Origin of the sequence: Cohnella fermenti, from assembly GCF_004801405.1 — a bacterium.
GTDB lineage: Bacteria > Bacillota > Bacilli > Paenibacillales > Paenibacillaceae > Cohnella > Cohnella fermenti.
On the sequence record NZ_SSOB01000008.1, the window covers coordinates 115,344 to 173,014 of the forward strand.

A 57,671-nucleotide genomic window follows, 5' to 3' on the forward strand; every position below is an offset into this window, starting at 1 on the left:
ACTCGCTTGGGGTGTCCTCCATCGTTCGGGACCTTGCTTTGCACCCGCGCGGTTATGAGACGCTCCTCCATTTCTTCCGTTCCTCCGCCTGGACCTTGGACGCTCTACGCGTGACGTGGCTCCACGTCGTCCGCAAGACGACTCCCCTAATGACCGTCCATGATCGCGTGGTGTTGGCGGGAGACGGCATGAAGCAGGCCAAGGAAGGTCGCCGCATGCCCGGCGTGAAGAAGATGCATCAGGAATCCGAGAACGTGTCCAAAGGCGAATACATCTTCGGTCATCTCTTCGGCGCCGTCGGGGTGCTGGCCGGCACATCGGCCAAGTGGTTCTGCTTGCCGCTGTTCCTGAATCTGCAAGACGGCCGCGGAGAGCGAGGCGAAGTCGGATTCCCATGTCGTGCAAATGATCGAGCAAGGCTTCGCCGCGGCGAATGTGCTGGGGAACGCGTTGTTCCTGCTGGATCGCTATTTCCCGTCCGTCCCGGCGCTAACGCGATGGAAGCAGGCGCGGGCTACCAGCGGTATTCAGCTCGTTCTGATTACGAAGGCCAAAATCAATGCCACCGCTTATCAATTCCCGGAAGCCAAAAAGCAAGGTCGGGGACGCCCGCCGAAGAAAGGCGCAAAGATCAAGCTCAAAGAGCTTTTTTCAACGCAGGCCGATTCGTTCCAAACGGCGGAGGTGATGCTGTATGGCAAGCAGGAGACGCTCTCCTATTTGTGCCTCCGATCTGCTGTGGGGACAGAAGCTCTACCAGCCGTTACGCTTTGTCCTGGTGCGGCGAGGCGAGCAACTCTCTATTCTAGTGAGTATAGATCTGACGCTTGCGGCTACGGAGATTATCGAGCTGTACGGCTACCGGTTCAAGATCGAAAGGTGAAGAATGAACAGGATCAACGGCGAATTCGCCAAACACTCGAAGCGATCGAGGGATTCGTCATGTGCAGTTGCATCGCCACCGGCCTGCTTCAGTTGATCGCCTTAAAATTCTCTTCTCGAACGTCTGGCTTGTTCTGGCGCTATTTACGAACACCATCCAAGACCATCGTTTCAGAGGCTACGGTCGTCGTGTATTTGCGCAAATCGATTTTTTCGCCTGTTTGCCCAATACCCGTCATTATCGATAACCGAAATAATTCGATCAAAGCAGGAAAAAACCAGGAATGACGCCGATTCGCTGGCTTCTTAAGGGTTAGAACTTTTCACTGTCCAGTAATAATACCTTTGTCATTTACCTTAGAATGTTTGTTGCTCAGAGAAGATCAAGGGATACCTTCTGCGGAACCTAGAGAGAAGAAGGCATTACACGAAGAAGATCGCTCCAGGAGCCGACAGGCGGCCCGAGGGCGATCTTCTTCGTTGTTGCCGGATGGGGCGGAGCCTGCTAGTATGAGACGAAACGGAAGGGGGAACTTGCCATGATCGACATTCATTGTCACATTCTGCCCGGAGTCGACGACGGCTCCAGGGATCTGGAAGAATCGGCGGCCATGGCCAGGATCGCCTATGAAGACGGGATACGGGATATCATCGTCACTCCTCACTTCAACGAGACATACCTGACGACGGCGGACACGGTTCACCGGAAGCTGGAGGAGCTGCAGAAGGAGCTGGACCGGCAAGCGATCGGCATCCGCCTGCATCCGGGCAACGAGGTCCGCCTGGAGAGCAAGGGCTTCTTCGACGATCACCATCGCGGCGGAACCTTCGCCCGCCTGGGCCGCGGCGGAACCCACGTCCTCATCGAGCAGCGCTGGAAGGGCTACGACCCGGACACGCCGGAGATCGTAGAGCGGCTTCTGGATGCGGGAGTCGTCCCGATTCTTGCCCATCCGGAGCGCCACTTCTTCTTCCGCGAAGACCCCGAGGGGCTGCTCGGGCTGATCGAGCTTGGCCTCTGGACGCAGGTGTCGGCGGACAGCCTGGTCGGCAACTTCGGGCCGGAGGCGAAGGCGTTCGGACGCTGGCTGATCGAGACCGGCCGAGCTCACACGCTTGCGACCGATGCGCACAATGTGGAGCGCAAGCCGAACCTCGGCGCGGGGATGGCCGTGTTCGAAGAGATCGCCGGCAAGAGCGCACGGGCGGAGCTCGAAGCCCGAATGCGGAGCATCGTGGATCGCGCCTAATGAATGAAGCAAGGCGTTGCGGAAGCCCGACGAAGGGCAACCGCAACGCCTTTTGCTATGCACAATATGAGGTCCAATCGCCTCGCAGGGTGTCCCCTGATCACGACTGGCCGATTTTATGCGAGAAACCACATACAATCGCCTTCCAACGGCCCCGTATGACCGTTATGTGAAAAACCGCATAAAATCGTTTCCCATTCCCCTCGATAGGCCGATTGTATGCGCAAAACCGCATACAATCGCTATTTTGTCCCGCCCACGCCGATTTTTATGTGAAAAACCACATAAATTCCGGAAAAAGGGGGAACTGCCGCATCAAGCCGGGCCTTGGGCTTCGGGCCTCTCGGCTCGTCCCGTGCAACTTCTCCGGCGCCGGATCGACCAAGCGGCCAACCCTCGCATGATCGATCCGCCACCGATCGTTATTGAGCCGTCAGCTCGCCCGCCAGCTTCTCGACGGCGCCGATGATTTGGTCGCCGTAGCCCCAGTAAGCGTTGAAGTCGATGACGTACACCTGCTTGTTCTTGACCGCCTTGATGTCCTTAAGCTGCTCGTTCTTGTATAGGCTGTCCAGCGTCGTCTGAGAGTCCGGCGAACCGCTGTACCACGACAGCAGGAAGACGTCCGGGTCGGCGGCGATGAGCTGCTCGAGGCTGATGCTCGACTCCTCCACGTCCGCGAAAGCGTTCGTCAGGCCCAGCAGGCCCAGAACATCGCCCTGGAACGTATCGACGTAGCCGCTGTACGTGTTGATGCCGCCTTCGCCGTTGTCCGATACGTAAGCGAAGGTCTGCTTCGGCGAGCCGGCGAACTTCGACTTAAGCGTTTCGGCGCGAACCTTCAGGGTGTCGATGTAGGCAGTTGCCGTGTCTTGAATATCGAAGATCTGCCCGATGTTCGAGATGTCCTGGTAGAGGCTGTCCAAGGTGGCGCCTCTGACCCCCGTGCTGTTGACGAAGGTGTTGATGCCGAGCTCGTTCAAGCCGTCCACCGTGCCTACGCCCCAGTCGGCATCCGCGAACAGGTCGGCACGTCCGAGAACCAGGTCCGGATTCGCTCCGACGACCGGCTCCTTGCCGACATAATCCTTGGAGAGAACCGGGATTTTCTCGAATTCGTCCTTAATTGTCGGGTCCAGGTCGCCGTACAGCGCGGCAACGCCGACCATCTTGTCGGTCAGACCGAGCCGGATCAGCATCTCCGCGATCGGCTGCGTATTCGCCACGACGCGCTCCGGCGCCTTCTCGAACGTCTGGTTCTTCTTGACCCACGTTCCGGAATCGCCGGAGGTGGTGAAGTTCTCGATGGTGAGCGGATAGACGGTTCGGCCGGCAGCAGGAGCGGATTCGGAGGCGGCAGCGCTCGCCGATGGCGACGCCGCGGACGGAGAAGCCGACGGGGAAGAGGAAGCCGAGCTTCCATTGTTCGAGTTGCTGCCGCACGCCGCCAGAATCATGAAGCAGATGGACAGACAGACCGCTGCAGTACCTTGCCGGAATCGATGATTTCTCAAAACAGATGACCTCTTTTCATTTTTTGTCTAACGCTCTCTATCCATTGCTGATAAAGATTATCAATATCAATATTAATGAAAACGCCCGCTCTGTCAATCATTTGCCGAAAATTAATTGACGGAGATAATCATTCTCAATTATTCTGTACCTATTGATCTTGGAAAGGCAGGATGAAGATGTCCAATCTGCAAGCTCAAGCGATGCGGCCCGGCTTCGACAGGGCGCTTGTGACAACCCGTTACGGATTCTGGTTCGTCCAACTGATTCTGGCTGTGATCGCAATCGTCTCTATCGGCATCGCCGTGTCCATCGGCCAGGTCCACATTCCGCTCGGGGACTCGTTCCGAATTCTCATCTACAAGCTGAGCGGGATCGAGATCGGCGATATTCCGTCCCTGCTGCAAGGGCAGGGCGCGAACATCATCTGGAACATCCGCTTCCCTCGGGTGCTGCTGGCGCTGCTGATCGGAGCGGGACTCAGCCTGTGTGGCTCCATCATGCAAGCGGCCGTCCAGAATCCGCTGGCCGATCCTTATATTCTGGGCGTCTCTTCCGGTGCGACGCTCGGCGCGACCTTCGCCATTCTGATCGGATTCGGTTCGATCGGCTTCCTGAGCCAGATGGGTGTCGCCTTCGGCGCGTTCGTCGGTGCGTTCGGGGCTGCGATGATTGTCATGGTGCTGGCGGGACTCGGCGGGAAAATGTCTTCGGTAAAGCTGGTTCTGTCCGGGATGGTCGTCAATGCGCTCTGTACGGCGTTCGCCAACTTCATTATTTATGTAGCGAACAATACGGACGGAATTCGAACGGTCACCTTCTGGACGATGGGGAGCTTGGCTGCCGCCAAGTGGGATAAGCTCCCGCTTGTCGCCATCGTCATGGGGCTTGCCATGCTCTTCTTCCTCCTGCAGCCGCGTATTCTCAATGCGATGCTGATGGGCGACGAGGCGGCGGTGACGCTAGGCGTCAATCTGAGCGCATACCGCAGGCTGTACTTGCTGCTGACGGCGATCATCACCGGAGTGCTCGTGGCAAGCTGCGGCATGATCGGCTTCGTCGGACTGATCATCCCCCACCTCATTCGCGGACTCGTCGGCTCCGATCACCGGCGGTTTCTTCCGACGGCTGTTTGGATCGGCGGGATTTTCCTCGTGTGGACGGATCTTCTGGCAAGGGTGCTGATTCCGAAGGTCGAGCTGCCTATCGGCATCGTTACGGCGCTTATCGGCGGCCCTCTGTTCATGTACATGCTGATCAAAAAAGGCTACAACTTCGGAGGCAAATAAGATGGAACTGAACGTGAAGGATCTCTCCGTATCGCTGGGCGGGACGCCCATTGTCAACGGGATCTCCCTTCAGGTGAGGGAGAAGAAGTTCGTCGGCCTGCTCGGTCCGAACGGCTGCGGCAAGTCGACGCTTCTGAAGAGCATCTACAAGGTCATCAAGCCGGACGCGGGCCAGGCGCATCTGTCCGATACCGACCTGCTGAAGAGCAGCCCGAAGGCGGTCGCGCGGAAGATGGGCGTCGTCGGCCAGTTCAACGACCTGAGCTTCGACTTCACCGTGCGCGAGATGGTTGCGATGGGCCGCACCCCGCACAAGAAGCTGCTCGATTCGGACAACGCGGAAGACTCTCGCATCGTGGACGAAGCCGTCCGCAAGGTCGGCTTGGAGCCGTATGCTTCCCGAAGCTACTTGACGCTGTCCGGAGGCGAGAAGCAGCGCGTCATTCTGGCCCGGTCGCTGGCTCAGCAGCCGCAGTTCCTCGTGCTCGACGAGCCGACCAACCACCTTGACGTCAAGTATCAGCTTCAGATTCTGAACATCGTGCGGTCGCTCGATATCGGGGTGCTCGCTGCCCTCCACGACCTCTCCCTCGCAGCGAAGTATTGCGATTACCTCTATCTGATCAAGAAGGGGCGGGTCGTCGCGCACGGGGTGCCCAAGGCGGTGCTGACTCGCGAGCGAATCGCCGAGGTGTTCGAGGTCGATTGCGAGATCTACGAGATTCCCGTCACCGGAGGGCTCGGAATCGCCTATCTGTCGGCCCATGAACGGGACGCTGCCGGACAAACATGACGAAGGTCATATCCGAAGCGCGCCGGCAAGGCCCAAAAGTGCCCCTAACCTCACCTGAGCCCTTGTGCAAGGTGAGGTTCTTCATCTGGTTACAAGAACGGTACCTCATCTACAATGGATATATAGCGTTAAGCAACGATATCGGAAGGGAGGCTCCAAGTTGGAACAGACGGAGACGCTTGTTCAAGCCGGCAGCGCGGTCGAGAAGACGGTAGAGCTGATCGGAGGCAAGTGGAAGGGGCTCATCCTCTACCACCTGATCGCGGGAGAGGCGAGATTCAATCAGCTTAGGCGTCTCATTCCGGGGGTCACGCAACGGATGCTTGCTCTGCAACTGAGGGATCTGGAGAAGGACGGCCTGATCACGCGGGAAGAGTACAAGATGACGCCGCGCCGGGTCGGCTATCGGCTCACGGAATTGGGACGAAGCTTGACGCCGGTCATCCTGCTGATGAAGACTTGGGGCGAGCAGTATTCCGCGAGTATCGCGAAGTAGAAGAAGGCTGCACGCCGTTGCATCGGGCGTGCAGCCTTCTTCTTGTCAGGCGATCCAGAAGCCGTTCGCTTGTCCCGGAGCGGGGCAGGTCTTGTCCTTCAGCTTCGCGCGAACCTGCACGATGCAGCCGCAATGGGCGCAAGTCGTCCCGTATTGAAGGGAAGGGCACGCATAGCAACGGGAGAGGCGCTCTTCGTAGACCTCGTCCGCCACGCACAGCTCGCCGATTCGCGACACCTTCTCGACCATGCGACGAATGCTCTCGTCGTCGATCCGCACGCTGGCCGAGCATCCTTTGCAGTCTCCGTTCACGGCTCGCTCCCCCTTTTCTGCCCCGATTCGGTTGTTCCGCTTCATTCGCCTTCGTTCGCCTTACTTGTCTCATTCGTCTCATTCGCCGTATAGCTCAGCTTGAACTGCAGATCCTGATGATAATTGCCGAACCCCGTCCCGTAGAGGGTCAAGCCTCCGCGGTTGTTCGCATCCTCGCGGACGGACAGCTTCAGCTCCCACTGGGGCTTGCGGATGCCGACATCCTGAATCGTATAGCCCGACACCCGCGTTCCCTCGATGAAGGTGCCGTCCGAGTTGATCCGGATATGGACAAGAATGCCGTACTGGTTCAGGTTCAGATCCCACCATTCCGGCGTGTACTTGCCCCGGGTTCCCCCGAAGTCGCCGGGACTCGTCCACTTGCCGAGGTTGATTCCGTTGAAGGTGAAGTCGATGTCGGACGGCCAGTGCTCGTTGAACGAAGGAGCTTCGGACGCGATCTCCATCGTGATCTCGAGCTCCTCCGGCGTCTCCTCCGGCAGCAGGTAATTCGGGATTCTATACGTGATGTAGCCCTGGGAGAACCAGAGGATCTTCGCATCGACGCGCTCGGGCTCCAGGAAGAAGCGCGGGTCGTCGAAGCGGTCCCCGATGATCTTGCTCTTGGTCGCCAGGCCGCAGGTCGGCTTCACGTCGAAGTCGACGAAGTGCCCGACCGCGACGCTGGCGAGGTGGAAGCTGCGCGGGACGACGCCCGGCCGTGGGAATACCAGCTCCATCCGGTCGGCGGTTAACCGGCACAGCTTCTGGGCCGCGCCCTTGCCGGGAATCATCTCGACGCGGACGAGTCCCGCCCGCTCGAGCTTCTTGATATGCATCGTGATGATCGAGTTGCTCAGCCCGGTGGCGGAGGCGAGGTCCTTCATGACCATCGGCTCCTGCGCGAGCAGCTCAATGATCCGGATGCGCACGCTGCTGGCCAGCGCCTCGAACAGCGGCAGGTTATTCTCGGACACCAACGTTTCCATAACGTACCTCTTCGTTGCTCATGTTTTCTTCTCAGCATATCGTTTCGTTCCGGTTGTGGCAATATAATTATTATTTAAGTTTAATACTTCTTAAAAATATAAAATATTAAACAAAAACATGTTGACCAAGCGAGGAGAGCAGATTATAGTGAAGGAGAATTTATCCGGTTAAGGAGATGGACCATGTCGAACCGAATTGTCGTTCATGCCGATTGGACGCTGGGCACGATCAACAAAAACATTTACGGACACTTCGCAGAGCATCTTGGACGTTGTATCTATGAAGGACTATGGGTTGGAGAGGATTCCCCGATCCCGAATACGAAGGGAATCCGCAATGACGTGCTCGAGGCGCTGAAGAACCTGAGCATTCCGGTACTCCGTTGGCCGGGCGGCTGCTTCGCGGACGAATACCACTGGATGGACGGCATCGGCCCGCGCGAGAACCGCAAGCGAATGATCAACACACATTGGGGCGGCGTTGTGGAAAATAACCACTTCGGTACGCACGAGTTCTTCCAACTGTGCGAGCTCATCGGCAGCGAGCCTTATATCTGCGGCAACGTGGGCAGCGGCTCCGTTCAGGAGATGTCGGAATGGGTCGAGTACATGACGTTCGACGGCGAGTCTCCGATGGCCAATCTGCGCCAGAAGAACGGCCGCGAGAAGCCGTGGAAGCTGACGTACTTCGGCGTCGGCAACGAGAACTGGGGCTGCGGGGGCAACATGACGGCGGAATACTATGCCGACCAGTACCGCCGCTACCAGACATACGCGCGCAATTACGGCGACAACAAGCTGTACAAGATCGCCGGCGGGGCGAACTCCGACGACTATCATTGGACGGATGTGCTGATGAAGCAGGCCCATCACATGATGGACGGCCTCAGCCTGCACTACTATACGATTCCGGGAGACTGGAGCAACAAGGGTTCGGCGACGGACTTCGACAAGAACGACTGGTTCGTGACGCTGAAGAAGGCGCTCCACATGGACGAGCTTCTGACCCGCCACAGCACGGTCATGGATCGTTACGATCCGGAGAAGCGCGTCGCCATCGTCGTCGACGAATGGGGCACCTGGTACGATGTCGAGCCGGGCACGAATCCGGGCTTCCTGTACCAGCAGAACACGATGCGCGACGCCGTCGTAGCGGCGCTGCACCTGCACGTGTTCCAGAAGCACTGCGATCGCGTCCAGATGGCGAACCTTGCGCAGATGGTCAACGTGCTGCAGGCGGTTGTCCTCACGGAAGGCGACAAGCTGCTGCTCACGCCGACGTACCATGTGCTCGAGATGTTCAAGGTTCACCAGGACGCCGAGGCGCTCGCCTTCCACGGCACGTTCGGGGAATACGCCTCCGAGTCCGGCGAGAAGCTCCCGCAAGTGAGCGTGTCGGCGTCGAAGAAGGACGGCAAGGTGCATGTCAGCCTGGCGAACCTGAGCCCGGACGAGTCCGCCGAACTGGAGCTTGAGCTGCGCGGGGCGGAAGGCGCGCATTCGTGCGCAGGCGTCATTCTCGCCGGCGACGCGATCGACGCGCGCAACACGTTCGAGCAGCCGAGCCGCGTGGCTCCGGCCGCGTTCGACGGCGCTCAGGTGTCGGGCAACAAGCTCAAGGTGACGCTGCCGGCGGCATCGGTCGTTCTGCTGACTCTTCAAGCATAGGATACAAGGACGTTGTCGCCTGAATCGGGGCGGTCGGCGTCCTTTTCTTCTTCCAGTCGCCTTCTAGGGGCCGCCCCGCCGATTTTATGTGAAAAACCACATTGGTGCAGGCCGGAAACGGGTACTTTGCGCGATTTTATGTGAAAAACCACGTTCGTGGAGAAAATTCCGGTCCGAAATGCTGGATATATGCTAAAAATCACATAAAACGCCTCGATCGCCTCCAATTCAAGGCGAACGAATGTGAAAAACCACATAAAATGTGCCCGCCCGCGGAGTCGGCCTGGATCGGGCAACGAATGTGAAAACCTCTATGCCAACAGGGACCGTTGTCACTCCCTGCAATGAAAATAATGAAGTCCAACAATTCGAGCGCGGAGAAGCCAAGGAGGAGGAGTTAGTGGAGGATGCCGTACAACGACGCTTCGAAGAGGCGATTGGAGGGGGCGGACTTACGGAGCGGTAGAGGAGCGCAGCTCGACGCACAGCTTCTATCCAGCATGGCATTCCCTCTAACGCGCCTTATCTCCTCTCCTGCGCTGTCTCCGCTGATGGCATTATGCCTCCTCTCCCGCTCGTTCAGGATAGGGATGCGCAGGGATCACCCGGCCGCGGTTAGAGATCGGGTAATGGTCGAAGGTCGGTGATGGTTGGGCTGGCTTCTGCGCTGCGTGCAGAGTGGACCGTTTCGGCCCTCGCACAGCTCCCGGCGCGAGGGGCGACGGCGCGTGATGGCTGTCGACCTCACCGACCTGAGGCCGAAGGCCATGATCGGTAAGGGGAGGTTCCTGAGCGTCGGGGAGAAGAGGCATAAGCGTCCAGAAGGGGAATAGCACCCCTGCCGCCACTACAATATGAAAGATATCCCCATTGTCGCGAGCCCAAACGATCCCCTCTGTCTCGCCTTGCCTTGATCGCCTCCTCCTTGACCACATCCAGCCAGCGCCGATTGAATGGGGGCGGAGGGCCTTTCTTGGTTTTCCCTTATTATTCCGCTCGAAGGGCTGTAGAAGGGACGGGAGCATTCCGGTACAATATAAGGAAAGGGAACGGACGGAAGGGGGGAGTCGATCGTGGCGATTGTGCAAGAAGAGCTGGCGCAGCACTTCGCGCAAGTTCCGCTTGATGTCTTCGGCGTCTATCGGACCTTCTTGAACCCGGATTGGGTTTATGACGGTCACGTCATGCAGCCGACGGCCAAGTGTGCGGTCATCCTGAGCCTCAGCGGGAGCGCGGACTTCGTCTTCGACGGAGAGGACCGCTATCGGCTGGAGCCGGGGGTCGTCCTGCTCGGCGGGTTCAACAAGAGGCTCAGCATCGAAGTCGGGCCGGAGGGGTTCGAGTACGGGCTTGTGCATTTTTTGCCGTCCGGCGGCGAGGAGGCGGCGGTGCGCCGTCTGTGCGAAGTGTCCGAGCTGCACGTTCCGCCGGACCCGGAGATCGCCGAGTTGCATAAGCAGTTGCTTCACGCGTCCTCTTCCCCGGACAGCATGAGCCTGCTTGAGAAGAAGTCGCTGTTCTACCGACTGTTGAACCAGCTTCTGCTGGCGGATCGCGTCTCGCGGAACAAGACGAGCTACACGGTTGTCGATGAGTCGATTCAATATATTCAGAAGCACTATATGGAACCGATCACCCTGGAGAAGCTGGCAGGGCGCTGCCGGATGAAGCCGAAGTACTTCTCCTATCTCTTCCGCAAGTATGTCGGCCTCGCGCCGATCGACTATCTGATTCAGTATCGGATGAACCGGGCGAGCGAGCTGCTGCTTCAAGGCGGGTTCCCGGTTGCCAGCGTCGCGAGAAGCGTCGGCTACTCGGACCCGTACTACTTCAGTCGCCTGTTCAAGAAGCACAAAGGCATGTCGCCGGGCAAGGCGGGCCAGGAAGCGGCCGGCGATTGGGCGGCCGGGCCGTAGCAAATGTCCGAGGCGAAATAGTCCATGTTCTCTTCGGGAATCTCTCTATTTCCTTCTCCGGCGGAGGGTGGTAAGGTATTAACTGATGATGAGAATCGTTATCAGTTAATAATGGGGTAGAGAGAGGATGCATGACATGTTTAAAGGAATCAAGGGAATCGCCGTCCTAATGGCGCTGCTGAGCGTAATCGTGTTCGCAAGCGCCTGCTCGAACAATAATAACGCGAACGGGAGCGCCAGCCCGTCCGCGTCGGCCAGTCCGTCGGCGTCGGAAGCGGCGTCTCCGTCGCCGAGCGAGTCCGCAAGCGCGGAGGCCGCCAAGTTCCCGCGCACAATCGAAGCGGCGAACGGAGCGATCGAGATCAAGGAGCAGCCGAAGCGGGTTGCGGTCGTCCATTGGGGCTACTTGGATTCGATTCTGGTGTTCAATCTGGACTCGCTCGGCCTTGCGCTCCCATTCGGCAAGGAGAAGTCCGTGCTGACCTCGGATACGTACAAGCCGTACGTCGATAAGATCAAGGAGTTGACGGTCGTCGGCGAGAACACCGAGGTGAACCTTGAGTCGCTCGTCGCCTACGCGCCGGATCTGATCATCGGAGGCAACGGCGTCAACGGCGAGATCGCGGCCGAGCTTGAGAAGATCGCGCCGACGGTCATTCTCGACGAGAATGCGATCAATACGTGGGGCGACTGGCCGGCTGTCGTCACCAAGTTCGGCGAGATTCTCGGCCAAGAGGACGTCGCCGAAGCGTACATCTCGAACTATCGCGCCGGGCTGGAAGATGCGAAGGCGAAGCTCGCCGATCTGGGCGGCAACGTCGCTTTCCTGCAAGTCAGAGAGAAGCAGGCATGGCTGCAAGGCACGAATTACCTTGGGCCGTATTATGAGAACGGCTTGGGCCTGACGCCTCCGGATTCCGCCAACGCCCAGGAGGGAGCCGAGATATCGCTGGAGGGGCTGGCCACGCTGGACCCGGACTACCTGTTCCTTGGCTACTTCAACTCTTCCGACCCGTCGATTCCGTCCGTCAGCGACGAGTGGGAGAAGAGCGAAGTTTGGAAAAAGCTCAAAGCCGTGCAGAACGGCCATGTCTACGGGATCGACAGCCAACTGGCCCTGGGCTACGGGCCAATCGGCAACTCCTACGGGGTGCAAGCCGTCGTCGAGGCTCTGACGAAGTAATTCGCCGAATAAGAAGAACCCGCCCGCTCCATTCGGAGAGGCGGGTTTTTCTTTTTGAATCGCCGCCGCATGAACAAAATCAAATTCGGGATTTGATTTTGTCCATTGAATGGTCGGGCGGGCCTGCCTATAATGGGCAATGTCAATAATGAGAATCATTATCGAACGGATGAACGAATGCATTCGCCAACTAACAGCTCCAGGGGGAGAAGGAGAGTCAGGGAAGATGATGAACATTGCACAGAAGAACACCGGGCACAGAAGAAGCAACGGAAGCAAACTCGCGGCGCTGGCAATTGCGGCGGTATTGGCGCTGACGGCGTGCGGCGAATCGAACGGATCGAATCAGGGAGCGGCGAGCCCGTCCGCCAGCTCAACTGCAAGCTCGTCCGCGGCCGCGGAAGCGACGTCGTCGGCATCGGCGCAGGCGGACGAAGCGGCCACCCGCATGTTCAAGGACTGGACCGGCCATGAGGTCGAGATTCCGACCCATCCCCAGCGGGTCATCTTCCATTCGGACACGACGGGCGATATTTTCGCTCTTGGCGTGACGCCGGTCGGCATTCTGAAGGACAACACGCCGGGCACCGTCTTCGAAGAGCAGGCCGCATCGGTGGAGGACGCGGGCTTCCCGATCAGCGCGGAGAAGGCGCTGCAGCTGCAGCCGGATCTGATCGTGTTCGGGAACAGCGACGAAGCGGTCTACGAGCAGCTCTCCAAGGTGGCTCCGACCGTGACGTTCGATTCGTTCGCCAGTATGGAGGATCGGGTGGCGACGCTGGGAGAATTGCTGGGCAAGCAAGAGGAAGCGGCTGCCTGGGTGGCGCAGTACAAGGAGCAGGAGGCGGCGATGTGGAAGGCCATTCGCGAGAGCGGGGTCGGCGAGAACGAGACGGCATCGGTCGTGACGATGTATCCGGGCAATCGCTTGTTCGTCATGCTGGCCGCCGGTCTTCCGCAACTGCTCTACAGCGAAGGCGGCTTCAAGCAGAACGAGATGGTGGAGAGCTCGATGAAGGAAGAGCTTGGCTTCCTGGAGATCTCCGCGGAGAAGCTGCCCGATTACGCCGGCGACCGTCTCTTCGTGCTGACCCCGGTGGCGGAGGACGCGCAGAACGAGATGTCGGAGCTGATGAGCGGAGCCGTCTGGAAGGGACTGCCCGCCGTCAAGAACGGCTATGTCTACGAATTCCCGATCCTGACGGCGGGCAGCGACGCGTCCTCCCGGCTGTGGCTCATGGAGGAGCTGCCGAAGGTTCTCGCCAACCGTTAATCGAATACTCGAAGAAGCTTTTCACGCCCTGTTGAAAAGCTTCTTTTTTATTTACAATAACGGAAGAGAAGAGGAGGCATGTTCATGCGAGAGAACGGACAGCCCCCGGCCATCGGCAGCCTCCTGTTTCAGCTTCTGGAAGCCGTCGAGGTTCGGGGAGCCGGCTATGGGATGTTCGAGGAGAGCGTAACGGAAGCGCATCTGCTCCTGCTGTTCTCGGGAGGCGAGGGCGCTCTTCAGGTCGGCGATCGCTACTATTCCGTGGGAGGCGGCCAAATCTTCTGGCTTCCTCCCGGAACGGAGTATATGGTCGATCGCGGAGCGGAACGGCCGGCGGACTACTATCGGCTGGAGTTCCTTGTCGTGCGTTCCGAGAGGGACCGGCTGGAGCCCTATCGCGGGACGTTGGCGGAGGAGGCGGGGCCGCTGCGGACGTATCCTCATTCGCAGCTCGTGCAGCTTGCCGGGAGAATCGCGAAGAAGGGGGCGGGGAACGACGGTTTGGCGGATTTTCGTCGCAATATGCTTTTCCAAGAGTTGATTGGTTATCTGCTGGATGAATCGCTTCGGTTGACGCTTCGGGAGTCCCTCCGTTACATCGATTCGCATTATGCCGAGGCGCTCTCGGTCAAGGAATTGGCCGACCGTGCGGGCATCCCGTATTGGCAATACGCTTCGGCGTTCAAGGAGCTCACGGGCCAAAAACCGAACGACTACATCGCGGACCTGCGCATCGAGCGTGCCAAGGAGCTGCTGCTGCATACGGACGAGCCCCTTCGGGAGATCGCCCGGCAGACCGGGTTCGTGGACGAATATTACCTCAGCCGCAAGTTCCGGCAGGCGACGGGACAGGCGCCCCGCCGGTTCGCCGTCGCGATGAGCCGGGGAGCGTCCGTATCGGATTGGCGAGGGCATGAGGTGCGTGTGCCGGAGAAGCCGCGCCGAATCGTCTATTACGGAGAGACGCTGGGCGACCTGCTGATTCTGGGAGTCCGGCCGGTCGGGGCCGATGTGGGCGATCTGGGGGAAGCCTGGTACATCGATGAGCTTGGTCCGATCGCGGACATCGGTCGTCCGCCCGATCCGAAGGCGGTCGCGGAGCTGAAGCCGGATCTGATCATCTTCTCGAATGCGGACGAGCGCCGTTACGGGGACCTGGCGAGGATCGCTCCTACGGTGGCGTTCGACAGCTTCGGGTCGGTGCCGGAGCGGGTCGAGACGCTCGGACGGCTGCTTGGCCTGGAGAGCGAGGCGGCGGCATGGCTGGAGCGGCATCGCCGCCGGACCGACGAGATGTGGAACAAGCTGCAAGGGAAGCTGGAGGAGGGGGAGACGGCGACCGTCTTCGTCTATCATCGAGGGAAGAGGCTCTTCGTCATGGGGACGATCGGGCTGGCCGAAGCGCTCTATCATCCGCTGGGCTTCCGGCCGCCGGAGAGGGTGAGGCCGCTGCTGGAGCAGCGCCGCGCCTACAAGGAGATCGCGGAGGATGCCGCCCAGGACTACGCCGGCGACCGCGTCTTCCTGATTCTCCCGCACAACCCGGACTCGCGCGAGCAGACCGAAGCTCTGCTGCGAAGCGAGAGATGGGCCGCGCTGAAGGCGGTCCGGGAGGGGCGGGCCCATGCGGTCGAGGAAGCCAAGTGGAACTTCGGCGACGCCTTCACCCGGGAGAAGCTGCTGGACCTTCTGCCCGCTCTGCTGGGGCCGGGAACTAGATCGAATAGCTGAGCTTCCGGTCGCGGGGGGCTTCCGCGGGCTCGCGCTCGAGAATGCGGTCCAGAATCAGCTTCTCGAAGTGGATGAAGCCGCTGTCTCTCTCGCGCGGCCGATCCAAGGCGATGTCCACGTCCAGCGCGATCCGCCCGTTCTCAATCAGAATGACCCGGTCCGCCAGGGCGACCGCTTCGCTCACGTCGTGCGTGACGAGCACGGCGGTGAACCCCTGCTCCTCCCACAGCCGCTCGATCAACTGCTGCATCTCGATCCGCGTCAGCGCGTCGAGCGCGCCGAGCGGTTCGTCCAGCAGCAGCAGCCGGGGCTCGCCGACGAGGGCACGGGCCAGCGCGACGCGCTGGCGCTGGCCGCCGGAGAGGACGCCCGGCCAGGCGTCGGCCCGCTCGGCCAGCCCAACCTCGGCCAGCGCCTCTATCGCCCGCTCGCGGCTCCTTGTCCGCAGGCCGACCTGCACGTTGTCCGCTGCCGTTCGCCACGGCAGCAGCCTCGCGTCCTGGAACAGCATCCGCGTGTCGTTCCGCGTGCCGTTCGGATGGCCGCCGAGCGAATCGCCGTCCAGCGTCAGCTCGCCGCCGGTCGGCTGCTCCAGGCCCGCGAGCAAGCGCAGCAGCGTGCTCTTGCCGCAGCCGCTGCGCCCGACGATGGCAACGAACTGGCCGGCGGGAATCGTGAGGTCGATGCCGCGCAGCACCTCCTGTTCGCCGAAGCTTTTCCGCGCGGACTGAATGTGGAGCCGGGCTCCGATCCGATGGGTGCTCATGGGGCACTCTCCTTCCCTTTCCTGAGTTAGACCTTGCTGTAATTCGGGTTCCAGCGCAGCAGCCGGCGCTCGAGCAGCTTGGCGGCGGTGTCGGACAGCTTGCCCAGCACCGCGTAGAGCAGGATGGCGAACACGACGATGTCCAGCCGCATGAATTCGCGGGCGTTCATCGCCATGTAGCCGATGCCGGAATCGGCCGAGATCGTCTCGGCGACGATAAGCGTCAGCCACATGAACCCGAGGGCGTAGCGGACGCCGACGAGAATCGAGGAGAGCGCCCCGGGCAGCACGACCTCGCGATAGAAGGCGAAGCCGCGCAGCCCGTAGACGCGGGCCATCTCGACCAAGCCGGGGTCGATTGAACGAATGCCGTGAACCGTGTTCATGTAGATCGGGAAGAACACTCCTAGCGCCACTAGGAAAATTTTCGCCGTCTCGCCGATTCCGAACCAGAGAATGACGAGCGGGATGAGCGCGAGATGGGGGACGTTGCGGATCATCTGCAGCGAGCTGTCGAGGTAACGGTTCGCGATTCGGGACAGCCCGTTGACGACGCCGAGCAGGAAGCCGATCCCGCCTCCGACGGCGAGGCCGATGCCCGCCCGCAGTGTGCTGTCGTAGACGTAGCGGAAGATGTCGCCCGATCTCGTCAGCGCAATGCCGGCCTCCGCTACTCGGAGCGGGGTCGGCAAGGTTCGGGTCGAGATATAGCCGTACTGGCCGAGAAGCTGCCAGAGGACAAGGACAAGCACGGGAAGATAGAACGGAGCATACCGGTTATCGGCCAGCTTGCGGAACGGCTTCATTCGCGACTCCTCCAGATTGGGAACGGACGCGGGGGTCCGGCCTCTTGTTGTAGGCGACCAGCTCGCCCACGGCTTCGATGGAAGCGGCGGGCGGCCGAGCTTGGGCGTTCAAGGGCAGCAATGGGAACAGCAGCTCCGCCGTCGTATAAGCCTCTTCCAGGTGGGGGTAACCGGAGAGCACGAACGTCTCGATGCCGAGCTGCCGGTACTCTTCGATTCGGGCGGCGACCGATTCGGCGCTGCCTACGAGAGCGGTGCCCGCGCCGCCGCGAACGAGGCCGATGCCCGCCCACAGATTCGGCGCGATGACGAGCGACGAGCGGTCTCCCTTATGCAGGTCGGCCATCCGTTTCTGGCCGACGGAATCGTAGCGGGCGAGAATCCGCTGCGCTTCCGCAATCGTGCCCTCGTCGACATGGCGGATCAGGCGGTCCGCCGCCGCCCACGCTTCCTCTTCGGTCTCGCGCACGATGACGTGGAGGCGGATGCCGAACTTGAGCTTGCGGCCCCGCGCTTCGGCGAGGGCGCGCACCTCGTCGAGCTTCTTCGCGACGTCGGCGAGCGGCTCGCCCCAGGTCAGGTAGCAATCGACGTGGTCGGCGGCGATGTTCAGGGCGGCGGGAGAGGAGCCGCCGAAGTAGAGCGGCGGATGCGGGTCCTGCAGCGGCGGGAACAGCAGCTCGCTCTCCTCCGCCCGCAGGTGCTTGCCGGTGAAGGTGACTTTCTCTCCCGCCATCAGCTTGCGCCAGACGGCGAGGAACTCGTCGGTCTGCTCGTAGCGCTCCTCATGGTTCAGGAAGATGCCGTCGCCGGCCAGCTCGTGCGGGTCCCCGCCTGTCACGACGTTGACGAGCAGCCGTCCGCCGGACAGCCGGTCGAAGGTGGACGCCATCCTCGCCGCGACGGACGGGGCCATGAGGCCGGGGCGCACGGCGACGAGGAACTTCAGTCTCTCCGTCGCGGAGAGGAGCGAGGAGGCCGCGATCCAGGCGTCCTCGCACGCTTTGCCGGTCGGCACGAGGACGCCGTGGTAGCCGAGCCGGTCCGCCGCCTGCGCGATCTGCCGGATGTAGCCGTAATCGACGGAGCGGGCGCCTTCGGAGCTGCCGAGGTAACGTCCGTCGCCGTGAAGGGGAATAAACCAGAAGATGTCCATGTGCACTCTCTCCTATGGATGAAGTTGACGTTACTCGACGATGGCGTCCTGAATGTCGATCTTGTCGGGAATCAGCTTGAGGTCGTAGAAGACGTCGGCGATCTTCTGCTGCGCTTGCGCGATGTCGTCCGTGATCGGCTCCACGCCGAAGCCGCGGTGCGACAGCGCCTGCTCCAGCGACGGAACGTCGAGTCCGAGCGAGGGAGCGAGCAGGCCGGCGAGCTCCGACTGGTTATCCTTCGCCCAGGCGTCCGATTGCTGAAGCTGCTCGAGCAGGACGTCCAGCGCAGCCTTGTCGTTCTCGTAGAACTTGTGCGTGGACAGATAGAATTCGTAGTTGCTGACGAGCCCTTCGCCGTCCGCGAGGACACGCGCGCCCGTGGCGAGCTGTGCCGCCGAGTAGAACGGCTCCCAGATGACCCAGGCGTCGACGCTGCCGCTCTCGAAGGCGGCGCGGGCGTCCGCCGGAGGGAGGAAGACGGTCTCGATGTCGGAGTACTGGAGCCCTTGCTGCTCCAGATACTTCACGAGCAGGTAATGAACGTTCGAGCCCTTGTTCAGCGCGACCTTCTTGCCCTTCAGGTCGGCGCCGGTCTGAATCGGGGAATCCTTCGGAACAAGAATCGCTTCCGCCTTCGGGCTGGCCGGCGCATGCCCGAGATAGACGAGCGGCGTTCCTGCCGCTTGCGCGAAGATCGGAGGCGCCTCGCCGACATTGCCGAAGTCGATGCTTCCGACGTTGACCGCCTCGAGAAGCTGAGGACCTCCGGGGAACTCGGTCCACTCGACGGAATAGCCGATGTCGGCCAGCTTCTCGTCAAGGCCGCCCCTGACCTTGAGAATGTTGACCGAAGCGTACTTCTGGTACCCGATCCGGATCTTCTTGTCTCCGCCGGACTTGGCGGTTGAGCTTGACGATGCTCCGGCTGACGAGGACGCGCCCTGCTGCTTGTCGTTCGAGCCGCAAGCCGCCAGCAGCGACAAGCTTGCAATAAGAGTCAAGGCGAGTGCCGCCTTCCTTACCTTCCGTGTTCCGTTCCCCAGTTACATTCGTGCGCACAACCCTTCTTTTTTTATAAAACCAACTAAACAACTTTGAATAATATGTATGAAAAGTATCATCCGCGAACGGCTCTGTCAATACGATGAGGAGGAATGAGGAAGAAGGAGGAGCAACGAGGAGGGAGGAAGCGGATTCGGGCGGGTGCGGAGCTCTTCCAAGCATTGAAATCAAGCGCGGGATCGCTTATGATCAATTTAATTAATAATTCTCATAAAAATAGTATGAATTATAAGTGGAGAAGGAGCGTGAGATCGTGGCGAACGAGAGATGGGGACTGCTCACCCTCCAGGAAGCGATGGATATCTTGGGCGTCAGCCGCGCCACGATCGACCGTTGGCGCAAGGATAAGCAGCTTCCTCATATTAAAGTAGGCAAGGAGATCTGGGTGGACCCGGAGAAGCTGGAGGCATGGGTATACCTGCACGCCAGCCGACAGAGCGAGGCGGGCAAGCCGAAGGCGGCGGTTCGCGAGGTGACGGTCGGGTATCAGAGCGGCGCCGCGCTGCTGTGGAGCACGCTGGTGATCAAGAAGCTCGGGCTGCTGGAGGATGAGCTGAAGCGAACGAGCCCCTCGTTCTCCTACAAGGTGAATTGGGTGAACGCCCCGAACGGGATGGAGCTGGTGGAGAGCCTCATTGGGGGCAAGGTGCACATCGCCTCCATCGGGGACTACCCGATGATCGCGAGCCAACAGCTCAGCAGGATGCTGCCGCTGTTCCGGCCGCTGTTCCTGGCGTTCGACGGGAAGACGGCGGGAGGAGACGGCATCTCGCTGGTCGTGCCGAAGGGGAGCCCCGTCCGCAGCGCGGACGACCTGAGCGGCCGGGCGATCGCAACGGTCGGCCATTCCAGCGCCTCCTACCGGCTGAAGCAGTGGATCGGCGCGAACGGGCTCGAATCCGTCCCCGTTGTCCGGCGGACGATGGGCGAATGCTTAAGCGGCGTTCTCGAAGGGGACGTCGGGGCCAGCTTCATGTGGGAGCCCTATCTGAGCTGGGCGAAGTCGATCGGGGCGGGAGAGCCTTTCCCCTCCGAAGGGATCGGCGGCGACTACCTGACCGGCCTGATGGCGGACGGGAATTGGGCGAACGGCAACAAGGACGTCGTGATCGCCTACCTGAAGGCGCATCTTCGGGCGCATGCCATCATGCGCGGAGACCCGGCGAAGGCGGCTGCGATCATCGCCGAGGCGAGCGGCTACCCCGTTCGGGTCGTGGCGGGCGTCATCGCCGGCATTCGTTGGGACGCCTCGCTGTACGCCAAGGACGTTCGGACGCTGGATCGCCTGCTCGGCGAGCAGGCGCTTGCGGCTCCCGCGGCCGAGCCGGAAGGGCGGGCGGCCGCCGGCTTCGAGGCCGGCCAGCCTTATCTGCTGGATGCGGCGGAGAGCTTGAAGCTGCCGATCCTGTCCGCCGCGGAGCTCGCCGGGGAGTGGTCGGAGGAGGAGCACTATTGAGGGCGAGCGGACGGACTTGGGAGTGGGGCCGGTCAGCACATCAGAACACTTTTCCGCCAGTCCGCCGCTCGCCAGCCCATCACCAACCACAATTCCGCCAGCCTATCGCCCATCGCCCGCCGCAAACCACAATTCCGCCAACCCGCCGCCCGCCCATCGCACGCCAGCCCGCCGCCCATCACCAACCACAATTCCGCCAGCCTATCGCTCGCCGCCCACCGCCAACCAAAATGTTGCCAAATGTCACCATTTTCGTTGCGAAGCTCCATTTATCGGGGAAAATGCTGCCGAAAGTCAACATTTTTCGGTCTAATGGGCCATTTGAGAGCGATTCGGAAGAAAATGTTGACTTTAAGCAACATTTGTCGGGAATCGAAGCTGCATTGCCGGAGAATGTTGACTATTTGCAACATTTCAAGTTCCTATTCCATTTGCCGTTCTCCATGTATGCCCCTCGATCCGGCCGTCCCGCATCTCAACGACCCGATCGGCGTAAGGGAGCATCTCCCCGTCGTGCGTCACCATCAGCGTCGACATGCCGAAGGCTTGCGTCAGCTTCCGGAGCAGGCCGAGAATCTCGTGCGACCGCTCGGAATCGAGGCTGGCCGTCGGTTCGTCGGCGAACAGGATGCGGGGGCGGTGGATGATCGCGCGCGCAATGGCGATGCGCTGCTTCTCGCCCCCCGACAGGGAGGCGGGGTACGCCTTGCGGCGGTGCTCCATGCCGACCAGGCCAAGCGCTTCCGCCACTTGCTTGGCGCGCCCGGCTGCGTCCAGTCGGCTTCCGGAGACGTCGAGCATCAGGGCGAGCTGATCCTCCGCGGTCAGGAAGGGGACGAGATGCGACGATTGGAAGACGAAGCCGAACCGGGTTGCCCTTATGCTTCTTAGCTTCTCCGGAGGCATCTTCGTCATGTCCTCTCCATCCAGCAGAATCTCTCCGCCGGAGGCCTCCTGCAAGCCCGCCGCGATCGTCAGCAGCGTGCTCTTGCCCGATCCGGACGAGCCGACGAGGGCGGTCAGTTGCCCTTCGGCCAGCGTCAGATCGATGCCCTTCAGCACCCGGATCTCCGCTTCCCCGTCCGGGAACGACTTGGCGACTTGCCTCAGCTCGAAGGTTGCCATTCTACATCTCTCCTTGTTGGATCGCCGCCAGCGGCGACACCTTCTTGATCTGAATGCCGGATACGGACGAACCGGCGAAGCCGACGACGAGGAACAGGACCGCCAGCCAGGCCATGGAGGAGCCGGATAGCCGGAAGGGCATCTCTCCCGGAGCGACGGCTGCGAACAACGCGCTGAGTGCAGCGGCGCCGAGCATGGCGATGCCGGCAACGACGGCCATCTGCGTCCACATCATCCGGAACAAGGCGCCGGTTCGCACCCCGATGGCCTTCAGGATTCCGTATAGCCCCATTTTCTGAACATTCATCATGTAGAAAAAGATGCCGAACAGGAGGCCGCCGATTGCGATGAGGAAGACGATGATCATGTTCAGCGTAAGCTGTTCCGCCTTGTAGCTCGGAATCGAGCCCAGCAGCTCGCCCTTGGTGAACGCCTCAAGGCCGGCCGGGGTCTCGCCCGGCGATCCCGGGACGAAGAGCAGCTGCATCTCGGCGCGACCCGTCATCTCCGCGTAATCGTCCGGGTTCACGAAGGCGGCCGGGGCGTGGCTGAACTTCTGCCCGTCGACGAAGCCGGCCACCCGGAACGCCTTGTCCGAGGAGGCGTCTCCGGTCAGCATGTCTCCAATTGCGACCCCCTTCTCGGCCAAGGTGCCGTCGAGCCACACCTCGCCGGGATGAACGGTTGGCAGCATCTTCGCCTTCGCATTCTCTTCTTCCGATACGGAGGCGACGTAAGCGACGCCGAGCTGCTTGCCGTCCGCATCGTTCAGGAAGCCGAGCCGAATCGACAGCGCCATCGAGCCGTCCCGCGATTGCAGGACCTCCGACTGAAGGGACGGATCGATGGCCGAGAACGAGTACGTGCCGTCGGCCTCCCCGCTCATGTAGAATTGCCCCTCGGGCATATCGGCGATCAGGGCGGCGTTGTCCCGGGACAGGCCGTTCGCCAGCCCCGCCACGATAAACGCCAGCAGGCTGATCAGGAATACGATCGAGCCCAGAATGGCGAACCTCGCCCGGTTGCGCTTCATTTCTTGCCAAGCCAGCTTCATATGGCTCTCCTCCTTGCTGTTGTGTGTTGCCGTCTCTCTGTTGTTCCCTTGTCAACTTGCCGTCCTGCCATCTTGTCGTCTCACCGTCTCGTTGCTGTGTCTTGCCATTTTTGTCTTCCTGCCCTCCTGCCCTCTTGCTGCCTTGCCGCTATGTCGTCCTGCCTCCCCTCGAATGTAGGCCCGCAGAATGAACGCACCGTGAACGGCTCCTTACAAAATAGCGATACCGCCGGGCGGCCCGTTGAATTCAAGACGCGAATCGCTCATCATGAAGATACATTGCGCAAGGGAGGCGGAAGCGTTGAGGGTACATCTGCTGGTCGCGGACGACGATCCGCATATTCGGGAGCTGCTGCGGCTTACTCTTACCAAGGAAGGCTACGTTGTCCTTGAGGCGGCGGACGGGGAAGCGGCATCCCTGGCGCTCGAGACGGACAACGTCCATCTGGCCGTTGTGGACGTGATGATGCCGGGCAAGGATGGACTGGAGCTGTGCCGGGAGATTCGGGAGCACTACGATCTGCCGGTTATTCTGCTGACGGCGAAGGGAGAACTGCGGGATAAGGAGCACGGCTTCGATTCCGGGGCGGACGATTATGTGGTGAAGCCGTTCGAGCCCAGAGAGCTGCTGTTCCGGATCAAGGCTCTCCTTCGCCGGTACAAGCTGGTGTCCGAGGAGCAGATTCGGATCGGCAGCCTGCTGATCGACCGAGGCGGCTACGAGATTCGGGTTCGCGGCGAGCCGCGGCCGATCCCGCTGCGCGAATTCGAGCTGCTGGCCCAGCTTGCCAGCCAGCCCGGCCGCATCTATACGCGGGAGCAACTGATCAAGCTCATCTGGGGAGCGGACTTCGCCGGCGACAGCCGCACGGTGGACGTTCATGTGAAGCGGCTGCGGGAGAGGTTCGCGGATTGCGAGGACTCCTTCGCCATACAGACGTTGCGTGGACTCGGGTACAAGCTGGAGGCGAGGGAAGAATGAGGTCGCTCTATGTACGAATTACGGCTACGTTCGCTCTGATCGCCTTCTTCAGCTCGCTGCTGGGTCTTCTCGTCACGAGCCTCTATTACGAATTCTCGCTTAAGTCCCAGAACGAGCGCCGAATGGCGGACGTCGGAGAGACGATTAAGCAACTGTACGAGAGATACCCCGAGCTGGAGCTGGAGAGTGTCTACCTGCCGGCAATGGCGAAGCTCGGGTATCAGCTCTATCTGGTGACGGAGGATGGACGAACGGTTGCCTTCGGCTCCCCCTTCAAGCACGGCAGCCTGTCCGTCGGGCAGGTCGATACGGTGATGAACGGGCGGGTCTATAACGGCATGGGGGAGGAGAATCGGCGTCTGGAGCTGATTGCCTACTTCGAGAACAGCGTGCGCAACACGATCGGGATTCCTCTGGCGACCGACGTCGGCAGGGCCGCGCTGTTTATTCGCCCCGACCTGAAGCAGCAGATCGGGGAGGTCCGGCTGATCGTAGCGGCGCTGCTTCTGAGCACGTTCCTGCTGTCGCTGCTGCTGATCGCCGTCTTCGCCCGGTATATTGTCGCCCCGATCAAGAAGCTGACAAGCGCGACGAAGCGAATCGTGCAAGGGCAGTACGATACGAATCTGGAGACGTCCCGCAAGGACGAGATCGGCGATCTTGCCAATCACTTCTCCCGCATGACCGATTCGATCCGGCGTTCGGAGCTTATGCGCCAGGAGTTCGTGGCCAACGTCTCCCACGAGTTCCAGACTCCGCTTACTTCGATTCAAGGCTACGTTCGAACGATTCGGGAGGAGAGCCTCGTCACGGGAGACAGCGGCAGGTACCTTGACATTATCGAGACCGAGAGCGCCCGGCTCTCCTCGCTTAGCCGGCAGTTGCTGACGCTCGCTTCTCTTGACAAGGGCGACAAGCCGCCGCACCGGGCGGCGTTCCGGCTGGACGAACAGATCCGGCACGTTCTCATCGGCCTTGAATGGCTTTGGTCGGAGAAGCAACTGGAGCTTCATGTCGAGCTGGAGGAGGTTGTCGCGGAGGGCGATCCGGAGCTGCTGCATGAGGTGTGGCTGAATCTGCTGTCCAATGCGATCAAGTTCACCCCGGCAGGGGGCACGATCGGAGTCAGGCTGCGACGGCGGGCGGATTCGATCGAAGCGGAGGTTCGCGACGACGGGATCGGCATCGCGGAGGAGGACCTGCCCTATATCTTCGACCGCTTCTACAAGGCGGACAAGGCGAGGGGACGGCACCGGAACGGAAGCGGTCTGGGCCTGTCGATTGTGAGCCGAATCGTCGCTATTCACGGCGGCACCGTAGAGGCCAGCAGCAGGCTTGGCGAAGGAAGCGTATTCACTGTCTTGCTGCCCGCTGGCGGCTAATGCGACTCTGTTGTCTTTTCCCAGCAGAGGTACTTCGATAAATTGAACAAAAAAACCGGAAAATCGACAAATTGCCTTGAAACATTTGATTTACAACTTAGAGGATTTGAACTAATATGGTTGTTGTCGGTGGACTAGGACGGAAGGATCAGAATAAAGATAGAGAGATAAAGATAGGTATAGATAGAGAGACTATCTTCAAGGCATTCAAGCTCGCGGCAATGCCTTGTTTTTCATTGTTTTTTTATAGCAAGAAGGAAGGGATGAGCTCATGTCGACCTATCTGGTAACGGGCGGGGCCGGATTTATCGGTTCCCACCTCGGCGATAGTCTTCTGGCAAGCGGGCATCGCGTGATCTGCCTGGACAGCTTCTCCGATTCGTACGATTACCGGGTCAAGATGCGCAACATCCTGCCTGGCGGCCTTCCGGACAGTTTGGCGGCCTTGTCCGACAAGGAAGAGGCATTGGCCAAGCTTAAACGCAGTTTGCCGAGCGAACGGTACCGTCTGGAGACGGTCGATCTTCGGGACTCGGAGGCTTTGGAGCGGATTTTCGAATCGGAATGCATTGACGCGGTTATCCACCTGGCGGCTCTGCCGGGCGTACGGGCCTCCATCGAGCAGCCGCTGCTGTTCGACGACGTCAATGTGAGGGGGACGCTGCTGCTGCTGGAGACGATGCGCAAGGCCGGCGTTCGCAAGTGGCTGTGCGCCTCTTCGTCCTCGGTATACGGCCATAACGAGAAGGTGCCCTTCTCCGAGAGCGACCCGGTCGACACGCCGATCTCGCTCTATGCGGCGACGAAGAAGAGTTGCGAGCTCATGGGCTACACATACTACCATTTATACGGAATCGACGGCATGATGCTGCGCTTCTTCACGGTGTACGGCCCGCGGCAGCGGCCGGATCTGGCGATTCACAAGTTCGCGCGCCTCATCGATCAGGATCGGGAGATCCCGTTCTACGGAGACGGCACGACGAAGAGGGACTATACGTATGTCGAAGATGTCGTGGCCGGCATACGCGGCGCCCTCGACTATGTCGAGAAGCACGAATCGGTGTACGAGGTGCTGAATCTGGGCAACAGCCGGACGGTGTCGCTGACGGAGATGGTGGACGGCCTCGAGAGCGCGCTCGGCAAGAAGGCGATTCTGCAGCGATTGCCCGCCCAGCCCGGCGATATGGAGATGACCTGCGCCGATATCGGCAAGGCCCGCCGCTTGATCGGATACGAGCCTCGGACAAGCTTCGAGGAAGGGATACGCAATTTCGTACGTTGGTATGGAGGGAGATCATCATGAAGGAACTATCGGTTGTCGTCCCGATCTATAACGAGCGCGACGATCTGACTCGGCTGATCTTCGCGATCACGGGGGCGCTGGACCCGCATGTCGAGGAATACGAGATTGTTCTCGTCAACGACGGCAGCACGGACGGCAGCGGGGCGCAGCTCGACAAGCTGGCGGAGAGCGATGCGAAGCTTCGCGTGCTCCACTTCGAGCGCAATTGCGGGCAGACGGCGGCGATCGCAGCGGGGCTGAAGGTGGCCGAGGGCCGTTATGTCGCGCTTATGGACGGGGACCTGCAGACGTTCCCGGAAGATATCGTCAAGCTTCTTCCTTATATGGCGGAGTACGACTTCGCGAACGGAACGCGGGTGGACCGCAGAGACACCTTGGTGAAAAAAGTCTCGTCAAAGGTAGGCAACGGGGTGCGCAACAAGATTACTGGGGATCAGATCCAGGATACCGGTTGCCCGATGAAGCTGTTCAAGCGCGAGGTCGCGCAGAGCTTCAACCTGTATGAAGGCTTCCACCGCTTCCTGCCGACCCTGGCGAGAATGAACGGCTTCAGCGTTATTGAGGTTCCCGTCGGGCATCGCGAGAGAACGGCGGGCAAGTCGAAGTACGGCGTGCTGAACCGGGCTTTCGTCGGGCTTATGGACGCGATCGTGATCGGATGGCTGCGCAAGCGCACCATTCGCTATCAGATCCGGGGCGATTAAGAGATGAGCGGCCATGCGAAGGAATGGTTCTGGATCGGCTTCGGCCTGATTGGGCAAATTATGTTCACCGGACGCTTCGTCGTTCAGTGGATCGCAAGCGAGAAGGCGAAGATGAGCGTCGTCACGAAGTCGTTCTGGGTGTTCGGCATCATCGGCAGCACGATCCTGTCGATCTACGCGATCTACAGGAGAGACCCCGTCTATATTCTGGGACAAGTTCCGGGGGTATTCATCTACGCCCGCAACCTGATTCTGATGCGGAACACGGATCGCTCGAACTCGACCCAAGAGTCGGAATGAAGCGATTGAGCAGCGGCGCAAAGAGAATAGAGGCCGATGCGAAGGAATCAAGGATCGGTGCGCGAAAAGATCCAAGGTCGAAGTGAAGAGGTCGAAGGAAGGGGCTGCTTCGAGGGTCGTTGGACTGTCGTGGCGGCCCTTTCCGGCCCGTACGCGAGGGGCGGCAGCCGTCGATCAAGCCGGCGCACCCGCCGAAGCTAACAACCCCCGCTGAACCTGGCGAAGCCTCTGAACCCAACAACAGACACCGCTAACCCTAACAAACTCAGCAACCGCAGCAAACCGCAGCAAACCCGGCAAACCGCGACAAACCCAGCAAACCCGGCAAACCCGGCAAACCGCAACAAACCCGTCAAACCCGTCAAACCCAGCAAACCCGGCAAACCCGGCAAACCCGTCAAACCCGTCAAACCTGGCAAACCCGGCAAACCGCGACAAACCCAGCAAACCCGGCAAACCGCAACAACCCCAGCAACCCCAGCAAACAACTTACCAGCTCCGTCGAACCCGCTGGCCCCCACCGAGCCCCGCCGAACCCAACAAACCTGCTGTGGACCTATCGGACCCACCGAACTCGCTAGTCACTGATTTTTATGTGAAAAATCACATTGGCGCAGCCCGAAACGGACAATTTGGACGATTATATGTGAAAAACCACATTCATGGAGGAATTTCCGGCCCGAAGTGCTGGATGTATGCGAAAAATCACATAAAACACCTCAATTCCCTCCCTAACCAAGCCGACGAATGTGAAAAATCACATAAAATCGCAAGATTCCTCGAACCAGAGGGCAAAAGGCGTCGAACCAGTGGCGCGAATAGTCTCATGGGAGAGGGCACCTGCCGCAACCGAGTCCAGCCCCTGCCATGAGGACGCTCCGCCCGGACTGCCGCCCGGCCGAAGACGCTACTCCTCCCAATGGAAGGGCCGCGCCAGCCGTGCCGGAATGCGGGTGCTTCTGTCCCCCTTGGCCGAATTCAACTGGGACTGCGAGACGAAGAGGGCTCCCGTCAGATCGGCGCCGCGAAGGTCCGCGTCCCGCAGGTCGGCGCCGATGAGGTCGGCCTGCCGCAGATCGGCCTCGCGCAGGTCGGCGGCGATGAGCCATGCGCCCCGCAGGTTCGCGCAGCGCAGATCGGCCTGCCGCAGCTTCGCGCCAACGAGGTCGGCTCCCCGGCCGGCCTTCTTCGGTGTCCGCAGCGGCCCCTTGAACGCGGCCCGGGCACTCGCCCGCGCCAGCTCGCTCGCCTCGAGCAGTAGCGGATTCACCTCCGCGCGGCATGCGGAGACGGACACTCGAAGCAGGCTGTCCGGCTCCTGCAGGGTCAATTCCTCGATCTCCCGCAGCGCTTGCAAGAGCTTCTCCCGGATCGGTCGGTCGACAACGGCCTCCAGGGAGCTCGCTTCGCTCAAGTACCACAGCAGCTCCTGAAGCTGCCACGCGATCGGGAACGCTTCGAACATTCGGGGAGCGGCTTCCGGTTCCTCCCGCCAGCCCCGACCCCGGAAGGTCAGCCGCGACAGCTTCTGGCCCGCGCCGAAGCAGTCATATACCGTGCAGCCGCGATAGCCTTGATCGCGAAGCTCGCCGTGTATGCCGCAGCGATAGTCGTCCCGCAACTGCGGGCAGGGCTGGCCGGCGGCCTTGTCCGCGGCGAAGTCGCTCGAAGCCGCGAACGGCAGCGCTGCGCAGCACAAGCCGAAGCAATTGTCGCAGTCGGCCCGCAATTGGGCGAGGGGAATGGGGGAGAGATTGTCCGCATAGGAAGCCTGGGAATTTGAACTCGTCATGGTTGTTCTCCGTTCAGTCGAGGATAATCCGAGTATAGCATACCGGCCGACGTCCAGGGCTTCCGGCATCGACGGGCCGACGTTAACTCCTTCCCTGCCCAGTCAACATTCGGTCATTGTGATCGATAGTCATATCGTTTATGATGATCTGAGAAAATACGACAAAGAGAGCTGAATCGCGTGAACCCACTAGAGCTGAATTACAGGATGCCGCCCGAATGGGTGGAGCACGAGCGCACCTTCATGTCCTGGCCGGTCAAGGACTCGATGGTGTACCCGGACGACCATGAATCGGTATGCGCCGGTTACGCCGGAATCGTCAAGGCGATCGCCGAGTTCGAGCCGGTGTCAGTGCTTGTCAACGAGTCCGACGAGGAGCTGGCGAAGGAGCATCTGAACGCGCCGAATATCGATCTTGTGCGTATCCCTCATAGCGATGCCTGGCTGCGCGACAACGGGCCGACCTTCCTCATCGGCGAAGGCGGCGAACTGGCGGGCGTGAACTGGACGTTTAACGCTTGGGGCGGCAAGTACGCTCCGTGGGACCTGGACGATGCGGTCGCGCCGCAGATTCTGGAGCGGACGCAAGCCCGCCGCTTCGACGCGCCGCTCGTGATGGAAGGCGGCTCGCTGCATGTCGACGGAGAAGGAACGGTCGTCACGACCGAGGAGTGCCTGCTGAATCCGAACCGGAACCCGGAGCTGAGTCGGGAGCAGATTGAGGAAGAGTTGAGAAGGTTCCTGAACGTGTCGAAGGTCATCTGGCTGAAGCGCGGGCTCGACGGCGACGAGACGGACGGCCATGTCGACAACATCGCCTGCTTCGCTGCCCCGGGGAAGGTCGTCCTGCAGGTATGCGACGATCCGGCCGACGAGAACTACGCGATCACGCAGGAGAACCTGCGCATTCTAGAAGCGGAGACGGATGCGAAGGGGCGCAGGCTGGAGATCGTCAAGATCCCGCAGCCGCCGAAGGCGATTTTCGAAGACAGCCGTCTCACCTTGAGCTACCTGAACTTCTACTTCGTGAACGGGGGCATCGTGCTCCCGGTGTTCGGCGGGCCGGCCGCGGAGGCCGACCGCGAAGCGGAACGCATTCTGCAAGAGACATTCCCGCAGCGCCGGATTCGCACGGTGGACGGCATGGCGATCATCAAGGAAGGCGGCAACGTGCATTGCACGACGCAGCAGATGCCGAGAGGAGGAGCAAGATGAGGAAGGTAACCGTAGCCGCCACGCAGATGGCGTGCTCCGCGAATATCGAGGAGAACATCGCGAGAGCGGACAAGCTCGTTCGCGAGGCCGCCGCTCAGGGCGCGCAGATCATTCTGATCCAGGAGCTGTTCGAGACGCCTTACTTCTGCCAGAAGGAGAAGTCGGACTACTACGTGTACGCGACGGAGCTGGAGAGCAACAAGGCGGTGGCCCACTTCAAGCAGGTGGCCAAGGAGCTGCAGGTCGTACTGCCGATCAGCTTCTATGAGAAAAAAAACTACGCCCGCTACAACTCCCTCGCGGTCATCGATGCGGACGGGTCGGTGATGGGACTCTATCGCAAGAGCCACATTCCGGACGGACCGGGGTACGAAGAGAAGTTCTACTTCAATCCGGGAGACACCGGCTTCAAGGTGTGGAACACCCGCTATGCCAAGATCGGCGTCGGCGTCTGCTGGGACCAGTGGTACCCGGAAGCGGCTCGCTGCATGGCGCTGATGGGCGCAGAGCTGTTGTTCTACCCGACAGCGATCGGCTCGGAGCCGCAGGACGGCTCGATCGACTCGAAGGATCATTGGCAGATGTGCATGCGCGGCCATGCCGCGATGAACCTGATGCCGGTTATCGCCTCGAACCGCGTGGGCGTGGAATCGGACGAAGATTCCTCGATCACCTTCTACGGCTCCTCCTTTATTGCCGGTCCGCAGGGCAATATCGTGAAGGAAGCGGGAAGAGCGGAAGAGACGACGCTTGTGGCCGAGTTCGACCTCGATCAATTGGAGGTTCAGCGCATCGAATGGGGGATCTTCCGCGATCGGCGTCCCGACTTGTATCGGGTTATCGCCTCCTACGACGGAAGCACGATGATTTAAGGCATATTTGCCTTGCATAGCCCGCGTTGGCGCTTGTCGCCTCGCGGGCTTTTCCCGTCGCAGGGACTCCTTGCTCGAATCTAACTCTTTTCTAACAATTTTGCGAGTATGGGGTTAACAGGTTGTCGCTAAGATGAAGGCAATACATATGATTAAGGGGTGTGCCCATGTTCGGTTGGATTACTCGTCGCAAGAGTTTGGCCGTGGTGAGTTCGGTTATTCTGTCGTTGGTGTTGCTCATCTTGATGGGCACGATGTCCACCCTGATGTACAAGTCGGAGAAGAGTGCGGTGCTGCGGGAGTTCAAGCAAGTCGGGGACAAGCTGGGAGACCAGATGCAGACGCGCGGGGAGCGCATCGCGGAGGCTGCGAACGGCTTCCGCGAAGGCAAGATGACGTCGACCGCAGAGCTGGGCGACCTGAAGGAACAACTCGATGCGATGGTTGACGATACATTGATCGCCAACGCCTACTTGGTCCTCCCCGATATCTCGGAGCGGGACGGGAAGACGTATCTCCGCATGATCCAATCGAATGAGAGCCTTACCGCGGCGGATGCCGGAGCCGGGCAGGAGTTCGTGGCCCACAACGCCCTGGTCTCCGTCTTCAAGGGAGCGCTGATTGGCAAGACGGGGCTGTCTGCCGGATATAGAGACGACTTCGGCTCCTGGATGTCCTACCTGAAGCCGATCGTCGCCGAGGATGGGAGCGCGGTGGCGGTATTCGGCGTCGACTACAACTACGGGAATGTTCAGAGTCGTATGAACGGATTGCTCTGGAATGCCATTCTGGTCGGTCTTCTCGTCACCGCCATCGGCATCGCGATCATGGTCGTGCTGGTTCGAATTGCGGTGAAGCCGCTCGGCATTCTGGCCGTCATGGCCAAGCAGGCGTCGACCGGCGATCTGACGGTGAAGGTGCCGGTAACGAGCCGCAACGAGATCGGTCAGGCGGCGGGCTCGTTTAACGAGATGATCGCGAGTCTGAGGGAACTGGCCGCCCATATCGACCGAACGTCGAACGAGGTGACGGAGTCTTCCTTGCACCTGAAGGAGACGGCGGGGCAGACGGCCGCCGCGGCGAACGACATCGCGCATTCAATCCAGGACGTAGCCGCCGGCATGGAGACGCAGCTCGTCAGCTCGGCGGAGAGCCAGACCGCCATGACGGAGATGACGATCGGCATCCAGCGCATCTCCGAATCCTCGCAGGTTGTCGCGGAGCTGGCGGCCGACACCGCGGGGATGGCCTCCGACGGCGATGTTGTCATCTCCCGCACGGTGGAGCAGATGGGCACGATCGAGCAGCATGTTATTGCCGCATCGGATGCGATGAAGGAGCTAAACCAATCGAATGAGAGGATCGGCGACATCCTGGCGCATATCTCCGACGTAGCGAACCAGACGAATCTGCTCGCGCTTAACGCATCCATCGAAGCGGCGCGGGCGGGAGAGCACGGCAAGGGCTTCGCGGTCGTCGCGCAGGAGATTCGCAAGCTGGCCGAGCGCTCGCGGGAGTCGTCGGAGGAGATCTCCACGATTCTGCATGTGATCGGGACAAAGGCTGGCGAGGTGTACGCTTCGCTTGAGGTGTCGGCGGGCGAGGCTCGCGAGGGCACGAAGCTGGCGAACGCGAGCGGGGAGTCGTTCCGCTCCATTCTTCGCTCCATCCGGCAGGTATCGAGCCAGGTGCAGGAAGTGTCCGCCGCGTCCGAAGAGATGTCCGCAGGCAGCGAGCAGATCGCCGCTTCGCTCGAGGAGCTCGAGCGAATGGCGAAGCTGTCGGCGGCGCACTCCCAGGACGTAGCCGCCTCCTCCGAGGAGCAACTGGCCTCGGTCGAAGAGGTGGCCGGCGCCTCCGAGCAGCTCCGGCTGCTGGCCGGCCAGCTCCGCGCAGCGGTCGGGAGCTTCCGACTGTAACGGAAGCGGGCGTCACGAATGCGACAAACCGCATAAAAAGCAATAAAAAGCCCCCATGAGTCCGCTAATCGGATTCGTGGGGGCTTTCTCGGCTGCCATGCGCATATTCGATCGCTCAATGCTCGTCGTCGTCCTTCACGCCGAGTGCGCGGTTGCGTTCTTTGAACTTGGAGTTGTGCGAGGAGACGTAGGCGACCTTCTCGGCTTCGGGCTCGATGAACAGCTTGGCGCCGTTGAGGGCGAGCACGGCGTCGGTGAATGTGCCCGCGATGAGCCGCACCTTGCCTCCATGGTCAACGAAGTCGCCGGCCGCGAACACGCCGGGCAGGTTCGTCTGCAGATCGGAACCGACCTTGACGTTCCAATCCGTCATGTCGAGTCCCCATTCCTTCACCGGACCGAAGTTGTAGCGCAGCCCGTGGCTGACGACGACGGCATCGATGTCGAGGCGCTCGGACTCGCCGCTCTCGACGTGGCTGATCGTCACCTGGTCGATGTCGGCGCCGCTGCTGCTGTGCAGGGACTGGATCGCATAAGGGGTCAGGACCCGCGCCGAGGATTGCTTCATCTTGACGACGTTGCGCTCGTGGCCGCCGAACTTGTCGCGGCGATGCACGACCGTCAGGCTCTTCGCAATAGGCTCGAGCGCGTTCGCCCAGTCGACAGCCGCATCCCCGCCGCCGGAGATGAGCACACGCTTGTCGCGGAACACTTCCAGCTCCTGAACGGTATAGTGCAGATTCGTCACCTCGAACCGATCGGAGCCTTCGATCTCCAGCTTCGCGTGCTCCAGTACGCCGTACCCGATCGCGAGAACGACGGTCTTCGTCCAATGCCGTTCTCCGTTCGCGGAAGTGAGCAGAATCGTTCCGTCCGCTTGACGCTCCAGATTGACGACCTGCTGCCCAAGCACGACAGTCGGGTCGAATGTCATCGCCTGCTGCTTCAACTGCTCGATCAAGCGGCTGCCGAGCGTCGGGGTCAGGCCTCCGACATCCCAGATCATTTTCTCCGGGTAGATTAGGATACGTCCGCCAAGCTGCTCATTCGCGTCAATCAGCTTCGTCTTCAAGTCTCTCATGCCGCTGTAGAAGGCGGTATACATACCGGCGGGGCCTCCGCCAACGATCGTCACATCATAAAGCTCCAGTTGTTCGGTCACGTGTCGGTCCTTCTTCCTATAAGGGAACTCGCCCGTCTCCAGGCGGGTAGATATGCGTGAATATACTTCTATTGTAATTGATAATAATTCTCATCGTCAACGAGAAGAAGGCAATTATTTCAGGAATATCCCGCCTGCCTGTCCCACCTTCACAACAATGACAAAAAGCAACGCGAAAAAAACCGGAAGACAAAGAAGCTCTCCCGGTTCCAGTGCGGCGATCAGTTCTCCTCTTCATCCGGCTTCGGACATGGCTCCGCTTGCTGGAAGATGACGTTCCTCAAGACGCGGAGGGACAAATAAAGCATCTCCTGCTTGTCCGGGTCGAGGCTGGCGATATGCCGCGACAGCTCGTCGTCTTCTTCGATGCCAATGACGAGTTGCTCTCCTTCTTCGGTCAAGGCAATGAAGTGGCTGCGCCGATCCTCGGGATTCTCGATCCGATTGGCGAGGCCTCGCTTCACCAGGGAATCGACAATGTAGGTCATGGAGGCGGCTTTGAGGTGCAGCCGGTTCGCGAGCAGCATCGACGAGCAGTCGTGCTGGCGATAGATAAGATTCAGAACCGAGAATTGGTTCAGGGAGAGGTCGTGCTCCCGAAGATGCTCCGACAATCTGCGAATCCGTTGATGGGAGAAGTGTTTGAAGATCTGGTTGTAGATCTGGATAATCATGTCGGGATCGACGCGGAACTCGGAGTTCACTTCCGTCACCTGCTCTCAAGGGCTAATAATTTATTCTACTGGAATTGGGCGGAGTTGTTCAATCGGGTTGTCCCGGCTTCGGCTTCTTTTTTTGCAACGGCGTTTACCGCCATTTTACCGCATGATGATAGCCTGTGTGATAGTAATCGACATCATTCGGCAGGGAGAGAGATTCACGATGCACTGGGCAAAAATCATGTGGAGAATATACGTTGTGCTGGCTGTGGTCGCGGGGACGGTAAATCTGCTGCCGCCGGGGCAGGCTCATGCGCTGGCAAGCGACGGGATTTATGCAACCGCTATTGCGGCAGGCAACAATCACAATCTGGTGCTTAGAAGCGACGGTACGGTGTTGGCGTGGGGGGACAACAGCAAAGGGCAGTTGGGCGATGGGACAACGATAAGCCGGACTTCGCCTGTACAGGTATCAGGGCTTGATGGTGTTGCCGTGACGGCCATCGCCGCCGGAACGTCGCACAGCCTCGCGCTGGACAGCGAGGGCCGCGTATGGGCGTGGGGCGACAATACGTATGGGCAGATGGGGGACGGTTCGACAACAATCCGTACGACCCCGGCCGTCGTGCCGAATCTGGGCGACGTCACGGCGATCTCGTCGGGCTACAATCACGGCCTTGCCTTGAAGAGCGACGGCACGCTGTGGGCGTGGGGGTACAACAATCGCGGTCAGATCGGGGATAATTCGACGACCAATCGGCTCACTCCCGTGCAAGTGACCGGTCTGAGCGGTGTGACGATCGCTTCGATCTCTGCCGGCGGAACGTTTAACCTGATGTTGGACAGTGCCGGGAATGTATGGGGGTGGGGCTACAACGGCGTCAAGCAATTGGCCAGCAACACGCTGACGACCGCGCCGGTTCCGATCCAGTTGGGCGTGAGCGGAGCCAAGGCGATCGCAGCCGGAGCCAACCACAGCTTGGCGGTTATGAACGACGGCACGGTGAAGACATGGGGGTACAACGGCAGCGGACAGCTCGGCGACGGAGGGTATACGAATCAATACGTGCCGGTGTCGGTCGGAATTGCCGATGTTGCGGCGGTGTCGGGATGGACGTCGCACAGCCTTGCCTTGAAGAGCGACGGCACGGTGTGGGCGTGGGGAAGCAACCTGTACGGCCAGTTGGGAGACGGCACGGTGAGCAGCAGCTACACGCCGGTGCAAGTATCGGGTCTCGGCGAAGTGACGGCGATCGCGGCGGGAGAGACGCACAGTCTGGCGTTGCGCAAGGACGGCACAGTCGCGGTGTGGGGCGACGAGTCCAAGGGGCAATTGGGCCTTGGCACGCCTCTGATGCAGCTCGCTCCCGTGCAGGCTTCCATCGAGGATGCCGTCTCGGTGGCGGGCGGCGGATGGCACAGCCTTGCCATCTCAAGCGACGGCTCGCTCTGGGCATGGGGCGACAATTCATACGGCATTGTGAATGATGGAACAACGACCAGCAATCCGATCCCGCATCGGACATCCATAACGGATGCGATCGAAGCGTCTTCATCGGGCTACCACGTCTTGGCCGTCCGAAGCGATGGCACGCTCTGGTCATGGGGGGCGAATGTGTCCGGGCAATTGGGTGACGGCACAACGACGAACCGGGAGAGTCCCGCCCAGGTAGCCGGCTTAAGCGGCATTCGGGAGGCCGAGGCGGGGAGCAATTATAGCGTGGCTCTCAAGGATGACGGAACGGTGTGGGCATGGGGAATCAATGGATACAACCAGTTGGGCGACGGAACGCAGACGACGCGGTTGTCCCCTGTGCAGGTGTCGGGCCTTACGGATGTCGAGGCGATCTCGTCCGGTTATGCGCACAGCGTGGCGCTGAAGAGCGACGGGACGGTATGGGCTTGGGGATTCAATCAATACGGGCAACTCGGCAACGGCACGGCAGGGGGGAACGGCTCTGTCCCCGTGCAGGTGCCCGGCTTGGCTGATGTCGAAGCGATCTCGGCAGGCGAATACTTCAATCTTGCGCTGAGGAACGACGGAACAGTATGGGCGTGGGGCTGGAACAACAGCGGACAGATTGGCGTCGGATCGGCGGATGCGACGGTGAACTCGCCCACGCAAGTGACGGCATTGGCCGGCATTCGCATCGTCGCCATCGCCGGAGGAACGGCCCATAGCTTGGCGGTGGCGGAGGACGGCTCCGTATGGGCATGGGGATCGAACTCCAAAGGGCAATTGGGCGACGGGACGACGACGAACCGCTCAACTCCGGTGCAAGTGGAGGGGCTTAGCGGCGTAACAGAGGCGGCGGCCGGATCTATCCACAGCTTGGCGCTGCGAAGCGACGGTACGGTATGGACTTGGGGCAGCACCTTGTACGGTCAGCTTGGCGAAGGATCGATCTCGTTCCGCGCGACTCCCGTTCTGTTGTCGGATTTTCCATCGAATGATGCTGACTTGACGGACTTGCAGATCGATGGGACGAGTGTTGACGGATTCTCGTCGGACGACGCAGGGCCGTATGCCGTGAACGTACCGAACGCGACGACATCGGTGAGCGTGACGTACGAGACATCGAACGAAGAGGCGACCGTTGCGCTGACCGGCGGTTCGGACCTGGCCGTCGGCGACAATGCCGTAACCGCGACGGTGACGGCTCCTAACGGGTCGACCAAATCCTACGAGATCATCGTCCACCGAATTTCGATTAGCGCCGAACTGACGGATCTGCAGATCGACGGGACGACCGTCGCCGGGTTCGCGTCCGGCAACGTCGGGCCGTATGCGGCGAACGTGCCGAGCACGACGACGGCCGTGGGCGTGACCTATACGCTGTCGGACAGCGCGGCGAGCGCGATCGTAACGGGCGGTACGGACCTGATGCTGGGCGCGAACGATGTCACCGTCGAGGTAACGGCGGAAGACGGGACGATGAAGATGACGTACGAGATCACGGTATACAGACAGTCGGGCGATGGGTCTCTGACAGATCTTCAGGTGAACGGTACGACGGTGGAAGGGTTCGATTCGGATGATGTCGGCCCGTACGAAGTGACGATAGCGGGTGCGACGTCGGTTAACGTGACGTACACGAAGTTGGATGCGAGCGCGAGCGTTGTCGTTGTGGGAGATACGGGCCTGACGGTGGGAGCCAACACTGTCACAGTGACGGTCACGGCAGAGGACGGCACGGTTAAGGTATACGAAATTACCGTACACGTGCAGTCGGGCGATGCGACTCTGGCGGACTTGCGGGTGAACGGTACGACGTTGTCCGGCTTCGCTTCCGGCAACACCGGCCCGTACGGGGTAACAGTGCCGAACGCCACGACGGCGGTCGCCATTGCTTACACGGCGGCGGACAGCGAAGCGAGCGTAGAGGTGACAGGCGGCGACGACCTGCAAGTTGGTGCGAACACCGTCACAGTAACGGTGACGGCGGCGGATGGCATAACGACGAAGGTGTACACGATCATGGTGACGCGCGAGGACGAAGCAGAGACGCCGACACCATCGGCGGAATTGGCTGACCTTCAAGTGAACGGCGCGACGTTGTCCGGCTTCTCCTCCGGCAACACCGGCCCGTACACGATAACAGTGCCGAACGCCACGACGGCGGTCGCCATTGCCTATACGGCGGCGGACAGCGAAGCGAGCGTAGAGGTGGCGGGAGGCGACGACCTGCGAGTCGGTGCGAACACCGTCACAATCACGGTGACGGCGGCGGATGGCATAATGACGAAGGTGTACACGATCATCGTGACACGTGAGGACGAAGCAGAGACGCCGACACCATCGGCGGAACTGGCTGATCTTCAAGTGAACGGCACGACGGTGTCCGGCTTCGCCTCCGGCAACACCGGCCCGTACGGGGTAACAGTGCCGAACGCCACGACGGCCGTCGCCATTGCTTATACGGCGGCGGATAGCGAAGCGAGCGTAGAGGTGACAGGCGGCGACGACCTGCAAGTCGGTGCGAACACCGTCACAATCACGGTGACGGCGACGGATGGCATAACGACGAAGGTGTACACGATCATCGTGACGCGCGAGAATGCGACTACGCCTTCAGGGCCATCCAGCCCGTCCGGACCGTCGGTTCCGTCGACAGGGACGGATGAACCCGAAGAACAAACAGCGGTTCTTCTAAACGGAGAGTCCGCTCAAGCGGAAGTGACCGAGATTACGAACGACAAGGGGCAGAAAGTCATGAGGGTTGTCGTGGACGGCGCACAATTAAGCAAGGTGCTATCCTCGGCTTCCGACGACGGAGTTGTCTTGGACGTTCATAACGAGGCTCCCGTAGTTGAGGTGGTATTGCCGATGTCGGCTCTGCTCAGCGACGCTGTCGATGCGCAGCGGGCGGTCGTCCGCATTAAGGCAGCGGGGGCGTCCTACAGCCTGCCGATTCGGGTGCTGGCCGGTCTGCCTAAGGATGCCCTGCTCACGCTGACGATCTCAAAGCTCTCCGAGGCGGACTTGAAGCTATTCGGGCAATCGGCGACTCGTCAAGGCGCGCAGGTGCTGTCCGAGCCGATTGCTTTCTCCCTGAGCGTGAACGGGCAGGAACTGACCGACTTTAACGGAACTTACGTAGACCGGACAATCCTGCTGGATGGAGCTGTAGACGCAGATCGGGCGACAGCGGTGTGGATGGACGCGAACGGACAACTGCACTTTATTCCGGCAACCTTCGAACGGGACGGCAACGAGGTGACGGCAACGATCCATTCGCCTCACAACAGTATTTATGCCATTATTCAATCGAGCAAAATATTCGCGGATACGAATGGCCATTGGGCGCGCAAGGACATCGAGTCTCTGGCCTCCAAGCTTATCGTAAACGGCATATCGAACGAGTCGTTCGCGCCGAACGCAACCATTACCCGAGCCGAATTCGCCGCCTTGCTCGTTCGGGCGCTCGGATTGCAGGCGGAAGCGACGGATAACCCGTTCGACGATGTTCAGGCTAACGATTGGTTCGCGGCGGACGTGCAGGCGGCGCTTCAAGCCGGTCTAATCCGAGGCTTCGCGGACGGGACCTTCCGGCCGAACGAGCGGATTACCCGGGAGCAGATGGCCGTCATGATCGCGGGGGCGATAAAGGCTTCCGGCAATCGTCCGGAGACGATCCGGTCCGAAGCCTGGAACGACTTATTCGCGGATGCGGAAGAGATCTCCGCTTGGGCGAAGGAAGGGGTAGAAGCTGCGGCGCGTGCCGGCATTATCGGTGGAAGAGAGGACGGCACGTTCGCTCCGGCGTCCCAGGCCACTCGTGCGGAAGCGGTCGCTATGCTTCGCAGAATGCTGCAAGCCATTGGATTTATTAACTAACCAACAGCCGAAGAAAATGGCGGTACGAGGGATATTTGTCCCTGTACCGCCTTTTCGCGTTCTTCCGAGCGATTCCGTAACTCGTTTCACCGCAGCCTCGCTAACCCGCCGATTGTTCCTCATCCAAAACTAACCATATTGAACGATTTAACCCGGCAAGCTGAAGCCGCATAAAATTGCGAACCGGAAGCTTTTGACCCGCTGGCCAGAAAGAGCGAACTGTATTTCGTGACGAAAGAGGAGAGGGAGATGCGCGGGAAATCGGCACAACGGAGCTCCGAAGAGGCGGTTGGAGCAGGAGATGTGCGGGAAACCCGTACAACGGAGCTTCGAAGAGGCGGTTGGAGAGGGAGATGTGCGGGAAACCCGTACAACGACGTTCCGAAGAGGCGGTTGGAGTAGGAGATATGCGGGAAATCGGCACAACGACGCTCCGAAGAGGCGGTTGGAGAGGGAGATATGCGGGAAATCGGCACAACAGAGCTTCGAAGAGGCGGTTGGAGCAGGAGATGTGCGGGAAACCCGTACAACGACGCTCCGAAGAGGCGGTTGGAGCAGGAGATATGCGGGAAACCCGTACAACGGAGCCCCGAAGAGGCGGTTGGAGCAGGAGATGTGCGGGAAATCGGCACAACGGAGCTTTGAAGAGGCGGTTGGAGAGGGAGATGTGCGGGAAATCGGCACAACGGAGCTTCGAAGAGGCGGTTGGAGAGGGAGATGTGCGGGAAACCCGTACAACGAAGCTCCGGCTCCTCGTCCGGCCGCCATCTCCGAGCTCGCCCCGCATTCAGCCGCTGCGCCACCTCCGAGTCACCCCCCGCAGTTCGCTCCGCGCCGAACCGCCGCCTCCGGGCCCGGAGCTTACCCTTCGCCCCGGGACTTCCTGGCGTAGTCCTCCGGCGAGCGGCCGAGCAGCGCCTTGAAGTCCTTGATGAAGTGCGCCTGGTCGTAGTAGCCGAGCTGCTGCGCGAATTCGGCCCAGCCCGCCGGTCCCGCTCCCAGCTCGCCCTTCTCGAGCCGCTCCGCCGCCTCCTGCAGCCGGAAGCGCCGGAGCACCCACTTGGGGCTCACGCCGATGTACCGGCTGAACAGCCGCTGCAGCGTGCGAACGCCCAGCCCGAACGCTTCGGCGACATCCTGGGTCCGGACGATCTCTCGGTCGTCGATCATCGAGCGGACGATGCGCTCCGCAAGCTCGGCCTGCTCGTCCTTCTCCGGAAGCCGCCGCAGCAGGAAGCTCTCGATCCGGCGCGCCCTCGCCTCGTCGTCCGGCAGCTCCCAGAACCCCTCCTCGACCGCGGCGCCGTCCTCGCCGAACGCCGCGGCTCCGCCGATCCGGCTTCCGGTGAGCGGAGCGAGATCCTGCTTCCAGTACGGGTAGAACCCGCCCGGCCGGAACTTCGCGCCGAAGCTCTGCCCGAATCCCTTCAGATGCCTCGTATAAGAAGGAGTGGGCACGCCGTATACCCAGGAGCCGGTGCCGGTCCAGTCGTTCTCGAACACCCATTGGACGCTTGGGTATGAGAGAATATGCTGGTGGAAGTCCGGCTGCTCCCTCAGGTCCCAGCGCACGAGCCAGTAATGCTCCACGAACGGAGCCAGCGCGGCATCCGGTTCGTACCGTTCCAGCACGAATCGGCGGAAGCCTTCGTCGGCGCGCACGATCCCTCTTGTTGCCTGAAGCTTGGACTCTCTCATAGCCTCCCCCTGACCGCGGCGATGTCGCGATTTTACAATACAAGCCTAATGGGCCATCCTATAGTAAGAGTAACAGCGTATCGCTGGGCAAGCAACGAATCGTCGCCGAACCTTTAACGAATCCAACAACACAATGAATGGAGGAGCCCATCATGGAAAACCTTGAATACACCATCTACGTCAACGCCGAGCCGGAGGACGTCTGGAACGCTTTTATCAGCCCCGAGGGGGTGCGCGCGCTCTTCTTCGGATCGGTGCTGAAGTCCACCTTCGAGATCGGTGCGCCTTACGAATATGTCGGACCCGGCAACGACGGAGACGAGACGGTGCACGTGTACGGAACGGTGCTCGAGTTCGAGCCGAATCAACGAATGAGCTATACCGAGCATCCCGGCCCTTCCTATCGGGAGAATCACGCCGAACTGGAGACCCGAGTAACCATGTCGCTCGAGAAGGTCGGAGGATGCACGAAGCTGACGCTCGTGAACGACCGCTGGCCGGAGGGGCATCCTTCCTACGAGAACACGAAGGCGAGCTGGCCGATGATTCTCAGCAACGCCAAGTCGTGGGTCGAGACGGGGAAGACGATGGACTTCGGCTGGTAACCATTTATTTGTTGACAGATCCGTCTTGACCTTGACGCCGCGTAAAGGTGTATCGTTGCTTTGTCGGGAGGCGATCAAGATGGAGTATACGATACAGAAGCTGGCGCGGATGGCCGGGGTGAGCACAAGAACGCTGCGGTATTACGACGAGATCGGCCTGCTGAAGCCGGCAAGGCTGACCTCGTCGGGGTACCGGATCTACGGCGGGCACGAGTTGGAACGCCTGCAGCATATTCTTTTCTACCGCGAGCTGGAGGTCGATCTGGACACGATCGCGCGCATCGTGAACGCGGACGGCTTCGACGGCGCAAGCGCTCTGTACGAGCACCGCGAGAAGCTTCTCGACAGAAGGCGCAGGCTCGACGTTCTTCTCGACAATGTGGAGAAGACGATCGCGCTCGCGGAAGGGAGAGGGACGATGAGCGACGCGGAACGGTTCGAAGGCTTCAAGGAGCGGATGATCGAGGAGAACGAGGCGAAGTACGGCGAGGAGATTCGTCGGAAGTACGGCGAGAAGGCCGTGGAGGAGTCCAACAAGAAGCTGCGCGGCATGACGAAGGAGCAGCACGAGGAGGCGGCCCGCTTGGCGGAGGAGATTCATGCCGCGCTGGCCGAAGCCTATGCGACGGGAGACCCGGCGAGCGCCGAGGCGCAGCGAGTGGCCGAGCTCCACAAGCGGTGGCTGGCCTTCTACTGGGCCGAGTACAGCAAGGAGGCGCATGCCGGACTCGCCCGGATGTACGTGGAGGACGAACGCTTCCGTGCCTACTACGACAAGCAGACGCCGGGGAGCGCGGAGTTTCTTCGGGATTCGATTGTTATTTTCACAGGGCAGGGCTAAGCAAGCCGACAGCAGGAAGGCCGAGCTCCTCATCGCGAGGGACCCGGCCTTCTTCCTTATTCGTCCGCAAGCTCCAGACAGATCGGACAATGGTCGCTGCCCAGCACGTGAGCGTCGATGCGCGCCTCCGCAATGGAGGGAGCCAGCCGCGAGGAGACGAGGAAGTAGTCGATGCGCCAGCCGACGTTCCGCTCCCGGACCTTCGGCATGTTGGACCACCACGTGTACGCGTCCGCGCGGTCGGGATACAGATAGCGGAAGGAGTCGGCGAAGCCGGAGCCGAGCAGCGTCGTCATCTTCTCCCGTTCCTGATCCGTGAAGCCGGAATTGCCGCGGTTGCCGCGCCAGTTCTTCAGGTCGATCTCCTGATGGGCGACGTTGAGATCGCCGCAGACGATGACCGGCTTGAGCTCGTCCAGTTGCTTCAGGTAGGCGCGGAACCGGTCCTCCCACTCCAGGCGGTAATCGAGCCTCGAGAGGTCCCGCTTCGCATTCGGGGTGTAGACGGTAATGAAGTAGTAACGGTCGAACTCGAGCGTGATGATGCGTCCTTCGGGCTCTTCGTCGTCCTCGATGCCGTAACGGACGGAGAGCGGCTTGACCCTGGTGAAAACAGCCGTTCCCGAGTACCCCTTCTTCTGAGCGTAATTCCAATACTGCGAGTATTCCTCCCCGAGCGCCAGCTCGATCTGGCCCTCCTGAAGCTTGGTCTCCTGCAGGCAGAATACGTCCGCATCCGACTCCTTGAAGTAATCGAGGAAGCCCTTGCCTACGCAGGAGCGCAGGCCGTTGACGTTCCAAGAGATAAAGCGCATGGAAGATCCTCCCGTATCCGAGGCCGTCAGGCCTTCTTGTTAAGTTCCGCTTCGAAGTAGCCGCGCAGCTCGTCCAGCTTCTTGGCGTTGTCCATGTCCACCTTGCCGGTCAGGAACTTCTCCGCCAGAAGAGCCCAGGTCGGCTCCTGCTTCTGCGAGCGGATCGTGCGGATGGCGTTCTTCACGAGCCGCCGTTCCTTCGCGTTCGAATAAGTATCCTTGAACCGCTGCTTCAGGCTCAGGTCAAGCCCGGCGAACACGGCGCGGAACACCTCGGCCGTCATGCGGGCGTCGTCGAGCGCGCGGTGGGCGGAGCCGGAAGCGTCGATCGCCAGCTCGGCGAGAGCGGCTTCGACGCTGACGTCGTTGGTCAGCCCCTTGCAGCGAAGGTAGCCCTTGAGCAGATCGAAGTAGTCGGTGCCCATCCAGTAGGCATCGTCCAGCTTGTGCATCCTCGTGTCGAAGACGATGCGCTTCATGTCCTCGCCGCCCCAGGTGAGCAGCAGGAAGTTCTCGCTCGGGCCAAGCCAGGCGCGGAACCGCTCGCTGACCGCCACGAAGCCGTCCGCCGAATCGATCTCCTCTTGCTGAATCCCCGTCTTCTTCTTCAGGAAGCTGTTGAGCTTGGAGAAGTAGACGGGCTTGATCATCGAAGAGAATTCGCCGACCGGCGCAAGCGACGAGTCGAGGCGGACGGCGCCGATCTCGATGACCTCCATCGGGAGCTCGCTGGCGAACTTGCGCCCGTTGAATTCGATATCCAGAACGATATAGTCCAATTGCGTAACCTCCGAATCGCGTCCTGCCTCCATTGTAGCAAATTCGCGGGGCGCAAGGATAGCGGGGAGGATGCGGATGATGCGAACGGTTGCCGAGAGGGGGCTGCGGAGAGGTCCCGAGGAGAGGTGCCGAGGGGGGCGGAAGGGGATGCACAACTTATACTCCATATCCGATAGGCTCGTGCGGTCTATCCGTGCGGTCTTCCCGGATGTTCCCCTTCTCCACACACCGCACCCCCGTCCCTCCCTGATCCGGCGATTCCTGCGATTTTTATGTGGTTTTTCACATTCGGCGGCTCGGATTTTGGGTGGATCGAGGCGTTTTATATGATTTTTGACATACATCCGGCATTTCGGGACGGAATTGCGGCTATGTATGTGGTTTTTCGCATTCGTTGGACCTCGAAGCCCCTTTTAGCTCCGGACGTATGCGGTTTTTCGCATAAAATCGCCCCAGAGACCGGTCATGGAACGGCACCAACGCGAATTGTCGCCTAAATTCCGGTGCCCGAAGAGAAAGCCGGCGCTCTGTCAGAGCACCGGCTCCACGATGTCGAGGAACAGCACGAGGCGTCTGCCGACCGGGATGGACAAGGTGCGAATCCATCTTCGGGTGTTCAGATCGGCGTATTGCGGGGACAGCTTGGAGTCCGTTCTTCCTTCGATCTGCGACAGATGCGGGATGAAGTACGGCCGCCAGCTCCAGTCCGACCCCCGGTATTCGCTCTCGATGTGCCAGCTTCCGTCGGGATTGCGCACGTGATTCGAGGAGATCTGGGTTCCGTTGTCCAGGCACAGATACACCCGGAGGCAGAACGAGTCGAGATAGGGCACCCACCTCTGCAGAATGCAATCGGCTTCATCCGATGCCGCGGTGCCTTCCTCTTCCGCCTGGAAGCGGTGCTCCTCGGCCTCCAGCTCCTGATGGACGGCGTTCGAATGCATCGAGCGGAACAGCTCGGCCGCGCGCCTGACCCAATAGTGCTCGGTCCGGTGCAGAAGCTGCCGATGCTCCTCCAGCTCCTCTTCGATCAGGCGGGCGAACTCGTCCCCCTTCCGGAAGTCCGGCTCCGCCGGGGAGAACAGGTACCCTTGCACATAGCGGGCGCCGATCTGAATCGCCCTCCGCAGATCCTGCCGGGTCTCCACCCCCTCGACAAGCAAGGAGGCGCCGATCTGCTCGGCCAAGGTCGAGAAGGAACGCAGAACCCCCAGATAGCCGTCATGGCTCGCGCTTCGCTTCATCAGATGGATGTCCACCTTGAGCAGGTGGGGGCGAAGCTGCGCGATGCGGTCGTAGCTGCTGAAGTCGGAGCCGACGTCGTCGATCGCGATGCGGCAGCCTTGCTTCCGATAGATGTCGATGATCTCGCCCAGTTCCAGGAAGGAGCCGCGGAATTCCTCCTCGGTAATCTCGATGCATACCCGGCTCGGGTCGATGCCGTACCGGTCGAGAAGCTGAAGCGTGTGAAGCTCCCCCGTCAGCTTATAATGCCGATAGATCCACGAGGGCTTCAGGTTCAGGAAGATCGACGGAGGCTCCGGAAAGGTGCCGGCCTTGGCGATCGCCTTCTCCCGGAGCAGGCGGTCGATCCGGATCTGCTCGGAGACGTCGACGCGCGAATCGGTGAAGAAGGGGCCGAGGCTCTTGACGCCGCCGTTCTCGTCGACCTGCCGGCCGAGCACCTCGTAGCCGACGATTCGTCTCGTATCCAGGGCCAATATGGGCTGATAATATGCCGCGATCTGCTCTTCCGGTGGAGAGAGGGGCACCGTGCGTGCGGATGCTTGTTCAGTCATGAGGCTGTATCCCCCTAGGCTTCGGACAGCTAATCTTGTTGTTGATATTGTAAAGGAAGTTGACGTGAATGAATAGTAGATTTCGACGAATATTGCTAAAATACTCCAAACATTCGACAAGCAGCACCGAGAATTCCGAAAATACAGCCGAAGCGAATGGGATACGTGTTGTCTCCGTGCGGTTTTGTCCGGGGGCGGATGGTCTCTGTCATCATATCTCACAAGAGATTCGCGGAAGGGGCAGGCAAGGAAGCTACGGCAGCCGGGAACCGATGCCGAGGCGAATCGCCTGCCGGACATAGGAGGCCGCGACGGCGATATCGAACGCCGCCATGCCCATCGGGTTGAAGAAGATCGGCTCCTCGGGCGGGATCGCTGCGAGCGCATTGTCCCAGATCGCCTGCCGGAGCGTCAGCACATCCGCCTCTTCAAGCCCGCAGCTTCGATGCAGCATCTCGATGTCGGTGTTCTCCCGGCATACCTCAAGCCAATCGTCGACGACGACCGCGCTCAAGCGATCGACGGATTCCGGCCGGTAGTCTCTCAGGCTGACGTTCAGAAGCAGCATGCCGGGGCGGGGAGGGCGGTCGATGTATCGTTCGGGAGAGGTGGTGCAGGTCAGGAACACGTCCGAACGCTCATAGACCTCCTGCCAGGAGGAACAGACCCGGACCCGCCGCCGGAGCTCCTTCGGCAGCGACGCCGCCGCAATGCCGCGCACGTCGAAGGCGCGGAGCTCGGCGATTCTGTCGCCATAGGCGGAGTGGAGCATCGCCAAGTGCATCCGTCCGATCGGGCCCATGCCGACGATGCCGATGCGCAACCCCGCGGACGGCTCGGCGCTTCCCGGGCGGCTCTCCAGATATGCGCCCAGCATCGCCCCGCTGACGGCGGCCGTGCGGATGGCGCTCAGCTTGCCGCTGCGGAGGAAGGCGATCGGCTCCCCGGTGTGCGTATCGTTGAGGATCAGGGTGTTGTGCGCGCGGGGGAGGCCTCTCTCCAGATTGCCGGGGAAGCTGGCGATCCACTTGATTCCGCTCGCCTCCACCTCTCCGCCGACGAACGCGGGCATCGCGATGATCCGGTTGCGCGGATCGCGATACCGGAGATAAGGCTTCAAGGGCTGCACGAGCTCAGCGGTGCCCTGCAGCCGCAGGACGTTCCGGACGAGGTGCATGAGCTCCGGCCAAGGGGTTCCGATGCGGGTGATATGACGGTCGTTCAAGTAGATCACGGCGATCTGTCTCCCTCCGTCTTCGGGGAGAGCCCGGCGACCCATTCGTCGTTGTAGACCGTGTCCCAATAGCGGTCGCCGCGGTCCACGAGAATGGCCGCGCAGACGGAGCCCGCCGGGATATCCGCTTGCATCCGGCGGATCGCTGCGAGCACTCCGCCGGAGGAGGCGCCGGCGAGGATCGATTCCGTCCTCAGCAGGTCGCGGCAGCCGCGGACGCAATCGGGATCGTCCACGTAGACGACCCGATCGATGAGCTCGCTGCGCAATTGCTGCGGCACGATGGCCGCTCCGAGGCCGGGCAACCGTCTAACGGCCCGTCCCTCCCCGCCGAAGATTGCGCTGCCCGCGGCGTCGACGGCGACGACCCGCGTCGGCAGTCCGTCGTCGCGCACCCGCTCGGAGCAGCCGCGGATCGTGCCGCAGGTGCTTACTCCGCAGAACAAATAATCGATGCGGCCGAGCGCATCCCGCAGCTCGGGCATCGTCGTCTCGTAATGGGCAAGGTAATTGTCCGGGTTGCCGTATTGATTCGTCCAATAGCTGTCCGGGATCTCGGCGAGAAGCCGCTTCACCCGCCGGATGCGGGCCGGCAAGTATTCGCCGGTGTCCGGGTCCGGCTTGTCGATCCACTCGATTCTCGCCCCCAGGCTGCGGATCAGTCGGAGGTGGTAGGCCGTCGTGCGGGCATCCAGCACGCAGATGAACGGCAGGCCGAGGTATCCGCAGATCTGGGCCAGGCTTACCGCGAGATTGCCGGAGCTGGACTCGATGACGGTCGTCTGCGGCCCGATCTCGCCGCGTTTGATCGCCTGCCGCACCATGTGGAGAGCCGGCCGATCCTTGGCGCTGCCTCCCGGATTCATCAGCTCAAGCTTCGCGTATACCCGGAAGGGAGCATCCTCGAACATTCTCTTCAGGGGGACGAGCGGGGTTCGGCCTATCGTTGCGAGCACGCCTTCGTTCGGTTCCAACATTCACGCCCCTTCAACTGTAATAGATCTTCTTGTGCTTAATGGAGCTCTCCTCCGCAAGGCTGTCTTCGTCCAGCGCAAGCACCTGCAGCTCTTCCAGCAGGCCCCCCTCGACCATTCGTCCGATCTCGGGAATTCGCTCCCGCAGGTCCGCGCCGATGGCGGCAAGCTTCTCCGCCCCGATCCCGCCGCCCACATGCACCCGCAGCTTGCCGCCGGCAACCTCGATCCGGACGATGGCCTGGCCGGCATGTCGGTAAACGACGTCCTCGATGTCGTAGACGCTGATCTTCTCCCCGTGCTTCAGCTCCGGTCCGATTCTTCGGACCAGCGCCTGGAAGCTCTGGCGCAGAGCTCCGTCCACCCGGATGGGCCGCAGGTCCCTTACGACGTCGTAGGTCACGTAACGCACAGCCGGGAACGTCTCGCGAACCGACGAGGTAAGCGTCAGGATCGATTCGTCGTCTGCCAGCGAAGCCGGCTCGCCGCGCGCCGGCATCGGGATCGTGCGCAGCCCTTCGGCCCCGAGCCCCTCTGCGATCACATATCTTCCGTGTTCGTGCGAGTAGGATGCGATCGTTCCGATCTCGATGGAGCCGTAGGTGTCCATCACGTCCGTCTCCCGGATGCCGAGCCGCTCCGCCGCTCCGGCGATCCAGGCCGGGGCGGCGGCTTCTCCGACAAGGATGACCTTGCGTATGCGGAAGCGCAGCGGGTCGTCGGCCGCCCGCAGCAGGTTGTCGAGGATCGAAGGCATCGTATAGAGAACGTTCGGGCGCAGCTTCTCCAGCCTCTCTAGATGCTTCTCCACCGGAAGGCGGAACGAGATCGACTCGGCCTGCAGCCCGATTCTGGCGAAGATGCCGGCCGCCGTATCGGCCGCATGGCCGGTGCCCATGTCGGACAACGCGCTGCGCACGCCCGTTCCCGCGAGGAACCATGCGAACATCCGACTCTTGATCTCGGCATAGGCTCGCTCGTCATTTTCGGAATAATAGATGGCCTTGCGCAGACCGGAGCTCGTTCCGGATGTCCGGTAGCAGCGCAGGTCCGGCCTTCGGCCCAGTGGCTGGTTCGGGGTGTAATAATGCTTCTCCAGCCGCTCGGAGGTCATCAGAGGCAGCTCGGCCAGCGGAACGTCTTCGTCCCGCGCGCGCAAGCACCCCTGCTCCCGGAGCGCCGACTCGTACCAGGGGAACTCCCGAAGCGTCTGCCGGATGATACGTCTAAGCTCGCTTGCTTCCAACTTCGCCAACCCCTCCGCCGTCTCCGTATTCGTTCAAGCCTTCTACATTTTATGAGCCTAATCCGTAATGGTTCTGGGTCCGACTGGGTGCTTGCCCTTGCGAGTCGTGAGATTCGCCATATGGTATGGATACGCATGCGAAAAAAAAGGCTGCAGAGGAGAGGGAGCAGTGGGCGGACAACGGGATGTGCGGAGCAAGTGGGGGAAGACGAGGGTGATTCTGCGTTCGCGGCAGCTCGCCTCGCACGTGCCGGAGACGAGGCCGATGAATCGCGCGTCCCTTAAGGCGATGCTGGGCAAGTACGGCATGGTGTACGTGAAGCCGGATATCGGAGCCCGCGGCATCGGCGTCATGAAGGTGGCGAAGGGGAAGCGGGGGTATATGGTCCACTACGGCACCGTTCGGAAAAGACTGCCTTCGTTCAACGCCGCTTGCAAGTGGATCAAGGGACATCGGAGGAAGCGGAACTATCTGGTGCAGCGGGGGATCGTTATGGTCCGTCTCGGCGGCCGGCCGCTCGACTTCCGGGTGATGATCCAACGCAACGAGAGGAGAAGGTGGGAGGTGACCGGCACCTTGGCTCGGGTAGCTTCCCCGGGGAAGCCGGTGACGAACGGAAGCCAGGGCGGCACGATCTATCCGTCCAAGCGGATTCTGAACAAGGTGGCGGGCAGGGCCGCGGCGCCCGTTCTTCTGAATCGGTTCCGCACTCTCGCGAGGCGTTCGGCGGCTCGCTTGGCCATCCGCTATCCCGAGCTCAACGAGCTGGGACTGGACGTCGCCTTGGACACGAAGAGGAGATACTGGATTCTGGAGATCAACACGGCGCCCGACGCGAAGCCGTTCGTGCTGCTCGACGACCGATCGGCCATCCGGCGAATCGTCAAGCTGGGCAGGCGTTACGGGCGCATCTACGACCTGACGATCCGGAAGGCGAAGAAAGGGTAGCCGCGCTGACACCCGCGACGCCGAACGGAGCTGGAGCCGCTCCATAAGTCATCCCAATGGCGTGGGACGGCTCCTTTTTTTGGCATCGTTGTCCCGTCTGGACCGCTCGCGAACCCTCCGCCGATCACCGAACACCGAACGCCGAATACCGAACGCCGAATATCGAGCACATGCCTCCCGCCGACCACCGACCAACCACTAAAAGAACCGAACAACCAACGACTAACAACCAACAACCAACAACCAACCAATAACCAATCGATTAACAACCATCAGCCGACTATCCGCCGATTATCCGCCCCCTGCCGACCACTAACCAACCACATGCCAATCGCCGACCATTAACCTGCAGATCACCTGCCCGCCAGCCACACTGATCACGGAACACTAATCACCAACCACCAACCACCGACCACCAATCACCAACCACCGACCACCCGCCGATTATCCGCCCATTCCGCCGACTACCGACCATACACCAATCCCCCACCGAAGCCGCTGGCCCCCGATTTTATGTGAAAAATCACATTGGCACTGCCCGAAACCGGGTACTTTGGGCGATTATATGTGGAAAATAGCATAAAATGGGCGGATTTCTGGCCCGAGGTGCTGGATATATGCGAAAAATCGCATAAAATCGGCGGATGGAGGGGGTTCGGAGCGGGATGAGTGTGAAAAATCGCATAAAACCGCAACAGTTAATCGCAAAAGTCCGTGCACGGGAGGAAACAGGGGGAGCTGGAGAGGAGAGGGGGCGAGTGGAGGACGGAGGCTTTTTTCCCAAATGAATAAAAGTGTCTTGAACTTTCGCGGCCCCTATAGTATGTTGGTAATAACTGGACGGGAGGGGGTGAACGGGGTGGAGAAGATGACGATGCAGATGATGATGGCGATGTGTATGGAAGAAATGATGTGCAAGATGAAGTGCATGCAGATGATGATGGATCAAATGAGCGAGATGGGCATGGACGGCATGGACATGGACATGATGATGAATAAGATGCAGGAATGCGACGAGATGATGACCCGCATGATGGCGTCGATGCGAGACATGAAGGTATCCATGTAAGGCGGCTGGCGGGCCGGCGGACATGGCAGCGGCAGAGCCGACTTCGGCATGCCGGATTGAATACTTAACTTCCCCAATAAGTGCGCAGAGCGGATGACCGCATGCGGGCTTTTTTCGTTTGCTGCGAAGTTCCCCCGCGAGTTGCCGAACAAGCTACCGAATCAGCTCCCGGATCTGACGCGAGATGGAGACGCGCTGCTGCTTCAGCTCCAACACCGTTCGCTGCAACGTCTGCCGATGGATTGCGTTCCGGTCCGCCCGAATTCGGTCGTAGATCTCCAGCATGCGTCGGTTGACGGAATCGAATCGGCTCCAGAGCTCCTGCAAGGCAAGATGGTTAGACAGAAGGCGGATAGGCTCTTCCCGCTGGCTTAAGGCGCCGAGAAGCTCATCCTGCCAATCCGAATCCCCGATCCGAACCGCGTAATTATAGAGATCGAGATGATCGTTCACCCAAGTGTCGGCGGCTTGATCGCGCTTGCTGGCCATCGTCGGACTCTCCTGTCGGATTAATTTACCTAGTATTATACTCGGAAATATAAGAATAGCAAGGGGCAACCCGCGAATAGGAATTCAAATTTTCGGCCAGCGAATGATCGAATCGGCCAGCCAACAATCGAACTTCGGCGGAATTTTCGGCAATCGAAGGTTGACATATCCAATGAGAACAATTATCATTTTTACATATCGAGTTTACTGAGAAATATTTTCAATGTCCGGATGCTAAAGCACGTCACGCAACGCTATTTATAGATAAGAGCGGCCGCATTTCTATGCCGCTGCGCGAGGAGAGATCGCATGTCTCGTCTGAGTACGAACCAATTGTCGCTGGCCTACGGCGCCCGCAAGATCGTGGATGAATTGAATCTGTCGGTACCCGATGGCAAGATCACGGCGCTTGTCGGCTCCAACGGCTCGGGCAAGTCGACCATCCTGAAGTCCATGGCCCGAATTCTGAGCCCCCAGAGCGGGGCCGTCTATCTCGACGGCAAGGAGATTCATCGCCAGCCGACGAAGGAAGTGGCGAAGCAACTGGCCATTCTGCCGCAGAACCCGACCTCGCCGGACGGCTTGACCGTCAAGGAGCTGGTCTCCTTCGGCCGCTACCCGCACCAGAAGGGATTCGGCAGCTTGAAGTCGGAAGATATGCGCATGATCGAATGGGCGCTCGAAGCGACCGCGATGATGGCGTTCGCCGAACGTCCGGTCGATCAACTGTCGGGCGGCCAGCGTCAACGCGCATGGATCGCCATGGCTGTCGCGCAAGGCACCGAGGTGCTGCTGCTTGACGAGCCGACGACCTTCCTTGACATGGCTCACCAGATCGAGGTCATGATGCTTCTCGAGAAGCTGAACAAGGAACAGAAGCGCACGATCATCATGGTCGTGCACGATCTGAACCACGCCGCGCGGTACGCCCAGCATATGGTGGCGTTGAAGCAAGGCTCCGTACGGTACGAAGGCGACCCGGCGGAGGTAATGACGCCGGAGATGCTGCGCGTCGTCTTCGGAATCGATGCGGACGTTCTTCCGGACCCCCGCACCGGAACGCCGATGTGTCTGCCATACGGACTCTCGCACGACGCGCTTGCGCAATCGGCGGCGGAAGCTTCCCATGCTGCTGCAGGCGACAGCAGGAAGGCGCTGGAGGCCGAACCGGTCGGCGCCGTCGGCTGATTGCAAGAGTTGACCCCGGAACCCTGGATTCTTCTTCGGAGGAGTTCGGGGTTCTTTATGTTTAATTGTGTTTAATTGTGGAAAATAGCAGTTACTCTGAAGAAGGGCAAGTCGTTGTGAGAACAAGGAGATCGGCATTGGCGAAGAGGGGCTCGGACTTCGGCTTGCCGAGAAGCCGGGCGCTGCGGCAGGGGCCGGCAGGATTTAAGAACGAATACTCCTCCTCTTAAGGCAGGCGGAATCGCCGCCGGCTTAGGGGGAGGTTTTTTTAAAGTTAAATGTTGCATATGGGAAACATTATTGTATAATATAAAAAAATAGTCCTGTGGCTAAAATTATTAGCTTGGGCAAATTTATCGTGGGAGGCAGGGAGCTGCATGAACGGTAGGGGAGCGGGGTTCAAGCGATGGATGGGGCATCTGTTGTGCTTGTCATTGGCGGTTGTTGTTTTGTCCGGTTGCGCGGAATCCGGGTCGACGGCCGGAGAGGGGGCAAGCGGGCCGGAGCAACTGAGGGTTACGGCGACGATAGGCATGATCGCCGACGCGGCGAGAGAGATCGGAGGAGATGCGGCGAAGGTGACGGGCTTGATGGGACCGGGAGTCGACCCCCATCTCTACAAGGCTTCTCAAGGCGATATTCGCAAGCTTGAGGAAGCGGATATCATCCTCTACGGAGGACTTCATCTGGAAGGCAAAATGACGGATATTCTTGAGAAGATGGGCGAGGGGCGCACGGTCAAAGCCGTAACGGACGACATTCCGGAGGAGCGTCTTCGCAAGAGCGGGGATGGGGTCTACGATCCGCACGTCTGGTTCGACGTCGGACTCTGGATGATCGCGGCCGAGACGATTCGCGACACGCTGATCGAGTACGATCCGTCCCGCAAGGCGGAGTACGAGGAGCGGGCGGAGAGTTATCTGAAGCAGCTTGAGGAATTGGACCGTTATGCCGCGGAACAGATCGCTTCGATTCCGGAGGCGGGCCGCGTGCTGGTCACGGCGCACGACGCGTTCGGTTACTTCGGAGCCGCTTATGGAATCGAAGTAGTCGGCCTGCAGGGAATAAGCACCGCTTCGGAATACGGTGCCAAGGATGTGGCTGACCTGCGGGATATGCTCGTGCAGCGGCAGATCAAGGCGGTATTCGTGGAATCCAGCGTGCCCAAGAAGTCGATTGAGGCTGTGCTGGAAGGAGCGCGCCGCCAAGGGCACGAGGTTCGAATCGGAGGAGAGCTGTTCTCCGACGCGATGGGAAGCGAAGGAACGGAAGAAGGCACCTACATCGGAATGGTTCGGCACAATGTGGACACGATCGTTCAAGCGTTGAGATAAGAGGAATCCATGGAAGGAGGTTGTCAGCATGATTGGAGCAGCGGCGCCGCTGGCCGTCAGCGGAATGACGGTCGCTTACCGCAAGAAGCCGGTTGTCCAGGGAGTATCCTTCGAGGCGAAGAAGGGGGAGTTGATCGGAATCATCGGACCGAACGGGGCGGGGAAGTCCACGCTTATCAAAGCAATTCTCGGGTTGATTCCCGCGCTCGAAGGGGAAGTTCGCATTTACGGCAAGCCCTACAAGCAGCAGAGGAAGCTGGTCGGCTACGTCCCTCAGCGGGAATCGGTGGATTGGGACTTCCCGACCCATGCGCTGGATGTGGTGACCATGGGAAGATACGGGCATCTGGGGCTGTTCCGGCGCCCCGGGAGGAAGGAGAAGGAGCTGGCGTTCGAATGCCTGGAGAAGGTCGGCATGGCGGCCTTCGCTAACCGTCAGATCGGGCAACTGTCGGGAGGACAGCAGCAGCGCGTGTTCCTGGCCAGGGCGCTTGCGCAGGACGCGGCTCTGTATCTGATGGATGAGCCGTTCGCAGGCGTCGATGCGGCCACGGAGAAGGCGATCGTCTTGCTCCTTGACGAGCTTAAGCGGCAAGGCCGAACGGTGCTTGTCGTCCATCACGACTTGACGACCGTGACGGAATACTTCGACTCCGTGCTTCTGCTTAACGGAGAGAAGATCGCATTCGGCCCGACCGCGGCCGCATTCACACCGGAGCTGCTGCATCGGGCATACGGAGGGAAGCTCGGCTTCCGCATGCCCGTTCCGACGGCCGACTCCGGGGAGTAAGAGGTGAGCACATGCTGGAGATGCTGAACGACCCCAATCTTCGCTGGATTTTATTCGGGAGCATTCTTCTCGGACTGGGCAACGGAATCGTCGGAACGTTCTCTTATCTGAGGAAGATGAGCTTGATGGGGGATGTGCTCGCTCACGCGGCGCTCCCCGGGATCTGTATCGCATTCATGCTGACCGGAGTGAAGGAAGTCTGGCTCTTCCTGATCGGCGCCGCAGCGGCAGCGTTGGCCGCCTCGGCCTGCACGAATCTGATCTCGAGACACTCCCGGATTAAGCAGGATGCCGCGATGGGCATCGTGCTCTCCGTCTTCTTCGCAATCGGAATCGTCCTTATGACGAGAATCCAGCACAGCGAATACGGCAATCAGAGCGGATTGGATAAATTCCTGTTCGGGCAGGCTGCTTCCATGACCATGGGAGACGTGTACGCTCTTGGCGGGACCGCGCTTGCCGTCAGTCTCGTATGCGGCCTGCTCTTCAAGGAGTTCAAGCTGATCAGCTTCGATCCCGCGTTCGGAAGGGGACTGGGCTATCGGACCGCGGCGCTCGAATATACGCTGCTCGCCTTGGTGACCGTCGTCGTGGTCGCGGGCATTCAAGCTGTCGGCGTTGTGCTGGTCGCGGCTCTGCTCATCACGCCGGCGGTAGCGGCCCGTTACTGGACCGACCGTCTCGCAACGATGACGGTGCTGGCAGGAGCGTTCGGGGCCGCCAGCGGAGCGGCGGGAACCTGGATCAGCTCGGGCGTGAGCCAGCTTCCGACAGGGCCGATCAGCGTTCTGGCGGCCACCGCGCTGTTCGGGCTGTCCGCACTGCTCGGCGTAAGGCGCGGGCTGCTGTCCAAGCTGCTGCTTAGGCGCCGGGCGAAGCGGCTCTGGATGCTGGAGCGGCAGTCGAACGGGGATGCCGGCATTGCGGCGGCGAAGGGCGGCGGCTCCGCCCGTTCGATCGCGGAGAGGGGGAGAATCGGATGAGCGGCTTCTGGATCATTCTGATCGGTTCGCTGGTCGCTTCCTGCTGCGCCATTCTCGGCTGCTTCCTCATTCTGCGCCGAATGGCGCTGATCGGGGATGCGATCAGCCACGCCGTGCTGCCGGGAATTGCCATTGCCTTCCTGCTGAGCGGCTCGCGCGATTCCCTCTTCATGCTGCTGGGAGCGGCCGTGTTCGGCTTCGCGGCGGTATTCCTGATCCAACTGCTGAAGCGCGGGGGCGTTCAGGGAGATGCATCGCTCGGCGTTGTCTTCACCGCGCTGTTCGCGATCGGGGTTGTCCTGATCAGCCTGAACGCGCGCAATATCGACCTGGATCTCGATTGTGTGCTGTTCGGAGAGATCGCTTATGCGCAGTGGAACACGCTGGCACTCGGCGGAGTCGAGCTCGGGCCGAAGGCGGTATGGCTGCTGGGCTTTACGCTCGCCGTCATTCTGCTTGTCGTCTTCCTGTTCTATAAGCAATTCAAGCTGATCTCCTTCGATCCGGCGCTTGCGGCAGCGCTCGGAAT

The 57,671-nt window shown here is 60.6% G+C and carries 50 protein-coding genes and 1 pseudogene (2 of these 51 cut by a window edge); 30 read left to right on the forward strand and 21 right to left on the reverse strand.

Annotated elements, in window-relative coordinates; genetic code table 11:
* A pseudogene (locus E6C55_RS35355) lies at positions 1-182 on the forward strand (transposase) (its annotated part extends 85 nt beyond the left edge of the window); the annotation flags it as partial.
* Here the strand turns inward: E6C55_RS35355 and E6C55_RS34610 are convergent.
* Entirely contained in the window at positions 147-284 is a 138-nt protein-coding gene (locus E6C55_RS34610) for a hypothetical protein (RefSeq protein WP_230986602.1), read from the reverse strand. The pseudogene E6C55_RS35355 and the gene E6C55_RS34610 overlap by 36 nt on opposite strands.
* 115 nt (positions 285-399) lie before the next feature.
* Here E6C55_RS34610 and E6C55_RS34615 point away from each other — a divergent pair, with 115 nt between their 5' ends.
* Both E6C55_RS34615 and E6C55_RS08180 read left to right on the forward strand, forming a co-directional pair.
* On the forward strand, positions 400-1,170 hold the full coding sequence (locus tag E6C55_RS34615; RefSeq protein ID WP_230986603.1) for a hypothetical protein: 771 nt from the start codon (positions 400-402) through the stop codon (positions 1,168-1,170).
* Positions 1,171-1,421: 251 nt separating this feature from the next.
* The gene (locus E6C55_RS08180) at positions 1,422-2,132 is read left to right on the forward strand and encodes a tyrosine-protein phosphatase (protein WP_136369291.1); all 711 of its coding nucleotides are present in this window, start codon (positions 1,422-1,424) and stop codon (positions 2,130-2,132) included.
* A 422-nt stretch (positions 2,133-2,554) separates the two neighbouring features.
* Here the strand turns inward: E6C55_RS08180 and E6C55_RS08185 are convergent, their stop codons facing one another.
* Positions 2,555-3,646 carry an ABC transporter substrate-binding protein gene (locus E6C55_RS08185; RefSeq protein ID WP_230986604.1) on the reverse strand — a complete coding sequence of 364 codons (1,092 nt, stop codon included), beginning with the start codon at positions 3,644-3,646 and terminating at the stop codon, positions 2,555-2,557.
* 201 nt (positions 3,647-3,847) lie between these two features.
* Between E6C55_RS08185 and E6C55_RS08190 the strand changes: the two genes are divergently transcribed.
* From E6C55_RS08190 to E6C55_RS08200, 3 genes are all read left to right on the forward strand, one after another.
* Positions 3,848-4,933, forward strand: coding sequence for a FecCD family ABC transporter permease (locus tag E6C55_RS08190; RefSeq protein WP_211093546.1), 1,086 nt, complete (start codon positions 3,848-3,850; stop codon positions 4,931-4,933).
* A 1-nt stretch (position 4,934) separates the two neighbouring features.
* Positions 4,935-5,726, forward strand: a complete 792-nt coding sequence (locus tag E6C55_RS08195; RefSeq protein ID WP_136369293.1) for an ABC transporter ATP-binding protein — start codon at positions 4,935-4,937, stop codon at positions 5,724-5,726.
* 160 nt (positions 5,727-5,886) lie between these two features.
* Positions 5,887-6,222, forward strand: coding sequence for a winged helix-turn-helix transcriptional regulator (locus E6C55_RS08200; RefSeq protein WP_136369294.1), 336 nt, complete (start codon positions 5,887-5,889; stop codon positions 6,220-6,222).
* Between the two features lie 45 nt (positions 6,223-6,267).
* Here E6C55_RS08200 and E6C55_RS08205 read toward each other — a convergent pair whose 3' ends face one another.
* Positions 6,268-6,579, reverse strand: a complete 312-nt coding sequence (locus E6C55_RS08205; RefSeq protein ID WP_136369295.1) for a DUF6171 family protein — start codon at positions 6,577-6,579, stop codon at positions 6,268-6,270.
* Positions 6,576-7,523 carry an ArsR/SmtB family transcription factor gene (locus E6C55_RS08210; protein ID WP_136369296.1) on the reverse strand — a complete coding sequence of 316 codons (948 nt, stop codon included), beginning with the start codon at positions 7,521-7,523 and terminating at the stop codon, positions 6,576-6,578. Before E6C55_RS08210 ends, E6C55_RS08205 begins: the two co-directional genes overlap by 4 nt.
* Positions 7,524-7,706: 183 nt before the next feature.
* Here E6C55_RS08210 and E6C55_RS08215 point away from each other — a divergent pair, with 183 nt between their 5' ends.
* From E6C55_RS08215 to E6C55_RS08235, 5 genes are all read left to right on the forward strand, one after another.
* The gene (locus E6C55_RS08215; protein WP_136369297.1) at positions 7,707-9,191 is read left to right on the forward strand and encodes an alpha-N-arabinofuranosidase; all 1,485 of its coding nucleotides are present in this window, start codon (positions 7,707-7,709) and stop codon (positions 9,189-9,191) included.
* A gap of 1,073 nt (positions 9,192-10,264) precedes the next feature.
* On the forward strand, positions 10,265-11,107 hold the full coding sequence (locus E6C55_RS08220; RefSeq protein WP_136369298.1) for a helix-turn-helix transcriptional regulator: 843 nt from the start codon (positions 10,265-10,267) through the stop codon (positions 11,105-11,107).
* Between the two features lie 136 nt (positions 11,108-11,243).
* Positions 11,244-12,290, forward strand: a complete 1,047-nt coding sequence (locus tag E6C55_RS08225; RefSeq protein WP_136369299.1) for an ABC transporter substrate-binding protein — start codon at positions 11,244-11,246, stop codon at positions 12,288-12,290.
* Positions 12,291-12,516: 226 nt separating this feature from the next.
* The gene (locus E6C55_RS08230) at positions 12,517-13,563 is read left to right on the forward strand and encodes an ABC transporter substrate-binding protein (RefSeq protein WP_230986605.1); all 1,047 of its coding nucleotides are present in this window, start codon (positions 12,517-12,519) and stop codon (positions 13,561-13,563) included.
* 84 nt (positions 13,564-13,647) lie between these two features.
* The gene (locus E6C55_RS08235; RefSeq protein ID WP_168735537.1) at positions 13,648-15,294 is read left to right on the forward strand and encodes a helix-turn-helix domain-containing protein; all 1,647 of its coding nucleotides are present in this window, start codon (positions 13,648-13,650) and stop codon (positions 15,292-15,294) included.
* On the opposite strand, the gene E6C55_RS08240 is transcribed toward E6C55_RS08235, so the two are convergent.
* The 4 genes from E6C55_RS08240 to E6C55_RS08255 are packed head-to-tail and all read right to left on the reverse strand — an operon-like array spanning position 15,278 to position 19,024.
* Positions 15,278-16,060: an ATP-binding cassette domain-containing protein gene (locus tag E6C55_RS08240; RefSeq protein WP_136369301.1), complete on the reverse strand. Its 783-nt coding sequence runs from the start codon at positions 16,058-16,060 to the stop codon at positions 15,278-15,280. The genes E6C55_RS08235 and E6C55_RS08240 overlap by 17 nt on opposite strands.
* Before the next feature lie 26 nt (positions 16,061-16,086).
* Positions 16,087-16,866: an aliphatic sulfonate ABC transporter permease SsuC gene (gene ssuC, locus E6C55_RS08245; protein WP_136369302.1), complete on the reverse strand. Its 780-nt coding sequence runs from the start codon at positions 16,864-16,866 to the stop codon at positions 16,087-16,089.
* Positions 16,838-18,022, reverse strand: a complete 1,185-nt coding sequence (gene ssuD, locus E6C55_RS08250; protein ID WP_136369303.1) for an FMNH2-dependent alkanesulfonate monooxygenase — start codon at positions 18,020-18,022, stop codon at positions 16,838-16,840. The genes ssuC and ssuD overlap by 29 nt, the downstream gene beginning before the upstream one ends.
* Before the next feature lie 30 nt (positions 18,023-18,052).
* Positions 18,053-19,024, reverse strand: coding sequence for a sulfonate ABC transporter substrate-binding protein (locus tag E6C55_RS08255; protein WP_230986606.1), 972 nt, complete (start codon positions 19,022-19,024; stop codon positions 18,053-18,055).
* Between the two features lie 314 nt (positions 19,025-19,338).
* Between E6C55_RS08255 and E6C55_RS08260 the strand changes: the two genes are divergently transcribed.
* The gene (locus E6C55_RS08260) at positions 19,339-20,541 is read left to right on the forward strand and encodes a helix-turn-helix domain-containing protein (RefSeq protein ID WP_136369305.1); all 1,203 of its coding nucleotides are present in this window, start codon (positions 19,339-19,341) and stop codon (positions 20,539-20,541) included.
* Positions 20,542-20,955: 414 nt separating this feature from the next.
* Here the strand turns inward: E6C55_RS08260 and E6C55_RS08265 are convergent, their stop codons facing one another.
* Together E6C55_RS08265 and E6C55_RS08270 are read right to left on the reverse strand one after the other, a co-directional pair.
* On the reverse strand, positions 20,956-21,666 hold the full coding sequence (locus tag E6C55_RS08265; protein ID WP_136369306.1) for an ABC transporter ATP-binding protein: 711 nt from the start codon (positions 21,664-21,666) through the stop codon (positions 20,956-20,958).
* A gap of 1 nt (position 21,667) precedes the next feature.
* Positions 21,668-22,720, reverse strand: a complete 1,053-nt coding sequence (locus tag E6C55_RS08270) for an ABC transporter permease (protein ID WP_136369307.1) — start codon at positions 22,718-22,720, stop codon at positions 21,668-21,670.
* Between the two features lie 301 nt (positions 22,721-23,021).
* Here E6C55_RS08270 and E6C55_RS08275 point away from each other — a divergent pair, with 301 nt between their 5' ends.
* The 5 genes from E6C55_RS08275 to E6C55_RS08295 all read left to right on the forward strand — a co-directional run bounded on the left by E6C55_RS08275 (position 23,022) and on the right by E6C55_RS08295 (position 27,391).
* Complete coding sequence (locus E6C55_RS08275; RefSeq protein ID WP_136369308.1) at positions 23,022-23,702, forward strand: response regulator transcription factor; 681 nt, start codon at positions 23,022-23,024, stop codon at positions 23,700-23,702.
* Positions 23,699-25,084 (forward strand): sensor histidine kinase, encoded by a 1,386-nt coding sequence (locus tag E6C55_RS08280; protein WP_136369309.1) that lies wholly within the window; start codon positions 23,699-23,701, stop codon positions 25,082-25,084. The genes E6C55_RS08275 and E6C55_RS08280 overlap by 4 nt, the downstream gene beginning before the upstream one ends.
* 271 nt (positions 25,085-25,355) lie before the next feature.
* On the forward strand, positions 25,356-26,387 hold the full coding sequence (locus tag E6C55_RS08285) for a GDP-mannose 4,6-dehydratase (RefSeq protein WP_136369310.1): 1,032 nt from the start codon (positions 25,356-25,358) through the stop codon (positions 26,385-26,387).
* Positions 26,384-27,091: a glycosyltransferase family 2 protein gene (locus E6C55_RS08290; protein ID WP_136369311.1), complete on the forward strand. Its 708-nt coding sequence runs from the start codon at positions 26,384-26,386 to the stop codon at positions 27,089-27,091. Before E6C55_RS08285 ends, E6C55_RS08290 begins: the two co-directional genes overlap by 4 nt.
* Before the next feature lie 3 nt (positions 27,092-27,094).
* Positions 27,095-27,391: a lipid-A-disaccharide synthase N-terminal domain-containing protein gene (locus E6C55_RS08295; RefSeq protein WP_136369312.1), complete on the forward strand. Its 297-nt coding sequence runs from the start codon at positions 27,095-27,097 to the stop codon at positions 27,389-27,391.
* 907 nt (positions 27,392-28,298) lie between these two features.
* Here the strand turns inward: E6C55_RS08295 and E6C55_RS08305 are convergent.
* Complete coding sequence (locus E6C55_RS08305) at positions 28,299-29,183, reverse strand: pentapeptide repeat-containing protein (RefSeq protein WP_136369314.1); 885 nt, start codon at positions 29,181-29,183, stop codon at positions 28,299-28,301.
* A gap of 207 nt (positions 29,184-29,390) precedes the next feature.
* On the opposite strand from E6C55_RS08305, the gene E6C55_RS08310 reads away from it, so the two are divergent.
* The 3 genes from E6C55_RS08310 to E6C55_RS08320 all read left to right on the forward strand — a co-directional run bounded on the left by E6C55_RS08310 (position 29,391) and on the right by E6C55_RS08320 (position 33,189).
* Positions 29,391-30,398 carry an agmatine deiminase family protein gene (locus E6C55_RS08310; protein ID WP_407923703.1) on the forward strand — a complete coding sequence of 336 codons (1,008 nt, stop codon included), beginning with the start codon at positions 29,391-29,393 and terminating at the stop codon, positions 30,396-30,398.
* Positions 30,395-31,270, forward strand: coding sequence for an N-carbamoylputrescine amidase (gene aguB / locus E6C55_RS08315; protein ID WP_136369316.1), 876 nt, complete (start codon positions 30,395-30,397; stop codon positions 31,268-31,270). Before E6C55_RS08310 ends, aguB begins: the two co-directional genes overlap by 4 nt.
* Before the next feature lie 167 nt (positions 31,271-31,437).
* A complete protein-coding gene (locus E6C55_RS08320; protein WP_136369317.1) occupies positions 31,438-33,189 on the forward strand; it encodes a methyl-accepting chemotaxis protein in 1,752 nt (583 codons plus the stop codon).
* A gap of 115 nt (positions 33,190-33,304) precedes the next feature.
* Here the strand turns inward: E6C55_RS08320 and E6C55_RS08325 are convergent, their stop codons facing one another.
* Both E6C55_RS08325 and E6C55_RS08330 read right to left on the reverse strand, forming a co-directional pair.
* A complete protein-coding gene (locus E6C55_RS08325) occupies positions 33,305-34,351 on the reverse strand; it encodes an NAD(P)/FAD-dependent oxidoreductase (RefSeq protein WP_136369318.1) in 1,047 nt (348 codons plus the stop codon).
* 221 nt (positions 34,352-34,572) lie between these two features.
* Positions 34,573-35,055, reverse strand: a complete 483-nt coding sequence (locus tag E6C55_RS08330; protein WP_136369319.1) for a MarR family winged helix-turn-helix transcriptional regulator — start codon at positions 35,053-35,055, stop codon at positions 34,573-34,575.
* Between the two features lie 178 nt (positions 35,056-35,233).
* Between E6C55_RS08330 and E6C55_RS08335 the strand changes: the two genes are divergently transcribed.
* Entirely contained in the window at positions 35,234-40,348 is a 5,115-nt protein-coding gene (locus E6C55_RS08335; RefSeq protein ID WP_136369320.1) for an RCC1 domain-containing protein, read from the forward strand.
* 861 nt (positions 40,349-41,209) lie between these two features.
* Here E6C55_RS08335 and E6C55_RS08340 read toward each other — a convergent pair.
* The gene (locus E6C55_RS08340; RefSeq protein WP_136369321.1) at positions 41,210-42,046 is read right to left on the reverse strand and encodes a helix-turn-helix domain-containing protein; all 837 of its coding nucleotides are present in this window, start codon (positions 42,044-42,046) and stop codon (positions 41,210-41,212) included.
* 152 nt (positions 42,047-42,198) lie between these two features.
* On the opposite strand from E6C55_RS08340, the gene E6C55_RS08345 reads away from it, so the two are divergent.
* On the forward strand, positions 42,199-42,651 hold the full coding sequence (locus E6C55_RS08345; protein WP_136369322.1) for an SRPBCC family protein: 453 nt from the start codon (positions 42,199-42,201) through the stop codon (positions 42,649-42,651).
* 79 nt (positions 42,652-42,730) lie between these two features.
* On the forward strand, positions 42,731-43,492 hold the full coding sequence (locus E6C55_RS08350) for a MerR family transcriptional regulator (protein WP_136369323.1): 762 nt from the start codon (positions 42,731-42,733) through the stop codon (positions 43,490-43,492).
* A gap of 56 nt (positions 43,493-43,548) precedes the next feature.
* On the opposite strand, the gene E6C55_RS08355 is transcribed toward E6C55_RS08350, so the two are convergent.
* From E6C55_RS08355 to E6C55_RS08380, 6 genes are all read right to left on the reverse strand, one after another.
* Positions 43,549-44,307, reverse strand: coding sequence for an exodeoxyribonuclease III (locus tag E6C55_RS08355; protein ID WP_136369324.1), 759 nt, complete (start codon positions 44,305-44,307; stop codon positions 43,549-43,551).
* Between the two features lie 26 nt (positions 44,308-44,333).
* Positions 44,334-45,086: a 3'-5' exonuclease gene (locus tag E6C55_RS08360; protein WP_136369325.1), complete on the reverse strand. Its 753-nt coding sequence runs from the start codon at positions 45,084-45,086 to the stop codon at positions 44,334-44,336.
* Between the two features lie 531 nt (positions 45,087-45,617).
* Positions 45,618-46,886, reverse strand: coding sequence for an EAL domain-containing protein (locus tag E6C55_RS08365; RefSeq protein ID WP_136369326.1), 1,269 nt, complete (start codon positions 46,884-46,886; stop codon positions 45,618-45,620).
* Positions 46,887-47,139: 253 nt separating this feature from the next.
* Positions 47,140-48,120 (reverse strand): 2,3-diaminopropionate biosynthesis protein SbnB, encoded by a 981-nt coding sequence (locus E6C55_RS08370; RefSeq protein ID WP_136369327.1) that lies wholly within the window; start codon positions 48,118-48,120, stop codon positions 47,140-47,142.
* Entirely contained in the window at positions 48,117-49,097 is a 981-nt protein-coding gene (gene sbnA / locus E6C55_RS08375) for a 2,3-diaminopropionate biosynthesis protein SbnA (RefSeq protein ID WP_168735538.1), read from the reverse strand. Before sbnA ends, E6C55_RS08370 begins: the two co-directional genes overlap by 4 nt.
* 10 nt (positions 49,098-49,107) lie before the next feature.
* Positions 49,108-50,349, reverse strand: coding sequence for a phenylacetate--CoA ligase family protein (locus tag E6C55_RS08380; protein WP_230986607.1), 1,242 nt, complete (start codon positions 50,347-50,349; stop codon positions 49,108-49,110).
* A gap of 160 nt (positions 50,350-50,509) precedes the next feature.
* Between E6C55_RS08380 and E6C55_RS08385 the strand changes: the two genes are divergently transcribed.
* Complete coding sequence (locus E6C55_RS08385) at positions 50,510-51,289, forward strand: YheC/YheD family protein (RefSeq protein ID WP_168735539.1); 780 nt, start codon at positions 50,510-50,512, stop codon at positions 51,287-51,289.
* Positions 51,290-52,148: 859 nt separating this feature from the next.
* A complete protein-coding gene (locus E6C55_RS08390; RefSeq protein WP_136369329.1) occupies positions 52,149-52,358 on the forward strand; it encodes a hypothetical protein in 210 nt (69 codons plus the stop codon).
* A 153-nt stretch (positions 52,359-52,511) separates the two neighbouring features.
* Here E6C55_RS08390 and E6C55_RS08395 read toward each other — a convergent pair whose 3' ends face one another.
* Entirely contained in the window at positions 52,512-52,847 is a 336-nt protein-coding gene (locus E6C55_RS08395) for a hypothetical protein (protein WP_136369330.1), read from the reverse strand.
* A 309-nt stretch (positions 52,848-53,156) separates the two neighbouring features.
* Between E6C55_RS08395 and E6C55_RS08400 the strand changes: the two genes are divergently transcribed.
* The 5 genes from E6C55_RS08400 to E6C55_RS08420 all read left to right on the forward strand — a co-directional run.
* Positions 53,157-54,035 (forward strand): ABC transporter ATP-binding protein, encoded by an 879-nt coding sequence (locus E6C55_RS08400; protein ID WP_136369331.1) that lies wholly within the window; start codon positions 53,157-53,159, stop codon positions 54,033-54,035.
* Positions 54,036-54,412: 377 nt separating this feature from the next.
* A complete protein-coding gene (locus tag E6C55_RS08405) occupies positions 54,413-55,369 on the forward strand; it encodes a metal ABC transporter solute-binding protein, Zn/Mn family (RefSeq protein WP_136369332.1) in 957 nt (318 codons plus the stop codon).
* A 28-nt stretch (positions 55,370-55,397) separates the two neighbouring features.
* Positions 55,398-56,159 (forward strand): metal ABC transporter ATP-binding protein, encoded by a 762-nt coding sequence (locus E6C55_RS08410; RefSeq protein WP_136369333.1) that lies wholly within the window; start codon positions 55,398-55,400, stop codon positions 56,157-56,159.
* An 11-nt stretch (positions 56,160-56,170) separates the two neighbouring features.
* Positions 56,171-57,142 carry a metal ABC transporter permease gene (locus E6C55_RS08415; RefSeq protein WP_136369334.1) on the forward strand — a complete coding sequence of 324 codons (972 nt, stop codon included), beginning with the start codon at positions 56,171-56,173 and terminating at the stop codon, positions 57,140-57,142.
* Positions 57,139-57,671 carry the 5' portion of a metal ABC transporter permease gene (locus E6C55_RS08420; RefSeq protein ID WP_136369335.1) on the forward strand. The gene runs 340 nt beyond the window's last position, so only the first 533 of its 873 coding nucleotides appear in the window; its start codon is at positions 57,139-57,141; its stop codon lies off the right edge, out of view. The genes E6C55_RS08415 and E6C55_RS08420 overlap by 4 nt, the downstream gene beginning before the upstream one ends.

Excerpts from the sequence above, each read along its gene's own strand:
- E6C55_RS08395 (WP_136369330.1), bottom strand. The coding sequence starts at position 52,847 with ATGGCCAGCAAGCGCGATCAAGCCGCCGACACTTGGGTGAACGATCAT.
- aguB (WP_136369316.1), top strand. The coding sequence starts at position 30,395 with ATGAGGAAGGTAACCGTAGCCGCCACGCAGATGGCGTGCTCCGCGAAT.
- E6C55_RS08400 (WP_136369331.1), top strand. The coding sequence starts at position 53,157 with ATGTCTCGTCTGAGTACGAACCAATTGTCGCTGGCCTACGGCGCCCGC.
- E6C55_RS08195 (WP_136369293.1), top strand. The coding sequence starts at position 4,935 with ATGGAACTGAACGTGAAGGATCTCTCCGTATCGCTGGGCGGGACGCCC.
- E6C55_RS08205 (WP_136369295.1), bottom strand. The coding sequence starts at position 6,579 with ATGAAGCGGAACAACCGAATCGGGGCAGAAAAGGGGGAGCGAGCCGTG.
- E6C55_RS08295 (WP_136369312.1), top strand. The coding sequence starts at position 27,095 with ATGAGCGGCCATGCGAAGGAATGGTTCTGGATCGGCTTCGGCCTGATT.
- E6C55_RS34610 (WP_230986602.1), bottom strand. The coding sequence starts at position 284 with ATGACCGAAGATGTATTCGCCTTTGGACACGTTCTCGGATTCCTGATG.
- E6C55_RS08320 (WP_136369317.1), top strand. The coding sequence starts at position 31,438 with ATGTTCGGTTGGATTACTCGTCGCAAGAGTTTGGCCGTGGTGAGTTCG.
- E6C55_RS08415 (WP_136369334.1), top strand. The coding sequence starts at position 56,171 with ATGCTGGAGATGCTGAACGACCCCAATCTTCGCTGGATTTTATTCGGG.
- E6C55_RS08225 (WP_136369299.1), top strand. The coding sequence starts at position 11,244 with ATGTTTAAAGGAATCAAGGGAATCGCCGTCCTAATGGCGCTGCTGAGC.
- E6C55_RS08180 (WP_136369291.1), top strand. The coding sequence starts at position 1,422 with ATGATCGACATTCATTGTCACATTCTGCCCGGAGTCGACGACGGCTCC.
- E6C55_RS08350 (WP_136369323.1), top strand. The coding sequence starts at position 42,731 with ATGGAGTATACGATACAGAAGCTGGCGCGGATGGCCGGGGTGAGCACA.
- E6C55_RS08340 (WP_136369321.1), bottom strand. The coding sequence starts at position 42,046 with ATGAGAGAGTCCAAGCTTCAGGCAACAAGAGGGATCGTGCGCGCCGAC.
- E6C55_RS08270 (WP_136369307.1), bottom strand. The coding sequence starts at position 22,720 with ATGAAGCTGGCTTGGCAAGAAATGAAGCGCAACCGGGCGAGGTTCGCC.
- E6C55_RS08305 (WP_136369314.1), bottom strand. The coding sequence starts at position 29,183 with ATGACGAGTTCAAATTCCCAGGCTTCCTATGCGGACAATCTCTCCCCC.
- E6C55_RS08290 (WP_136369311.1), top strand. The coding sequence starts at position 26,384 with ATGAAGGAACTATCGGTTGTCGTCCCGATCTATAACGAGCGCGACGAT.
- E6C55_RS08405 (WP_136369332.1), top strand. The coding sequence starts at position 54,413 with ATGAACGGTAGGGGAGCGGGGTTCAAGCGATGGATGGGGCATCTGTTG.
- E6C55_RS08365 (WP_136369326.1), bottom strand. The coding sequence starts at position 46,886 with ATGACTGAACAAGCATCCGCACGCACGGTGCCCCTCTCTCCACCGGAA.
- E6C55_RS08240 (WP_136369301.1), bottom strand. The coding sequence starts at position 16,060 with ATGAGCACCCATCGGATCGGAGCCCGGCTCCACATTCAGTCCGCGCGG.
- E6C55_RS08285 (WP_136369310.1), top strand. The coding sequence starts at position 25,356 with ATGTCGACCTATCTGGTAACGGGCGGGGCCGGATTTATCGGTTCCCAC.
- E6C55_RS08345 (WP_136369322.1), top strand. The coding sequence starts at position 42,199 with ATGGAAAACCTTGAATACACCATCTACGTCAACGCCGAGCCGGAGGAC.
- E6C55_RS08230 (WP_230986605.1), top strand. The coding sequence starts at position 12,517 with ATGATGAACATTGCACAGAAGAACACCGGGCACAGAAGAAGCAACGGA.
- E6C55_RS08265 (WP_136369306.1), bottom strand. The coding sequence starts at position 21,666 with ATGGCAACCTTCGAGCTGAGGCAAGTCGCCAAGTCGTTCCCGGACGGG.
- E6C55_RS08235 (WP_168735537.1), top strand. The coding sequence starts at position 13,648 with ATGCGAGAGAACGGACAGCCCCCGGCCATCGGCAGCCTCCTGTTTCAG.
- sbnA (WP_168735538.1), bottom strand. The coding sequence starts at position 49,097 with ATGTTGGAACCGAACGAAGGCGTGCTCGCAACGATAGGCCGAACCCCG.
- E6C55_RS08355 (WP_136369324.1), bottom strand. The coding sequence starts at position 44,307 with ATGCGCTTTATCTCTTGGAACGTCAACGGCCTGCGCTCCTGCGTAGGC.
- ssuC (WP_136369302.1), bottom strand. The coding sequence starts at position 16,866 with ATGAAGCCGTTCCGCAAGCTGGCCGATAACCGGTATGCTCCGTTCTAT.
- ssuD (WP_136369303.1), bottom strand. The coding sequence starts at position 18,022 with ATGGACATCTTCTGGTTTATTCCCCTTCACGGCGACGGACGTTACCTC.
- E6C55_RS08335 (WP_136369320.1), top strand. The coding sequence starts at position 35,234 with ATGCACTGGGCAAAAATCATGTGGAGAATATACGTTGTGCTGGCTGTG.
- E6C55_RS08410 (WP_136369333.1), top strand. The coding sequence starts at position 55,398 with ATGATTGGAGCAGCGGCGCCGCTGGCCGTCAGCGGAATGACGGTCGCT.
- E6C55_RS08210 (WP_136369296.1), bottom strand. The coding sequence starts at position 7,523 with ATGGAAACGTTGGTGTCCGAGAATAACCTGCCGCTGTTCGAGGCGCTG.
- E6C55_RS08310 (WP_407923703.1), top strand. The coding sequence starts at position 29,391 with ATGCCGCCCGAATGGGTGGAGCACGAGCGCACCTTCATGTCCTGGCCG.
- E6C55_RS08215 (WP_136369297.1), top strand. The coding sequence starts at position 7,707 with ATGTCGAACCGAATTGTCGTTCATGCCGATTGGACGCTGGGCACGATC.
- E6C55_RS08190 (WP_211093546.1), top strand. The coding sequence starts at position 3,848 with ATGCGGCCCGGCTTCGACAGGGCGCTTGTGACAACCCGTTACGGATTC.
- E6C55_RS08280 (WP_136369309.1), top strand. The coding sequence starts at position 23,699 with ATGAGGTCGCTCTATGTACGAATTACGGCTACGTTCGCTCTGATCGCC.